The 54812-nt window shown below is 71.9% G+C and carries 55 protein-coding genes (1 of these 55 running past the window's edge); 26 read left to right on the top strand and 29 right to left on the bottom strand.

The features are described from left to right. The 3 genes from hpt to folE all read left to right on the top strand — a co-directional run. Window positions 1–251, top strand: partial view of a hypoxanthine phosphoribosyltransferase gene (gene hpt, locus ACIBEA_RS26380; protein WP_356406650.1) — the 3' portion only. It extends 310 nt beyond the left edge of the window; only the last 251 of its 561 coding nucleotides appear in the window; its start codon lies off the left edge, out of view; the stop codon is at window positions 249–251. A gap of 192 nt (window positions 252–443) precedes the next feature. Then, window positions 444–2477, top strand: coding sequence for an ATP-dependent zinc metalloprotease FtsH (gene ftsH / locus ACIBEA_RS26375; protein WP_399264962.1), 2034 nt, complete (start codon window positions 444–446; stop codon window positions 2475–2477). A 116-nt stretch (window positions 2478–2593) separates the two neighbouring features. Next, complete coding sequence (gene folE / locus ACIBEA_RS26370; protein WP_399264960.1) at window positions 2594–3205, top strand: GTP cyclohydrolase I FolE; 612 nt, start codon at window positions 2594–2596, stop codon at window positions 3203–3205. Window positions 3206–3315: 110 nt separating this feature from the next. On the opposite strand, the gene ACIBEA_RS26365 is transcribed toward folE, so the two are convergent. The 6 genes from ACIBEA_RS26365 to ACIBEA_RS26340 all read right to left on the bottom strand — a co-directional run bounded on the left by ACIBEA_RS26365 (window position 3316) and on the right by ACIBEA_RS26340 (window position 8242). Continuing rightward, window positions 3316–3795, bottom strand: coding sequence for a DUF3180 domain-containing protein (locus ACIBEA_RS26365; protein WP_399264959.1), 480 nt, complete (start codon window positions 3793–3795; stop codon window positions 3316–3318). A 48-nt stretch (window positions 3796–3843) separates the two neighbouring features. After that, on the bottom strand, window positions 3844–4452 hold the full coding sequence (gene folK / locus ACIBEA_RS26360) for a 2-amino-4-hydroxy-6-hydroxymethyldihydropteridine diphosphokinase (RefSeq protein ID WP_399264957.1): 609 nt from the start codon (window positions 4450–4452) through the stop codon (window positions 3844–3846). Then, window positions 4449–4808, bottom strand: a complete 360-nt coding sequence (folB, locus tag ACIBEA_RS26355; RefSeq protein ID WP_354380610.1) for a dihydroneopterin aldolase — start codon at window positions 4806–4808, stop codon at window positions 4449–4451. The genes folK and folB overlap by 4 nt, the downstream gene beginning before the upstream one ends. Before the next feature lie 128 nt (window positions 4809–4936). Beyond that, window positions 4937–5380, bottom strand: a complete 444-nt coding sequence (locus ACIBEA_RS26350) for a nuclear transport factor 2 family protein (protein WP_385786570.1) — start codon at window positions 5378–5380, stop codon at window positions 4937–4939. Window positions 5381–5429: 49 nt separating this feature from the next. Further along, window positions 5430–6299 carry a dihydropteroate synthase gene (gene folP / locus ACIBEA_RS26345; protein ID WP_399264954.1) on the bottom strand — a complete coding sequence of 290 codons (870 nt, stop codon included), beginning with the start codon at window positions 6297–6299 and terminating at the stop codon, window positions 5430–5432. Between the two features lie 92 nt (window positions 6300–6391). After that, the gene (locus ACIBEA_RS26340) at window positions 6392–8242 is read right to left on the bottom strand and encodes a phosphatidylglycerol lysyltransferase domain-containing protein (protein WP_399264953.1); all 1851 of its coding nucleotides are present in this window, start codon (window positions 8240–8242) and stop codon (window positions 6392–6394) included. Between the two features lie 151 nt (window positions 8243–8393). On the opposite strand from ACIBEA_RS26340, the gene ACIBEA_RS26335 reads away from it, so the two are divergent. Beyond that, on the top strand, window positions 8394–9503 hold the full coding sequence (locus ACIBEA_RS26335; protein ID WP_399264951.1) for an alpha/beta hydrolase: 1110 nt from the start codon (window positions 8394–8396) through the stop codon (window positions 9501–9503). A 117-nt stretch (window positions 9504–9620) separates the two neighbouring features. Here ACIBEA_RS26335 and ACIBEA_RS26330 read toward each other — a convergent pair whose 3' ends face one another. Then, window positions 9621–10586, bottom strand: coding sequence for an ABC transporter ATP-binding protein (locus ACIBEA_RS26330; RefSeq protein WP_399264949.1), 966 nt, complete (start codon window positions 10584–10586; stop codon window positions 9621–9623). Between the two features lie 143 nt (window positions 10587–10729). Here ACIBEA_RS26330 and ACIBEA_RS26325 point away from each other — a divergent pair, with 143 nt between their 5' ends. From ACIBEA_RS26325 to ACIBEA_RS26310, 4 genes are all read left to right on the top strand, one after another. Next, window positions 10730–11407 (top strand): ABC transporter permease, encoded by a 678-nt coding sequence (locus tag ACIBEA_RS26325; RefSeq protein ID WP_399264947.1) that lies wholly within the window; start codon window positions 10730–10732, stop codon window positions 11405–11407. Between the two features lie 4 nt (window positions 11408–11411). After that, window positions 11412–12083 carry an ABC transporter permease gene (locus tag ACIBEA_RS26320; protein WP_399264945.1) on the top strand — a complete coding sequence of 224 codons (672 nt, stop codon included), beginning with the start codon at window positions 11412–11414 and terminating at the stop codon, window positions 12081–12083. Between the two features lie 94 nt (window positions 12084–12177). Then, a complete protein-coding gene (locus tag ACIBEA_RS26315; protein WP_399264943.1) occupies window positions 12178–13170 on the top strand; it encodes an ABC transporter substrate-binding protein in 993 nt (330 codons plus the stop codon). Window positions 13171–13301: 131 nt separating this feature from the next. Further along, window positions 13302–14480, top strand: a complete 1179-nt coding sequence (locus tag ACIBEA_RS26310; protein WP_399264941.1) for a hypothetical protein — start codon at window positions 13302–13304, stop codon at window positions 14478–14480. A 62-nt stretch (window positions 14481–14542) separates the two neighbouring features. On the opposite strand, the gene ACIBEA_RS26305 is transcribed toward ACIBEA_RS26310, so the two are convergent. The 4 genes from ACIBEA_RS26305 to ACIBEA_RS26290 form a co-directional block, all read right to left on the bottom strand. Beyond that, the gene (locus ACIBEA_RS26305; protein ID WP_399264939.1) at window positions 14543–15733 is read right to left on the bottom strand and encodes an alpha/beta hydrolase; all 1191 of its coding nucleotides are present in this window, start codon (window positions 15731–15733) and stop codon (window positions 14543–14545) included. A gap of 193 nt (window positions 15734–15926) precedes the next feature. Further along, window positions 15927–16136 carry a hypothetical protein gene (locus tag ACIBEA_RS26300; RefSeq protein ID WP_399264937.1) on the bottom strand — a complete coding sequence of 70 codons (210 nt, stop codon included), beginning with the start codon at window positions 16134–16136 and terminating at the stop codon, window positions 15927–15929. 38 nt (window positions 16137–16174) lie between these two features. After that, complete coding sequence (locus ACIBEA_RS26295) at window positions 16175–17029, bottom strand: arylamine N-acetyltransferase (protein WP_399264935.1); 855 nt, start codon at window positions 17027–17029, stop codon at window positions 16175–16177. A 106-nt stretch (window positions 17030–17135) separates the two neighbouring features. Next, window positions 17136–18278, bottom strand: coding sequence for an NADH-quinone oxidoreductase subunit D (locus ACIBEA_RS26290; protein ID WP_354380597.1), 1143 nt, complete (start codon window positions 18276–18278; stop codon window positions 17136–17138). Between the two features lie 31 nt (window positions 18279–18309). Here ACIBEA_RS26290 and ACIBEA_RS26285 point away from each other — a divergent pair, with 31 nt between their 5' ends. Together ACIBEA_RS26285 and ACIBEA_RS26280 are read left to right on the top strand one after the other, a co-directional pair. Then, window positions 18310–18801, top strand: coding sequence for a PH domain-containing protein (locus ACIBEA_RS26285; RefSeq protein WP_399264933.1), 492 nt, complete (start codon window positions 18310–18312; stop codon window positions 18799–18801). Window positions 18802–18812: 11 nt separating this feature from the next. Further along, entirely contained in the window at window positions 18813–20144 is a 1332-nt protein-coding gene (locus tag ACIBEA_RS26280; protein WP_399264931.1) for a PH domain-containing protein, read from the top strand. A gap of 25 nt (window positions 20145–20169) precedes the next feature. On the opposite strand, the gene ACIBEA_RS26275 is transcribed toward ACIBEA_RS26280, so the two are convergent. The 3 genes from ACIBEA_RS26275 to ACIBEA_RS26265 form a co-directional block, all read right to left on the bottom strand. Continuing rightward, window positions 20170–20877: a response regulator gene (locus ACIBEA_RS26275; protein ID WP_399264929.1), complete on the bottom strand. Its 708-nt coding sequence runs from the start codon at window positions 20875–20877 to the stop codon at window positions 20170–20172. A gap of 84 nt (window positions 20878–20961) precedes the next feature. Next, window positions 20962–21180, bottom strand: coding sequence for a hypothetical protein (locus ACIBEA_RS26270; RefSeq protein WP_399264927.1), 219 nt, complete (start codon window positions 21178–21180; stop codon window positions 20962–20964). 287 nt (window positions 21181–21467) lie between these two features. Next, complete coding sequence (locus ACIBEA_RS26265; protein ID WP_399264925.1) at window positions 21468–22682, bottom strand: helix-turn-helix domain-containing protein; 1215 nt, start codon at window positions 22680–22682, stop codon at window positions 21468–21470. A gap of 102 nt (window positions 22683–22784) precedes the next feature. On the opposite strand from ACIBEA_RS26265, the gene ACIBEA_RS26260 reads away from it, so the two are divergent. Next, on the top strand, window positions 22785–23255 hold the full coding sequence (locus ACIBEA_RS26260; RefSeq protein WP_399264923.1) for an NUDIX domain-containing protein: 471 nt from the start codon (window positions 22785–22787) through the stop codon (window positions 23253–23255). Between the two features lie 5 nt (window positions 23256–23260). On the opposite strand, the gene ACIBEA_RS26255 is transcribed toward ACIBEA_RS26260, so the two are convergent. Beyond that, entirely contained in the window at window positions 23261–24454 is a 1194-nt protein-coding gene (locus ACIBEA_RS26255; protein WP_399264921.1) for a sensor histidine kinase, read from the bottom strand. Between the two features lie 178 nt (window positions 24455–24632). Here ACIBEA_RS26255 and ACIBEA_RS26250 point away from each other — a divergent pair, with 178 nt between their 5' ends. Beyond that, window positions 24633–25574 (top strand): SAM-dependent methyltransferase, encoded by a 942-nt coding sequence (locus ACIBEA_RS26250; RefSeq protein ID WP_399265209.1) that lies wholly within the window; start codon window positions 24633–24635, stop codon window positions 25572–25574. A gap of 191 nt (window positions 25575–25765) precedes the next feature. Here ACIBEA_RS26250 and ACIBEA_RS26245 read toward each other — a convergent pair whose 3' ends face one another. After that, entirely contained in the window at window positions 25766–27319 is a 1554-nt protein-coding gene (locus ACIBEA_RS26245; RefSeq protein WP_399264919.1) for a M28 family metallopeptidase, read from the bottom strand. A 229-nt stretch (window positions 27320–27548) separates the two neighbouring features. Next, complete coding sequence (locus ACIBEA_RS26240) at window positions 27549–28673, bottom strand: DUF5937 family protein (protein ID WP_399264917.1); 1125 nt, start codon at window positions 28671–28673, stop codon at window positions 27549–27551. 120 nt (window positions 28674–28793) lie between these two features. Between ACIBEA_RS26240 and ACIBEA_RS26235 the strand changes: the two genes are divergently transcribed. Further along, window positions 28794–29039 carry a hypothetical protein gene (locus ACIBEA_RS26235; protein WP_399264915.1) on the top strand — a complete coding sequence of 82 codons (246 nt, stop codon included), beginning with the start codon at window positions 28794–28796 and terminating at the stop codon, window positions 29037–29039. Window positions 29040–29148: 109 nt separating this feature from the next. Here the strand turns inward: ACIBEA_RS26235 and ACIBEA_RS26230 are convergent, their stop codons facing one another. Then, the gene (locus tag ACIBEA_RS26230; protein ID WP_399264913.1) at window positions 29149–30312 is read right to left on the bottom strand and encodes a threonine aldolase family protein; all 1164 of its coding nucleotides are present in this window, start codon (window positions 30310–30312) and stop codon (window positions 29149–29151) included. Between the two features lie 137 nt (window positions 30313–30449). On the opposite strand from ACIBEA_RS26230, the gene ACIBEA_RS26225 reads away from it, so the two are divergent. From ACIBEA_RS26225 to ACIBEA_RS26205, 5 genes are read left to right on the top strand one after another with little or no spacing between them, the layout of a single operon-like run. Next, window positions 30450–31424 carry a Rossmann-like and DUF2520 domain-containing protein gene (locus tag ACIBEA_RS26225; RefSeq protein ID WP_399264911.1) on the top strand — a complete coding sequence of 325 codons (975 nt, stop codon included), beginning with the start codon at window positions 30450–30452 and terminating at the stop codon, window positions 31422–31424. Continuing rightward, window positions 31421–32422 carry a pantoate--beta-alanine ligase gene (gene panC, locus ACIBEA_RS26220; RefSeq protein WP_399264909.1) on the top strand — a complete coding sequence of 334 codons (1002 nt, stop codon included), beginning with the start codon at window positions 31421–31423 and terminating at the stop codon, window positions 32420–32422. Before ACIBEA_RS26225 ends, panC begins: the two co-directional genes overlap by 4 nt. Then, window positions 32419–34173, top strand: a complete 1755-nt coding sequence (locus ACIBEA_RS26215; RefSeq protein ID WP_399264907.1) for an L-aspartate oxidase — start codon at window positions 32419–32421, stop codon at window positions 34171–34173. Before panC ends, ACIBEA_RS26215 begins: the two co-directional genes overlap by 4 nt. Beyond that, window positions 34170–35162 (top strand): carboxylating nicotinate-nucleotide diphosphorylase, encoded by a 993-nt coding sequence (gene nadC, locus ACIBEA_RS26210; RefSeq protein WP_399264905.1) that lies wholly within the window; start codon window positions 34170–34172, stop codon window positions 35160–35162. Before ACIBEA_RS26215 ends, nadC begins: the two co-directional genes overlap by 4 nt. Then, the gene (locus tag ACIBEA_RS26205; RefSeq protein ID WP_354380581.1) at window positions 35163–35972 is read left to right on the top strand and encodes a type III pantothenate kinase; all 810 of its coding nucleotides are present in this window, start codon (window positions 35163–35165) and stop codon (window positions 35970–35972) included. It begins immediately after the preceding gene. 74 nt (window positions 35973–36046) lie between these two features. Here the strand turns inward: ACIBEA_RS26205 and ACIBEA_RS26200 are convergent, their stop codons facing one another. Both ACIBEA_RS26200 and ACIBEA_RS26195 read right to left on the bottom strand, forming a co-directional pair. Then, on the bottom strand, window positions 36047–36346 hold the full coding sequence (locus ACIBEA_RS26200; RefSeq protein ID WP_399264902.1) for a winged helix-turn-helix domain-containing protein: 300 nt from the start codon (window positions 36344–36346) through the stop codon (window positions 36047–36049). Beyond that, the gene (locus tag ACIBEA_RS26195) at window positions 36343–36762 is read right to left on the bottom strand and encodes a hypothetical protein (RefSeq protein WP_399264900.1); all 420 of its coding nucleotides are present in this window, start codon (window positions 36760–36762) and stop codon (window positions 36343–36345) included. The genes ACIBEA_RS26200 and ACIBEA_RS26195 overlap by 4 nt, the downstream gene beginning before the upstream one ends. 217 nt (window positions 36763–36979) lie before the next feature. On the opposite strand from ACIBEA_RS26195, the gene ACIBEA_RS26190 reads away from it, so the two are divergent. The 5 genes from ACIBEA_RS26190 to ACIBEA_RS26170 all read left to right on the top strand — a co-directional run bounded on the left by ACIBEA_RS26190 (window position 36980) and on the right by ACIBEA_RS26170 (window position 39581). After that, on the top strand, window positions 36980–37546 hold the full coding sequence (locus ACIBEA_RS26190; protein ID WP_399265207.1) for a hypothetical protein: 567 nt from the start codon (window positions 36980–36982) through the stop codon (window positions 37544–37546). A 173-nt stretch (window positions 37547–37719) separates the two neighbouring features. After that, entirely contained in the window at window positions 37720–37884 is a 165-nt protein-coding gene (locus tag ACIBEA_RS26185; protein WP_354380578.1) for a hypothetical protein, read from the top strand. Window positions 37885–38015: 131 nt separating this feature from the next. Then, entirely contained in the window at window positions 38016–38471 is a 456-nt protein-coding gene (locus ACIBEA_RS26180; RefSeq protein WP_399264898.1) for a BlaI/MecI/CopY family transcriptional regulator, read from the top strand. Between the two features lie 18 nt (window positions 38472–38489). Further along, the gene (locus ACIBEA_RS26175) at window positions 38490–39041 is read left to right on the top strand and encodes an amino-acid N-acetyltransferase (RefSeq protein WP_399265205.1); all 552 of its coding nucleotides are present in this window, start codon (window positions 38490–38492) and stop codon (window positions 39039–39041) included. 198 nt (window positions 39042–39239) lie between these two features. Beyond that, complete coding sequence (locus ACIBEA_RS26170; RefSeq protein ID WP_354380576.1) at window positions 39240–39581, top strand: Lsr2 family protein; 342 nt, start codon at window positions 39240–39242, stop codon at window positions 39579–39581. On the opposite strand, the gene ACIBEA_RS26165 is transcribed toward ACIBEA_RS26170, so the two are convergent. Further along, window positions 39560–40135, bottom strand: coding sequence for an SCO3374 family protein (locus ACIBEA_RS26165; RefSeq protein ID WP_399264896.1), 576 nt, complete (start codon window positions 40133–40135; stop codon window positions 39560–39562). The genes ACIBEA_RS26170 and ACIBEA_RS26165 overlap by 22 nt on opposite strands. 473 nt (window positions 40136–40608) lie before the next feature. On the opposite strand from ACIBEA_RS26165, the gene ACIBEA_RS26160 reads away from it, so the two are divergent. After that, complete coding sequence (locus tag ACIBEA_RS26160) at window positions 40609–43134, top strand: ATP-dependent Clp protease ATP-binding subunit (protein ID WP_399264894.1); 2526 nt, start codon at window positions 40609–40611, stop codon at window positions 43132–43134. A gap of 78 nt (window positions 43135–43212) precedes the next feature. Here ACIBEA_RS26160 and ACIBEA_RS26155 read toward each other — a convergent pair whose 3' ends face one another. Further along, the gene (locus tag ACIBEA_RS26155) at window positions 43213–46263 is read right to left on the bottom strand and encodes an NACHT domain-containing protein (RefSeq protein ID WP_399264892.1); all 3051 of its coding nucleotides are present in this window, start codon (window positions 46261–46263) and stop codon (window positions 43213–43215) included. A gap of 336 nt (window positions 46264–46599) precedes the next feature. Between ACIBEA_RS26155 and ACIBEA_RS26150 the strand changes: the two genes are divergently transcribed. Next, a complete protein-coding gene (locus ACIBEA_RS26150; protein WP_399264890.1) occupies window positions 46600–47202 on the top strand; it encodes a M23 family metallopeptidase in 603 nt (200 codons plus the stop codon). Window positions 47203–47267: 65 nt separating this feature from the next. Here ACIBEA_RS26150 and ACIBEA_RS26145 read toward each other — a convergent pair whose 3' ends face one another. From ACIBEA_RS26145 to ACIBEA_RS26115, 7 genes are all read right to left on the bottom strand, one after another. After that, entirely contained in the window at window positions 47268–48458 is a 1191-nt protein-coding gene (locus tag ACIBEA_RS26145) for a LamG-like jellyroll fold domain-containing protein (RefSeq protein ID WP_399264888.1), read from the bottom strand. Window positions 48459–48506: 48 nt separating this feature from the next. After that, window positions 48507–49820: a two-component system sensor histidine kinase CseC gene (gene cseC, locus ACIBEA_RS26140; RefSeq protein WP_399264885.1), complete on the bottom strand. Its 1314-nt coding sequence runs from the start codon at window positions 49818–49820 to the stop codon at window positions 48507–48509. Continuing rightward, the gene (gene cseB, locus ACIBEA_RS26135) at window positions 49817–50524 is read right to left on the bottom strand and encodes a two-component system response regulator CseB (RefSeq protein WP_399264883.1); all 708 of its coding nucleotides are present in this window, start codon (window positions 50522–50524) and stop codon (window positions 49817–49819) included. The genes cseC and cseB overlap by 4 nt, the downstream gene beginning before the upstream one ends. Before the next feature lie 11 nt (window positions 50525–50535). Continuing rightward, entirely contained in the window at window positions 50536–51153 is a 618-nt protein-coding gene (locus tag ACIBEA_RS26130; protein ID WP_399264881.1) for a hypothetical protein, read from the bottom strand. A 32-nt stretch (window positions 51154–51185) separates the two neighbouring features. Then, the gene (locus ACIBEA_RS26125) at window positions 51186–51749 is read right to left on the bottom strand and encodes a SigE family RNA polymerase sigma factor (protein WP_385786611.1); all 564 of its coding nucleotides are present in this window, start codon (window positions 51747–51749) and stop codon (window positions 51186–51188) included. 173 nt (window positions 51750–51922) lie between these two features. Next, a complete protein-coding gene (locus ACIBEA_RS26120; protein ID WP_399264879.1) occupies window positions 51923–52879 on the bottom strand; it encodes an A/G-specific adenine glycosylase in 957 nt (318 codons plus the stop codon). A 22-nt stretch (window positions 52880–52901) separates the two neighbouring features. Beyond that, entirely contained in the window at window positions 52902–53513 is a 612-nt protein-coding gene (locus ACIBEA_RS26115) for a phosphatase PAP2 family protein (protein WP_399264877.1), read from the bottom strand. Between the two features lie 65 nt (window positions 53514–53578). Here ACIBEA_RS26115 and ACIBEA_RS26110 point away from each other — a divergent pair, with 65 nt between their 5' ends. Beyond that, a complete protein-coding gene (locus tag ACIBEA_RS26110; protein WP_399264875.1) occupies window positions 53579–54499 on the top strand; it encodes a hypothetical protein in 921 nt (306 codons plus the stop codon). Window positions 54500–54812: the final 313 nt, after the last annotated feature.

The following is a 54812-nucleotide window of genomic DNA, read 5'->3' as shown; positions in this document are numbered from 1 at the left end:
TCGAGGACATCATCGACTCCGGTCTGACGCTGTCCTGGCTGCTGTCGAACCTGGGCTCCCGCGAGCCGGCCTCCCTGGAGGTCTGCACGCTGCTGCGCAAGCCCGACGCCGCGAAGGTCGCCATCGACGTCCGCTGGGTGGGCTTCGACATCCCCAACGAGTTCGTCGTCGGTTACGGCCTCGACTACGCGGAGAAGTACCGCAACCTGCCGTTCGTGGGCACGCTCGCCCCGCACGTCTACGGCGGCTGATCCCACCGCCCCCGGGTCCCCCTCGGGGAACCTGGGGGCGATTCCCGCCGTTGGAGCATGCGAAGGCGGGTCTGTCAGCCGTCCCACGAGGCCGCGGGTGACAATTCAGGGGTACATTCCGAAGAACAGTCTTTACTCACAGCAGCATTTACCTACGGGCAGGAGGGACGGGGTGCTCTGCGCCCCGTATGGATGGACGTGAAGCGATACTTCCGTGGGCCGGTCATGTGGATCGTGCTGGCCGTCCTCGCCGTGGTCGTGTTGATGAACGTCGTCGGCTCCGGCGGCGGCTACAAGTCGGTGGAGACCAGCGAGGTCATCAAGGCGATCAACCAGGACCAGGTGTCGAGCGCCAAGCTCACCACCGGTGACAGCCAGATGATCAAGATCGAGCTGAAGAGTGGCGAGAAGCTCGGTAAGAACGACGGCACCAAGTTCCAGGCCAACTACATCGGGGACCAGGGCGTCGCGCTCGCCAAGGACCTCCAGACCAAGTACGACTCGGGCAAGATCGCGGACGGGTACACCGTCTCGCCGGACAAGACCAGCCCGTTCCTCAGCGTCCTGCTGAGCCTGCTGCCCTTCGTCCTGATCGTCGTGGTCTTCCTGTTCCTGATGAATCAGATGCAGGGCGGCGGCTCCCGAGTCATGAACTTCGGGAAGTCCAAGGCCAAGCTGATCACCAAGGACACCCCGAAGACGACGTTCGCCGATGTGGCGGGCTCGGACGAGGCGGTGGAGGAGCTCCACGAGATCAAGGAGTTCCTGCAGGAGCCGGCCAAGTTCCAGGCCGTCGGCGCGAAGATCCCCAAGGGCGTGCTGCTCTACGGCCCGCCCGGCACCGGCAAGACCCTGCTCGCGCGCGCTGTCGCGGGCGAAGCCGGTGTTCCCTTCTACTCGATCTCCGGTTCCGACTTCGTCGAGATGTTCGTCGGTGTCGGTGCCTCGCGTGTCCGTGACCTGTTCGAACAGGCCAAGGCCAACGCTCCGGCGATCGTCTTCGTCGATGAGATCGACGCCGTCGGCCGGCACCGCGGTGCGGGTCTCGGTGGCGGTCACGACGAGCGCGAGCAGACCCTCAACCAGCTGCTGGTCGAGATGGACGGCTTCGACGTGAAGGGCGGCGTCATCCTGATCGCCGCCACGAACCGTCCGGACATCCTCGACCCGGCGCTCCTGCGCCCCGGCCGTTTCGACCGCCAGATCGCGGTGGACCGTCCGGACATGCAGGGCCGGCTGGAGATCCTCAAGGTCCACCAGAAGGGCAAGCCGGTCGCCCCGGACGTCGACCTGGGCGCTGTTGCCCGTCGTACGCCCGGCTTCACCGGTGCGGACCTGGCGAACGTGCTGAACGAAGCCGCGCTGCTCACCGCGCGCGGGGACCGGAAGCTGATCGACAACCACGCCCTGGACGAGGCGATCGACCGCGTCGTGGCGGGCCCGCAGAAGCGGACCCGGATCATGTCGGACCGGGAAAAGAAGATCACCGCGTACCACGAGGGCGGCCACGCCCTGGTCGCGGCGGCTTCCCCGAACTCCGACCCGGTCCACAAGATCACGATCCTGTCCCGTGGCCGTGCCCTGGGTTACACCATGGTGCTGCCGGACGAGGACAAGTACTCCACGACGCGCAATGAAATGCTCGACCAGCTCGCGTACATGCTGGGCGGTCGCGCGGCCGAGGAACTGGTCTTCCACGACCCGACCACGGGCGCCGCGAACGACATCGAGAAGGCCACCGCCACGGCCCGCGCGATGGTCACCCAGTACGGCATGACGGAGCGCCTGGGCGCGATCAAGTTCGGTGGCGACAACACCGAACCGTTCCTGGGCCGCGACATGACGCACCAGCGCGACTACTCGGAAGAGGTCGCCGCGCTGGTCGACGAAGAGGTCAAGAAGCTGATCGAGACGGCGCACAACGAGGCCTGGGAAATCCTGGTCGAGAACCGCGACGTGCTCGACAACCTCGTCCTCGCGCTGCTGGAGAAGGAAACGCTGAACAAGGAGCAGATCGCCGAGGTCTTCTCGACGATCGTGAAGCGTCCGGCCCGCCCCGCGTGGACCGGATCCTCCCGCCGTACCCCGTCGACCCGTCCGCCGGTGCTCTCCCCCCGGGAGCTGTCCCTGACGAACGCGGCGAACGGCAGCTCGGCCCCCGTCACGACTCCGGTCTCCACGGAGAAGAGCCCCGAGGCGGTCCCGGAGGACCGTCCCGAGAGCTGACAGGGCGAGCCCTCCGGAATGGATGCCGCGGTCCCCAGGTTCTAGCCTGGGGACCGCGGCACTTTTACATGTCCAGCACTGCTGCCCAGCACTGCAATGGCAGGAACGAGGAAGAGATGACCGATCCGGTGACCCTGGTGGATGGCGAGGGCACGGCGGCCCGCGAGTTCGACGAGAAGCGCGCCGAAGCGGCGGTGCGCGAGCTCCTCCTCGCGGTCGGCGAGAACCCGGACCGCGAGGGCCTTCTGGAGACCCCGGCGCGGGTGGCCCGCGCCTACCGGGAGATCCTGGCGGGCCTGTGGCAGGAGCCGGAGGACGTGCTCACCACGACCTTCGACCTCGGGCACGACGAGATGGTCCTGGTGAAGGACATCGAGATCGTCAGCCTCTGCGAGCACCACCTGCTGCCCTTCCACGGCGTGGCCCACGTCGGCTACATCCCGGCCGAGTCCGGCAAGATCACCGGTCTGTCGAAGCTGGCCCGGCTGGTCGAGGTCTACGCCCGCCGCCCGCAGGTGCAGGAACGACTCACCACCCAGATAGCCGACTCGCTGATGCGCATCCTGGAAGCCCGCGGAGCGATCGTCGTGATCGAGGCCGAGCACATGTGCATGTCGGTCCGCGGCATCCGCAAGCCGGGCGCCAAGACCCTCACCTCGGCGGTCCGCGGCCAGCTCCGCGACCCCGCGACCCGCAGCGAGGCCATGAGCCTCATCGTGGCCCGCTGAAGCCGTAGCGGGTGGCCGGTCCCGGGAGGGACGGGCGGCCCCGTCGCCGCCGCACACGAAAGGACGGCCGTCGCGCGTGCGACGGCCGTCCTTTCGTACGTGTACCGGGGTCAGGCGCGGGCGGTCGCGTCGTCCTCGTCGTCCGGGAGGCGCAGGACGCGCTCCAGGAAGAGGGCCGCGGCGACCACCGCGACGCCCGCCAGGACCGAGAAGCCCGCGTAGTAGGCCTGCTCGCGGCGGGCGGGCACGTCCAGGCCGTTCGCCAGGAGGAAGACCCCCACACCGCCGTACATGCCCGCCACGAGGGCCGCCACCAGCGCGCTGGCCTGCCCGAAGACCACCGCGCGGGCCGCCATCAGGGGATCCACGCCCTTGGCGCCCGGTCGGCGCTCGCGCTGGGCCTTGAGGCGGCCGCGCAGCGAGAGGGCCGTGGCGCACAGCACGGCGGCGATCACCGCGAGCACGACCGGGGCGGCCAGTGGCACCCCCGGCAGGGTCCCGTAGGCGTTCCACAGTCGGGCGCCGGCCCAGGACAGCACCCCGGCGACGGCGAAGATGCCCGCCAGGACGGCCGGCCTCAATTGCTTCACGTGCCTGTTCCCCGCTTTCTCAGCCAACAGCAGTGAACAGGCTAACGACTACTCCGGCAGGTGGAGTTCCAGGTCGGGGCGCGCCGTGACGCCGTCCAGACCGATTCCCGCCAGCAGCCCGGCGACCGGACCGTGGCCCGCGATCTCCGCCTCGGGGTCGACGTCCTGCCAGGGGGCCAGTACGAAGGCCCGCAGGTGCGCCCGCGGGTGCGGGAGGGTGAGCGTCGGGTCGTCGGAGACCACGTCGGCGTACGCGACGATGTCGACGTCGATCGTGCGCGGCCCCCAGCGCTCCTCGCGGACGCGGTCGAAGGCCTCTTCGATGGCGTGTCCGCGCTCCAGCAGGGAGGACGGCGGCAGCGTGGTCTTCACCCGGACCACGGCGTTGAAGTAGGACGGCTGGGAGCCGGGCTCGACGCCCCAGGGCTCCGTCTCGTACACGGTGGAGACGCCCTTGACCCGAAGGCCCGGGGTGTCGCCGAGGGCGTCGATGGCGCCCTGGAGGGTCTCCAGGCGGTTGCCGAGGTTCGCGCCGAGCGCGATGACGGCCCAGCGGGGGTTGGAGAGCGTGACGTCCGCCGCGTCCACCGTCTCGACGACGGAGGCGGGGACCGGCTGTACGGTCGGGTCGCTCTGTGCGTTCAGTCCGTTGTTCATGCGCGGCTCCGGGTGATCGTGATGGTCACGTCGTCGAAGGGGACGGTGATCGGCGCGTCGGGTTTGTGCACGACGACCTCCACCTGCGCGACGGCGTCGTGCTTGAGGCAGCGCTGGGCGATCCGCTCGGCCAGGGTCTCGATCAGGTCGACCGGCTCGCCCTGGACGACCTCCACGACCTCCTCGGCCACCACGCCGTAGTGCACGGTCTTGGCCAGGTCGTCGTCCGAGGCGGCCGGCCGGGTGTCGATGTGGAGCACCAGGTCGACGATGAAGGTCTGGCCTTCCTCGCGTTCCCGGGGGAAGACGCCGTGGTGTCCGCGAGCCTTGAGGCCGCGCAGCGCGATGCGATCCACGCGAATCACTCCTGCTTTCGTAGGTGCTGCCGTCCGGGACTCCCCGGGGCATGGGCCTGAGCCGAGTGCGGTCGGCGTCGTCCGTCTTCGAATTTACCTGCGATAAACGGCAGACCGTGCCGACGGGGTCAGGAAGGGTCCTCGTCCTCGTCCTCGTCGGAGTCCGTGAGCACCGGAGAACCGTGGTGGGACCACAGCCGCCAGCCCTCCGATGTGCGACGGAACACATTCGTCGCGACGACCAGCTGTCCCACGAGGGGGCCCAGCTCGCCGCCGTCCTCGGCGGGCCCGCCGCTGAGGATGTTCTCGGTGCAGGTGACCACGGCCGTATCGGCGATCACGGCCACCTTGGTGTCGGTCAGGAAGAACTGGATGTACTCGGTGTGGCTCATGATCAGGGCGTACGAGCGCAGGACCTCGCCACGGCCCGCCAGCACCGGCCAGCCCGGGTGGACGCAGGAGATCTCGTCCTCCAGCCAGAGGGCCGAGAGCGCGTCGAAGTCCCCCTGCTCCATCGCCTCGTAGAAGGCCGTGTTGACCTCTTCGACCGCTTCGATGTCGGTACGGCTCACCGTGCCCCTTCCCCTGCGGGTCCGCCCGCGGTGCTGATCACTGTGCGGATCACAGTGCCCCTTCCACGGCGCGGGCCACCCGAACCGCGTCCGCCGTCGCCCGTACCTCGTGGACCCGGACCGCCCAGGCGCCCTCGTGCGCCGCGATCGCGGAGACGGCCGCGGTGGCCGCGTCCCGCTCGCGGGCGGGCGGGGGAGCGGACCGCGCACCCGCCAGCACCCGGCCGAGGAACCGCTTGCGGGAGGCCGCGACCAGCAGCGGGAAGCCCAGCGCGCGCAGCGCGGGGAGGTGGGCGACGAGCGCCAGGTCGTGCTCGGCGTTCTTGGCGAAGCCCAGACCGGGGTCCACGAGGAGCCGCCCGGGGGCGATCCCGCCCTCGATGACGGCGTCGAGCCGCACCCGCAGCTCGGCGGTGACCTCGGCGACGACGTCGTCGTAGACGGCGAGGCCGTTCATGCCGTCGCTGAAGCCGCGCCAGTGCATGACCACGAAGGGCACCTCGGCGGCCGCGACGGCCGCGATCATGCCGGGGTCGGCCAGTCCGCCGCTCACATCGTTGACCAGCACCGCGCCCGCCTCGACGGCCCGCGCGGCCACGGCGGCGCGCATGGTGTCGACGGACACGGCGACGCCCTCGGAGGCCAGGCCGCGCACCACGGGGACGACCCGGCGCAGCTCCTCCTCCTCGTCGACCCGGCTCGCACCGGGCCGGGTGGACTCGCCGCCGACGTCCACGAGGTCGGCGCCCTGGGCCACCAGGTCCAGCCCGCGCTTGACGGCCGCGGTGGTGTCGAACCAGCGTCCGCCGTCGGAGAAGGAGTCGGGGGTGACGTTGACGACGCCCATGACCCCGCAGCGGTCCCACTCGGGCAGACCCGTGACCGAGCCCCGGGCGGCGGCCCCGCGCTTGTTGTTCATAGGTCCAGGGTAGAGCTGCCCTGCGGATGACAGGGCCCCGGTGCCTGTCGGCTGCCGGGGCCCTGGTGTTCGTACGCGGGTGCGCACCGCGGTTACGCGGCCTGGACCTTGCGGTCGGCCTGGGACGGCACGGTGGCGTCGTGGTCGTGCGCGCAGGTGCGGACCGGCTTCGGGCGCCGGCGGGCGGCGAAGAGGCGCGGCAGGGCGACCGTCACGAAGCCCTCCGCCTGCATCACGGCGAAACCGATGCGGGGCAGGTCGCGGCTGCTGCGGTAGACCATGAAGCGCGGCTCCCAGCGGGGCCGGAACTTCTCGTTGAACTTGTACAGCGACTCGATCTGGAACCAGCGCGAGAGGAAGACCAGCAGCCCGCGCCACATGCGCAGGACCGGGCCGGCGCCGATCTTCTCGCCGCGGGCGAGCGCCGCGCGGAACATCGCGAAGTTCAGCGAGACCTTCTCGATGCCCAGGCCGGGCGAGGCCTCCAGGGAGGCCACGATCAGCAGCTCGTTCATGCCGGGGTCGGCGGCGCGGTCGCGGCGCATCATCTCCAGCGACATGCCGTCCTTGCCCCACGGGACGAAGTGGAGGACGGCCTTCAGGTCGCCGTACGGGCTGGTGTCGCCCTCCTGGACGCGGTGGGCGGTGGCGATGAAGCAGTCACCGTCACCCGGGTCGCCGACCCGGCCCAGGGCCATGGAGAAGCCGCGCTCGGTGTCGGTGCCGCGCCAGGCCTCCGCGGCGCCGCGCACCTGCTCCAGCTCGCCCTCGGTCAGCTCGCTGACGCGTCGGACCTTGGTCGTGTAGCCGTTGCGCTCGATGCGCTTGACCATCTGGCGGACGTTGCGCATCGCGCGCCCGGAGAGGGAGAAGTCTTTGACGTCGACGATCGCCTCGTCGCCCAGCTCCAGGGCGTCCAGACCGGTCTCACGGGTCCACACCTCGCCGCCGGTCTCGGAGCAGCCGACGACGGCCGGGGTCCAGGAGTGGGCCTTGGCCTCCTCCATGAAGCGCTCGATCGCGCCGGGCCAGGCCTCGACGTCTCCTATGGGGTCGCCGGAGGCGAGCATCACGCTGGAGACGACGCGGTAGGTGACGGCGGCCTTGCCGCTGGGGGAGAAGACGACGGCCTTGTCGCGGCGGAGCGCGAAGTGGCCGAGCGAGTCGCGGCCGCCGTGCTTGGTGAGCAGCTCGCGCAGCTTGGTCTCGTCGTCCTCGGTGAGCCGCGCGGCCGGGTGCTCGGGGCGGAAGGCGAGGTACATGGTGGTCAGCGCGGTCAGCATGCCGAGCGCGCCGAGGGAGTAGCCAACGGTCCAGGAGATCCGGCCGGCGTAGTCGACGGGACCCTCGAAGCCGAAGATGCCGTAGACGACGTGGGTGATCTGCTCGTACAGGCTCGGGTCGCCGACGACCTTGCTCGGGTGCGAGTTCACGATGACCAGACCGAGGCCGATCGAGCCCGCGCTCATCAGGACGAAGTTGGCGAGGGCCTTCCAGCGGCTGCGGGGGTCCGGCAGCGCCTTGAATTCACCCTGATGGCGCAGCAGCAGCGCGAGGAGCGCCGCGGCCAGCAGCACGCCGACGATCGAGTGCCGGTAGGTGAACTGCGCGACCGCGCCCGCGGGCAGCAGGACGACCGCGGCCCGCCAGGCCCGGCGCTTGCGGCGCTTGAGGCCGTGCGCGAGTAGAAGGAGCAGCACGCCCGCGCTGATGGCGAGGGCGGCGGCGAAGGGGCCGAGCGATCCTGGGATCACCTCGGTGAAGGCGTGGATCCTGCTGTGCCGAAAGCGCGGGAAGACACCGGCGATGATGTCGAGGAATCCGACGATCATGACGGCCGTGCCTACCAGCCCGGGTACGGCCTCCGGTCGTGGCCCGCGAAGGATTCGGCGGACCCGACTCGGAACCTGTCCCGACTTATCGCCATCTATCCTGCTAGACATCGCTTCCCGTTGCTCCGCGAGAGATCATTGACCGAAGGCCCTGACAGCCTTCGGAGTGTGGTGCGTCCAGTAGGACGACGCGAAGGGGGAGCGGGTTCACTCCTTCTTCGGAAAAACTCGTCCTGCCACTCAGAAAGACGGCTTACTGCTCATGGGTCTCACCAGCAATCTGGTTCTGGCGTTGGCCATCATCGCCGGTGTGCTGCTGTTCGCGGCAACGGTCTGGTTCTGGCCGCGGCTCTCGGGCCGCACGTTCCGTGCGTACACCGGTCGCATCGCGCTCCTGCTCGCGACGCAGCTGGCGCTGTTCTCCGCAGTCGGCCTCGCGGCCAACAAGTCCTTCCTCTTCTACGGATCCTGGGCCGACCTCTTCGGCCAGGAGACCACGATGGGCAAGGTCGTCGACCACTCGATGAGCAGCAAGGACATCAAGGTCGTCGACAAGCAGAAGCTCGACGTCCCGGGGGGCGGCCGTCCGGCCGTCGGCGGACAGATCCTGAAGGTCTCGATAGCGGGTGAGAAGTCGAAGATAACGAGTCCGGGCTACGTCTGGCTGCCGCCGGAATACTTCCAGCCGCAGCACGCGAAGGCCAACTTTCCGGCCGGGATCGTCCTGACCGGCTACCCGGGCACGGCGGAGAACCTGATCAAAGGGCTGAACTACCCGATGACGGCCTATAAGCAGGCCAAAGCGGGCAAGATGAAGCCGATGATCCTGGTCATGCTCCGCCCGACCGTCGCCCCGCCGCGCGACACCGAGTGCGTGGACGTCCCGGGCGGTCCGCAGACCGAGACCTTCTTCGCGCAGGACCTGCCGCAGGCGATCCAGTCGACCTTCCGGGTCGGCAAGAAGGCCGAGAACATGGCCTTCATCGGCAACTCGACGGGCGGCTACTGCGCCCTGAAGATCGCCGCGCACCACCCGAAGACCTTCGGTACGGCCGTGGGCCTGTCCGCCTACTACGAGGCCCCGAACGACCCGACCACCGGTGACCTCTTCCACGGCGACGCCAAGCTCAAGGACCGCGCCGACGTGCTGAAGAGCCTGGCGGCCAAGCCCCCGACGGGCACGTCGTTCCTGGTCACCAGCAGTGAGAAGGGCGAGCCGAACCTCGGCGACACCCGCAAGTTCATCAAGGGCGTCAAGGGCCCGGACCGGGTCTCCTCGATCATCCTCGACAGCGGCGGCCACAACTTCAACACCTGGCGCCGCGAGATCCCCCCGATGATGGTGTGGCTGAGCGGCCGGGTCCAGGCCTGAGCCACCGGACACGCCCCCCAGCAGTGCGCAGACCCGTGACCGGCCCGATGTGGCCGGTCACACGTCTGTGCGGGGCCGGCCGCGGGGTGGACGGGCCCGTTCCGCGGCCCGCCGGGATCAGGCCCCCTGGAACTCCGCCCGGCGCAGTGCCCGGTGCACGCCCTCCGGAGTGAGTACGCCGACCAGCGCGCCGGACGCCGGGTCCGTGACCCCGATCCGGCCCGAGTCCTCCTGGAGCAGGGCCGCCAGCGCCTCGCGCAGCGTCGCCCCCAGCGCCACCGACGCGGTGGGTTCGCCGTGCCCGTCCGACGGGGCCAGGTCGGCCGCCGCCACCGCGGTCACCGCGAGCCGCTTGAGCCCCCGGTCGCTGCCCACGAAGCGGGCGACGTACTCCGTGGCGGGCGCGCCCAGCACGGCGGCCGGGCTCGCGAACTGCTCGATGGTGCCCTGGCCGTAGACGGCGATGCGGTCGCCGAGCCGGATCGCCTCCTCCAGGTCGTGCGTGACCAGCAGGATCGTCTTGTGCACGGACTTCTGCAGGGCCAACAGGTCGTTCTGCAGTCGCTCGCGGACCACCGGGTCCACCGCGCCGAACGGCTCGTCCATCAGCAGGACGGGCGGATCGGCGGCGAGCGCCCGGGCCACGCCCACGCGCTGGCGCTGACCGCCCGACAGCTGCTGGGGATAGCGGCCCCCGTAGGTGGCCGGATCCAGTCCCACCAGTTCGAGCAGCTCGGCCGCCCGGGCGCGGGCCTTCGCCTTCGGCGTGCCCACGAGCTGGGGGACGGTCGCGGTGTTCTCCAGCACCGTCTTGTGCGGGAAGAGGCCGACCTGCTGGATGACGTAGCCGATCCGGCGGCGCAGTTCGACGGGGTCGGCGGCCGCGATGTCCTCGCCCTTCAGCAGGATCCGGCCGCCGGTCGGTTCGATCAGCCGGTTGACCATCTTCATCGTGGTCGTCTTGCCGCAGCCGGACGGGCCGACGAGGGTGACCAGCTCGCCCTCGGCCACCTCGAAGGACAGGTCCTCCACCGCGGTCGTTCCGTCGGGGTAACGCTTGGTCACATGCTCGAATCGGATCACCACGCCATCTTTCCCTAAGCGGGGTTGGGTTTTGTAAAGGGAGTGTTGCCCCGTTGCGAATGATTCCGGCCGTTGTCGGTGGCTGGGGTTATGGTCGCTGTACACGCGTTCGGCGAGCGGATCGGTGACGGGGGGTGAGCGCCATGGCCGGGCAGAACTGCCTGGTGGCGAACGACTGGATCTGTTGGGACTACGTCACTTCCCGCAGCCAGGAGCTGACCGACGCCACCCTGGAGCACGTCTGGATCACCGCGGTCTCCGTCCTCATCGGCGTCGCGGTCTCCGTACCGCTGGCCCTGCTGGCCCGTCGGGGCCGGCGCTGGGCCGCGCCGGTGCTGGGCCTGACCACCCTGCTCTACACGATCCCCTCGCTCGCCATGTTCTCGCTGCTGCTGCCCTTCTTCGGGCTGTCGGCCTCCCTCGTGGTGACCGGCCTGGTGCTCTACTCGCTGACGATCCTCGTCCGCAATGTCCTGGCCGGGCTGGAAGGCGTGCCGGAGGAGGTCCGCGAGGCGGCGCGCGGCATGGGGTACGGGCCGACCCGGCTGCTGTGGCAGGTCGAACTGCCGCTCGCGCTCCCGGCCCTGCTCGCCGGGGTCCGTATCGCCACGGTCTCGACGGTCGCGCTCACGACGGTCGGTTCGATCGTCGGCAAGGGCGGCCTCGGCAATCTGATCGCGCCCGCGGTCAACAGCTCCTTCAAGGCCCAGGTGCTCACCGCCTCCGTGCTGTGCGTGCTGCTCGCCCTGGTGGCCGACCTGTTGCTGCTCGGCGTGCAGCGGCTGGTCACCCCGTGGACCCGCGCCGTGCAGGAGGGCTGAGCCGATGGGAGTGCTGGGGGACGCCTGGGACTGGCTGGCGGACGGCGCCAACTGGTCCGGTGAGAGCGGGGTCTGGCACCGGCTCGCGGAGCACGCCTTCGTGAGCGGGGTGGCGCTCGTCCTCGCCTGCGCGGTGGCCCTGCCGATCGGCCTGTGGCTCGGCCACCTCGGCAAGGGCGGCGCCCTCGCCGTCAACGTGTCCAACATCGGTCGGGCCGTGCCGGTCTTCGCCGTCCTCGCGCTGTTCATGGTCTCGCCGCTGCGCAGCGCGGGCTACGTCCCCACGATCATCGCGCTGGTGCTGTTCGCCGTACCGCCCCTGCTGACCAATGCCTACGTCGGCATGCGGGAGGTGGACCGCTCGGTGGTGGAGGCGGCCCGGGGCATGGGCATGTCGGGCGGTCAGCTCTTCCTGCGGGTGGAACTACCGCTCGCGCGCCCCCTGGTGATGACCGGTCTGCGCTCGGCGGCCGTCCAGGTCATCGCGACCGCGACGATCGCGGCCATGGTCGGCCAGGGCGGTCTGGGCCGCATCATCACGGCCGGGTTCAACACCTTCAACACCCCGCAGGTCATCGCGGGGGCCCTGCTGGTGGCGGCGCTCGCCCTGGTGGTGGAGGGGGCGCTGGTGGCCGTGGACCGGCTGCTGCTGCGTTCCGGGGCGCCGGCCCGCTGATCCCCGTCCCTCGTGCTTCCCGCTCCTCGACTCTCCTGCTTCTCGACATCCCTTCCTCAGCATCCCCGCTTCTCGACTCCTGAACGGAGCAACCATGGGCAAGACCACGCGCATCCTCGGCGCGACACTGGGTGCGGTGGCCCTCACCGCTTCGCTCTCCGCGTGCGGCGGTGACAGCCTGGAGAAGACGAAGGACGGCGACGCGTCGTCCTCCTCTTCCTCCTCCTCGTCCTCCGGGGGCAAGGGCAAGCTGGTCATCGGCGCGGCCGGCTTCACCGAGTCGAACGTGCTGGCCGAGCTGTACGCACAGGTCCTCAAGGACGCGGGCTACGGCACCTCGATCACCACGGTCAACAACCGCGAGCTGTACGAGCCGTCGCTGGAGAAGGGCGAGATCGACGTCGTCCCGGAGTACGCGGCCACCCTCGCGGAGTTCCTCAACGCCAAGGTGAACGGCTCCAAGGCGCCCGAGGACAAGCCGGTCGCCTCCAGTGACGTGACGGCGACGGTCGCCGCCCTGGAGAAGCTCGCGGGCCCGCTCGGGCTCAAGGTGCTCCCGGCCGGCGCCGCGGTCGACCAGAACGCCTTCGCGGTGACCAAGGAATTCGCGCAGAAGAACAACCTCAAGTCCCTTTCCGACCTGGGCAGGTCCGGACTGAAGGTGAAGATCGCGGCGAGTGACGAATGCACCGTCCGCCCGTTCTGCGCCGTGGGATTGAAGAAGACATACGGAATCGACATTTCCGGTATTGACCCCAAGGGCGTCGGTACCCCGCAGTCCAAGCAGGCCGTCAAGGACGGCGTCGACCAGCTCGTGCTCACCACGACCACCGACGCCACCCTCGACAGCTACGGCCTGGTGCTGCTGGAGGACGACAAGAAGCTCCAGAACGCGGACAACGTCCTGCCCGTGGTCAACGCCAAGGACGCCGGAACGCCGGAGGTCGCGGCCGCCCTCGACAAGCTCACCAAGGCGCTCACGACGGCCGATCTGGTCGATTTGAACCGCAAGGTGGATGCCGAGCGCGCCAAGCCCGCGGACGTCGCGAAGGCCTATCTGGAGTCGAAGGGACTGCTGAAGAAGTAACCCGGGAGCGGCCAAGGAGACGTGGGTCGCGAGCAGTTACACGATTGATGGGCAAATGACGGGTAACTGCCCGGGAACAGATTGCCGGGCGGTTACCCCATGAGCTCCCTACGCCCTGTAAATTTCAGGCCATGCCCCGTGGACGCCACCGCAATCCCGAACCCCTGCACCGGTTGCTCACGCCGGCGACCCTCGCAGGTGCCTCGATCACCAGCGCGGGCGTGGCCTGGCTGCTCGCGGAACCCGTGGCGCTACGGCTGCTCGTGGCCTTCGCGGGCGCGGCCGGAGTCACCGCCGCCGTCGTCATGCGCGCCTGGGACCGGGCGGCCGGGCGCCGGGTCGCGGAGCTGACCCGCGACCGGGTCAAGGACGAGTGGCGCACCGACGAGCGGATAGCCGAGCTGGAGTCCGACCTGGAGGAATCGCGCGCGCTGCGCACCAGGCTGGACGCCAAGCTGCGGGCCAAGCGGGTCGAACTGGCGGGCCTGCGCGGCGAGCACGCGGCGCTCCTGCGCCGGTACGCGACGGCCGAGACCGAGCGCGCGAGCGCGCTGGAAAGCCGACGGCTGCTGGCCATCGAGGCCGCCGCGGCCCCCGCGGTCGCACCGAAGGTGCTCCCGGCGGTCTCCGAGGAGCGCACCGCGAGCGGCGCGCCCACCCCGGTCGGGTACGCCCGCGCCCATGCGGCCCTGGGCGCCCTCGCCCGCAAGGCGGAGGCCGAGGAGTCCGACCGGCCCGAGGTGCCGAAGCCCGGAACACGGGCCGCCGGTCCGACCGGCTCGGGGGGTCGGGACGCGGTGGCCGCGACGGCGCCCGACACCCAAGTGGAAGCCGCACAGGGGACGGAAGCGGAATCCGGCGCCGCCGGCGTCACCGCTGCCCCCGCCCGGCAGCAGGCCGCCCCGCAGCAGACGGTCGCCCAGCAAGCCACCCCGCAGCAGCCCGTCGCGCACACCCGGTCCGGCCCGACCGCCGCGGTCCCGGCCCGGCGGCTCGCGGCCACCGTGGCCCCCTACGCCGCGCAGCGCCGTACGGTCTCCCGCGTCGAGGGCGGCTTCGACTTCTTCGGCACCAAGACCGCGGCCCAGGCCCGCGCCGTGATCGAGGCGGTGCAGAACGAGGACCTCGCCGACGTCGTCGGAGCCGAGGTGCTGGCCGCGCACAAGGCCGAGTCGGTGGCGGAAGCGGGCCAGGCGCAGTTCAAGCCCTCCACGCCCGAACTGCGCGCCGTGGGCCAGGTCATCGACCTGACCGCGCACGACGAGACCGAGCCGATCGACGTCGCGCAGCTGCGCACCGCGATCTCCTAGATCTCCTAGATCTCCTAGATCTTCTGGATCTCCTGGCCTGCGGGCCCCGGCCCCGGCCGGGCTCAGCGGCCGAGCGCGTCGAACCAGCGGACCACCTGAGGGGCGGAGCGCACCACCGTGCCCCGGTGGTCCGTCTCCGCGCCCTGGTCCAACACCGGGGCGCGGACCCCGTGGCGCGCGAGGTCGGCGGCGCAGGAGCGGGCGTTGGCGATCGGCACGTCCCGGTCGCCGGCCGCGGCGTAGAGCCGTACGGGCGCGGCGGGCTTCCAGTCGCAGGCGTCGTCGTTCGCCGCGATCGCCGCTGCGAAGGCGCCGCTCGGGTGTCGGACCTGCTCGGCCCAGGCCGGGGTGAGCAGCCCGTCCAGGGTGGCCGGCAGCCCTGCGACCACCTCCTCCTCGGTGTGGCTGCCGTCGAACAGGCCCTCCAGCGTGCTCGCGTACGGGGCCTTGAACACCTCGGCGGGGTCCGCGTACAGCCGGTGCAGCTTGTTCTGCGCGGTCAGGTAGTAGGACAGGTAGAAGACGCCGGTCAGCGGGTCGATGCGGCCGTCGGTGAGCCCGGGCAGCTCCGCGCCGGCGATGTCGTACGGGCCGGCCATCGGAGCCAGGCCGCGCAGCCGGAACCCGGTCCGGGCGGAGGACAGCTCGCGGCCCAGGGCCATCGCGACCTGACCGCCCTGGGAGAAGCCGGTCGCGTACACGTCGCCGGTCAGCGGGCGCCCCAGCCGGTCCCCGGCCGTGCGGGCAGCCCGGAGCATGTCGAGGCCGGCGCTGACGGCGGACTTCTCGTCCATGTAGGGGTGGCTGCCGCTCCCGCCCCCCAGACCCAGGTAGTCGGGCGCGGCGACCGCCCGCCCGGCGGCGGCGTGCAGGTAGGGGGTGATCCGGCCGAAGTCGCCGGCGCCGGAGGGGGCGTCGCCCCGGAAGACCGTGGTGCCGTGCGTGTCGGAGACCAGGTCGAGGCGGTGCGGGCCGCCGCGCGGCAGGACCAGGAGCCCGGTGGCGGTGGTCGGCCGGCCCTGCGGCGTGATCGTCGCGTAGGTCAGGCGGTAGGCGCTGACCCCGTGGCGGACGGTGTCGGAGCCGATCCCGATGGCCCCGACGTACGCGCCGACCTGGTCGCGGGTCAGTTCGGCGAGCGGGGTGACGGAGATCAGGGTGCCGCGGGCGCCGGTGGCCGCGGCCGTCGTGGCGGGGGTCGCGGCGAGGGCGGCCGGGGCCGCGACGCCCCCCAGCACGGCGGCCAGGGCCACGGCGGCGGCGCCGCGTCGTAGCCACGGGTTCTGCGTTCTCTTCGTTCTCTTCGTTCTCCGCGCTGACTGCGTCGTCTGTGTCCTCTGCGTCCTCTGCGTCCTCATGGGGGTGACGCTATTTCCGCCGCCCGCGCGTCGACATCCGGGCGGCCCCCGGTCGCGGGCGGGTGCTGTCCCCCTTCCCCGGTGGCCTTCAGAACAGGGGGAGTTGCCCCGGATGCTCCGCGAGCACGAACCCGTCGAGCGTCGGCGCGGACGCGCCCAGCACCACGCGCGCCCGGGAGCCCGGGCAGGAGATCAGCTCGCCGCGGCCGCCCGGGGGATCGTGGCGGGCGATCCGACCGGAGGTCACGGCGCAGTCGCGTCCGCAGGTGGGGCAGGCACGGCGGGGGGAGTGGGACATGCCCCAAGTCTGCCCCCTCGCACGGACATCGCCCGCCCCTACGCCTCCTGCTGTTGTTTCTCCCCGCGGTCCACCGGGGCGGTCGCCCGCGCCCACAGCGCGGCCCGGTCCGCCGTGTCCAGGTCGTCCAGCTCCCGCCCGAAGACTCCGGCCAGCACCTCGAAGAACTCCTCGGGGGTGGCCAGCTCCCGCTTGACCGGGTCCGTGTGCGCCTCGACCCGGCTCAGGGTGTGTCCGCGCAGCACGTCCATCCCGGTCGCGTCCCGGCGCAGCGCGGCCAGCGTCCGGACGAAGCCGGAGTCGGCGGCGGTGGTGAGCCGGACGTGCTCGGCCGCGAAGTCGGCCATCGTCGCCGTGGCCGAGCGGAAGTTCATCACGGGGAAGGGTCCGCCCACGTTCTCGAAGCTCCAGCCTGTGCCGTTCTTCAAGGGGGTGAGGGAGTAGTCGAAGCCGCCCTGCGTCCAGCGGCCCTCGCGCAGCGGGATCGGCTCGTACGGCCCGTCGCCGAGCCCGGTGTCCACGAAGTACGCCCCGCCCCCCACCCGGACGCTTAGCGCGAGGTGGTTGCCGCTGACCTTCCGGGCGGCGCGGTCGTCGTACACGCCGCCGACGTGCCGGGCGACCTCGTAGCCGAGCGCTTCCAGGAGCAGGGCGAAGGCGCCGTTGAGGTGGAAGCAGTAGCCGCCGCGCCCGGCGGCCAGCCGGCGCGCGGAGCCCTCGGGGTCGATGCCGGGCGGCCGGCCGAGCTGGATGTCCAGGTTCTCGTACGGCACGCGCTCGACGTGGGCGCGCTGCAGCGCGAAGAGCGCGTCGGCGCAGGGCGGTCCCGGCTCGTCGATGCCGAGCCGCCGCAGGTACGCGCCCACCACTGCTGGGCTCAGGCCGGAGGTCATGGCCCCCAGCCTGCTGGCTCGCCCGCCGCTTGTCGATCAGACTTTCGGACCAGGACCGCGGCTCACGGGAGCGCGGCTCAGTGGACCGCGGCTCAGCGGACCGCGACTACTTGTCGATGTCACCGACGACGAAGAAGAGCGAGCCGAGGATGGCCACCATGTCCGCGACCAGTTGCCCGGGCAGCAGGACGGCCAGGGCCTGGATGTTGTTGAAGGACGCGGACCGAAGCTTCAGCCGGTACGGGGTCTTCTCGCCCTTGGAGACGAGGTAGTAGCCGTTGATCCCGAGCGGGTTCTCGGTCCAGGCGTACGTCTCGCCCTCCGGCGCCTTCAGCACCTTCGGCAGGCGCTGGTTGACCGGGCCGGGCGGCAGCTCTTCCATCCGGTCCAGGCAGGCCACCGCGAGGTCCAGCGCGTTGTGGGTCTGGTCCAGCAGGCACTCGAACCGGGCCAGGCAGTCGCCCTCGGTCCGGGTGATCACCTTGAGGACGTCCTGGAGCTCGCCGTAGGCGAGGTAGGGCTCGTCGCGGCGCAGGTCGAAGTCCACGCCCGAGGCGCGGGCGATCGGCCCGGAGACGCCGTACGCGTGCACCGCCTCCGCCGACAGGACGCCGACCCCGCGGGTCCGGCCGCGGAAGATCTCGTTCCCGTGGACCAGGTCGTCGTACACGTGCATCCGTGACCGGACGTCCGCGACCGCGGCCCGGGCCCGGCCGAGCCAGCCCGCCGGGAGGTCCTCCTTGAGGCCGCCGACCCGGTTGAACATGTAGTGCATCCGGCCGCCGGAGATCTCCTCCATGACCGCCTGGAGCTCCTCGCGCTCGCGGAACGCGTGGAAGATCGGGGTGATCCCGCCGAGCTCCAGGGGGTAGGACCCGAGGAACATCAGGTGGTTCAGCACCCGGTTCAGCTCGGCGAGCAGCGTGCGCATCCACACCGCGCGCTCGGGCACCTCCATGCCGAGCATCCGCTCGACGCCCATCACCACGCCCAGCTCGTTCGAGAACGCGGACAGCCAGTCGTGGCGGTTCGCGAGCATCACGATCTGGCGGTAGTCCCGCGCCTCGAAGAGCTTCTCGGCGCCGCGGTGCATGTAGCCGACCACGGGCTCGGCGGAGATGATCCGCTCGCCGTCCAGGACGATGCGCAGGCGCAGCACGCCGTGCGTGGAAGGGTGCTGGGGGCCGATGTTGAGCACCATGTCGGTGCTCTCCGCCGCTCCGCCGATGCCGACCGTGGTCTCCGTCATGCGCGCATTCTCGCAGCCCTAGGCTGGGGGGATGGAAACGGGGACGACGGACGCGACGGGTGGGCCCGTGTGGGTGGGGCTGCCGCGGGGGCTGCTCTCCCTGCGGCGACTGCTGCTGGTGATATGGCTGGGGCTGCTGACGCTCGCCACGGGCGTTCTGCTCGGGCTGCTGGTCGGGCCCGCGTGGGCGGCGTTCGCGCTGGTCTGGGTCGCGCTGGCGGGCTGGTGCTGGGTGCTGCTCGGGCGGAACTGGCGGTCCTGGAAGTACGCCGAGCGCGCCGACGACCTGCTGATCAGCCGCGGTGTGATGTGGCGGCAGGAGACGGTGGTCCCCTACGGCCGGATGCAGCTGGTCGAGGTGACCTCGGGGCCGCTGGAACGCCGCTTCGGGCTGGCGTCCGTACAGCTGCACACGGCGGCCGCGACCACCGACGCGACCATCCCCGGGCTGGACCCGCGGGAGGCGGAACGGCTGCGCGACCGGCTGACCGAGCTCGGCGAGGCAAGGTCGGCGGGCCTGTGACGCCGCCCGCGGTGCCGACCGTACCCGCGGCCGCGGGCGCGGGCGCCGTCGAGCGCCGGCTGCACCCCTTCACCCCGCTGCGCCGCGCCTGGGTGCCCCTCGGTGGCATCGGCGGCGTGATCGTCCAGCAGGGCGAGCGCGCCCAGGAGTGGGCCGCGGACGCCGCCCATGACCTCGGCAGCGGTCTCGGGGCGCTCGTGCTGCTGGCCGTGGTCGCCGCGGCGGGCCTCTACGGCTTCTTGAGCTGGCGCTTCACCTATTACGCCGTCACGCCGACCGAGCTGCGCATCCGCACCGGGCTCTTCTTCCGGCGCACCGCGCACATCCGGCTCGACCGCTTGCAGGCCGTCGACGTCACCCGGCCGTTGCTGGCCCGGATCGCCGGGGTCGCGAAGCTCAAGCTCGACGTCATCGGCACGGACGACAAGGACGAGCTGGCCTTCCTGTCCGAGAAGGAGGCCGTCGCGCTGCGTGCCGAGCTGCTGGCGCGGGCCGCCGGTTTCGCACCGGAGGAGGCGGCGGAGGTCGGCGAGGCGCCGGTCCGCGAACTGCTGCGGCTGCCGACCCGGCAGCTGGTGGAGTCCCTGCTGCTGAGCATGGGCGTGTGGGCCGCGATCGTGGGCGGGCTGGCGGCGCCGGCCGTGGTGTTCTGGCTCAGCTCCAACCTGTGGGCGGCGGTCGTCACCCTGGTACCGCTGCTGGGCGCGGTGTGGGGGCGCAGCCTCGGCCGGTTCCTGGCCGAGTACGACTGGACGGTGGCCGAATCGCCCGACGGCCTGCGGCTGGACCACGGGCTGGCGGACCGGGCGCACGAGACGGTGCCGCCGGGGCGGGTGCAGACGGTGCGCATCGTGGAACCGCTGCTGTGGCGGCGGCGGGACTGGGTGCGGGTGGAGCTGGCGGTGGCCGGGTCGAAGAACGACGTCCTGGTGCCGGTGGCTCCGCGGGCGGCGGCGTACGCGGTGGTCGCGCGGGTGCTGCCGGGGGTGGACCTGAACGGGCTGGAGTTCGCGCCCTCGCCGCGCACGGCGCGGTGGATGGTGCCGGTGTGGTGGAAGGGGTACGGCCTGGCGGTCACCCCGGAGGTCTTCGTGGCCCGGCACGGGAGGGTGTGCCGGCGTACGGAGATCGTGCCGCACGCGAAGGTGCAGAGCGTGCGCCTGACCCAGGGGCCGTGGTCCCGGGCGTGCGGGGTGGCCGACGTGCACGTGGACACCGGGGCGAACGCGACGGTGACGGCGCGGCTGCGGGGGGCCGTGGCCGCGGGGGCGCTCCTCGCGGACCAGGCCGTCCGCTCCCGCACCTCCCGCGCCACGTCCCGCCCCGACCGCTGGATGACCTGACCGGGCGGGCCGACGTCGGCCCGGGTCAGGAGGCCGGGCCGCCGCCGGCGCGGACCAGGCCCGATTCGTAGGCCATGACGACGACCTGGACGCGGTCGCGGAGGTTCAGCTTCGTCAGGATGCGGCCCACGTGGGTCTTGACCGTGGCCTCCGACAGGACCAGTCGCGCCGCGATCTCCCCGTTCGACAGCCCCTGTGCCACCAGCAGCATGACCTCGCGCTCGCGCTCGGTGAGCCGCTCGACGTCCTTGTTCTGCGGCTCGGCCGAGGTGGTCGGCAGCATCGGCGCGAAGCGGTCCAACAGCCGGCGCGTGGTCGACGGCGCGACCACCGCGTCACCGGAGTGCACCGAACGGATCGCGGCCAGCAGCTCCGCCGGCGGCACGTCCTTCAACATGAAGCCGCTCGCGCCGGCCTTCAGGCCCGAGAAGGCGTACTCGTCGAGGTCGAAGGTGGTCAGGATGATCACCTTGGGGTGCTCGTCCGGTTCGCAGATCCGACGGGTCGCCTCGACCCCGTCGAGCTTGGGCATGCGGACGTCCATGAGGACCACGTCCACCTTCGTGGCCCGCAGCACCTCCAGCGCCTCCAGCCCGTTCCCGGCCTCGGCCACCACTTCCATGTCCGGCTGGGCGGCGAGCACCATCCGGAAACCGGTGCGCAGCAGCACCTGGTCGTCGACGAGCATCACGCGGATGGAACGTGCCGGAGAAGGCGCATCAAAGGCAGTCATGCCGCCAGGGTACGCAGACGGGAGCCCCGCCCGGCGGTCCTGCTCGCCGTCACCGGACGGGGCCGTTCGGGGGTCGGTTCCCACTCAGCGGGCGGACGTCGCCCGAAGGGCCCCGGCCACCTGCTCGATCACATCCGCCGGGAGCACGCCCAGTTGCACGCAAGGCGCTCCGGTACGGGTCACGACGGGCCGCACGGCGCTCCACGCCGACTCGGGCACACCGAGGGCGGCCAGAGCGGCCACCAGGGCTTCCCGCGCGTCATCGGCCCGCACGTGGGCGTCCCGCCAGGTCTGCATGTCCATCACGCGATCACGACGCGACCGGGGCATTCACCGGCGTGCCGGTAGACCACGACGGGTGGTCCGGACGTGCGGTCCGTATGCCCCCGGCGGACCGGTTCAAGGGGCCTGATCAGCTTCTTGCACCCGGAACAGTGGTTGCCGTTCGGTGCATAGGTCACGTACTCCCACTGATCTACGTCCGTCGCGCTGCTTGCGGCCATGTCTCGGCGTCCCCTCGCTGTCGGTGATGAGATCCTTCCGTCGGTGAGCGAACGGGCACAGGGACGCAACGTCCTACTCTGACAACGCTATTCGGTGGCCCCCAGGAACTGGGCAAGCTTCCGCAGCCCGACCGGTCGCGCGGAGCCCGCCCAAAGATCACTGACGATGGCCACCGCCAACGTGTGATGCCGCATCCAGGCGGGCGCGACGCGCCGCAAAGCCTCCAAAGCCTTCACAGCGCCCTCGGCATCCCCCACGTCCGTATAGGCCCGCGCCACGTCCAGCAAGAGCCACGTGCGCCACGAGGGTGGCGTGTCAGCACTCAGCCTTATGCCCTTGGCCAGCGTCAGCGCCTCCTCGGGACGTTCGTGCTGGACGGCGAGCCGGACCCGTTCGATGCGCACGGAGGAGCGACTGAACACCGAGACGAGCCGCCCGTCCACGGGTGGTGGAAGCGTGGCCAGTCGGTCCGCCGCGCGTTCCGCCGTACGCATCATCAGGTTCGCTGTGTCGTAGTCGTCGCTCCTGGCGTACGACGTGGCGGCGGACATCAAGAGGCCACCCCAGACGCGTACCCCCTCGGATGTGCCCGCGTGTTCCCGCTCCACCCCGTCAGCGGCATGAACGGCGAGGTTCCGTGCGTCGTCCAACCGGGCCTGTCGCTGGTAGGCCCATGCCACGGAGTTCGACACCATGGGGGCGAGCAAGGGATCCGAGGAGTCCCCGGCGGCAGCGTAGGCGCGTTCCAAAGCGGCAAGGGCAAGGTCTGTCTTGCCCAGACGGATAGCCAGGTGTCCGCCCAGTTGCAACGCCTTGCCGAGTGCGGCTTGACCGGCCGCCCGCTGGTCCGCGCCGCCCACGGCGGCAAGGAGGCGAGCGTCCGCGATGATGCCAGGCAGAACGTCCATCAGCCGCCCGAACTCCGCTGCGTGGTAGAGCGTCCAGCCATCGGCGAGCTCGGCCCGCAGAAGGGGCAGGGACAGCCGTTCCACGCCCGTTGGTTCGGCGGGTGGGGAGAACAGTGGCGGCATGATCGCGCGCCGGACGGCAACGAGCTGCGGCGGGTCCGCCTCACCACTGGACGGCACGGCGGGCGGATCGCCCAGGAGGGCCGTCAGTTCAACGCCGAGCCCCTTGGCCAGTGAGTGCAGCGTCGGCAGCCGCGCGCTGTGCTTCCGTCGCTGTTCCAGCTTCCGGATCACGTCCACGGACACACCGGACCGTTCGGCCAGTCCCTCCTGCGTGAGGTCGGCGAGACGGCGCAACCGGGCCATGCGATCGCCCAAGTGCTCAGTAGCCATGCCCAGAAGCTACGCCGGGACCTGGTGTCCGTGTGGATGGTTTGGTACGCGGACAGTTTCCACGCCGTGTGGGAGACCGCCCGACCCGTGGAGGGGTGACGCATGGCACGGACCGAGTACTACGACGATCCGCACGCGCCGGAGCCGAACAGCCTGGTCGTCGCGGCCTCGGCGGTGGTCACCGATGACAGGGGTCGCATCCTGCTACAACGGCGGCGGGACAACGATCTGTGGGCGCTGCCCGGCGGGGGCATGGACATGGGCGACTCCTTGCCCGGTACCGCCGTCCGGGAAGTGAGGGAGGAAACGGGGCTCGACGTCGAGATCACCGGGCTCGTCGGGACGTACACCGACCCGCGCCACGTCATCGAGTACGGCGACGGCGAGGTGCGGCGACAGTTCAACGTCTGCTTCACGGCGCGCATCGTCGGAGGCGGGCTGGCGGTCTCCGAGGAGAGCACGGAAGTGCGGTTCGTCGATCCGGCCGAACTCGACTCCTTGGCCATGCACCACACGCAGCGGTTGCGTCTGGGGCACTTCCTCGAACACCGCCCCGCGCCCTACCTGGGGTAGGGGTGTCACTTCTTGAGCGGGAGCAGTGCGCTGATCCGGAAGCCGCCGCCGGGGCGCGGGCCCGCGTCCAGGGTTCCGCCGACCATGCCGACCCGCTCGCGCATGCCGATCAGGCCGTGCCCGGCGCCGTCCGCGCCGCCGTCCTCGTACAGCTCGTGGGCCGCCCCGCGTCCGGTGTCCTCGACGAGCAGGCCGAGCCCGTCGTCGAAGTAGACGAGCCGGACGCTCGCGCCGGCATCGGGTCCGCCGTGCTTGCGGGTGTTGGTGAGGGCTTCCTGGACGATCCGGTACGCCGTCAGCTCGACGCCGGTCGGCAGCGGGCGGGGGGAGCCCTCGACCTTGAAGTCGACGGTGAGTCCGGCCGCACGGACCTGCTCGACCAGCACCTCGATCTGCTCGACGTCGGGCTGCGGCACGTAGTCCTCGGACTCCTGCGGTTCGCCGGTGCGCAGGACGCCGAGCAGGCGGCGCATCTCGGCGAGCGCCTGGCGCCCGGTGCCGGAGATCGTCTGGAGGGCTTCCTTGGCCTGTTCGGGGGCGACGTCCATGACGTAGGCGGCGCCGTCGGCCTGGACGACCATCACCGAGACGTTGTGGGCGACGACGTCGTGGAGCTCGCGGGCGATCCGGGCGCGCTCGGCGGCCACGGCGATCTTGGCCTGGGCGGCGCGTTCGCCCTCCAGGCGCTGGTTGCGCTCGATCAGCTGGGCGTAGTAGGCCCGCCGGGTGCGCAGGGAGTCGCCGAGCACCCAGGCCAGCGCGAAGGGCACGATCAGCATGAGGATGAAGAAGACGTCGGCGTAGGCGTCGTTCTTGTCCACGCCCCAGCGCAACCCGCTGACGGGGGCGGCGAGCAGGCCGAGGCCGAGCGCGGTCCGGGAGATCCAGCGCGGCACGTCCCCGGCGGCGACGGTGTAGAGGACGACCAGCATGGCCAGGTTGGCCAGGTTGGGCTGGGAGCCGGTGGCCAGCTGGTAGGCGCCCGTACCGACGGTGAGCCACAGCATGGGGACGGTCCACCTGCGGCGCAGGGACACGACCGCGCACAGCGCGAACACGGTCGGGGCGGCGATCAGCCGCTCGCGCGTCGTGTTGTAGCTCCCGGCGACCTGCAGCATGGCCATCCCGAAGAGGAGGACAGCCCAGAAGCTGTCGACGCCCGTCGGGTGTCTGCGGAGGAAATCGTAGAGGCGCTGCACGTAACCCAGAGTAGGGACAGTGGATAGGTGCTGGAGTCAACCACAGGTGCGATCCGTGCGTGGGGGGTGTACTCCCGAAGGTGGAGGCGGCCTTAGCCTTTGCGTCGTGGCAGCTCAGGGTGAAGGCATCGGCACGGATACGCGCACGGTCGCGGGGCCGGTGCGGTGGCGGGTCGCGATGGAGGCCGCGCTGTACGGTCCGGGCGGCTTCTACGTCCGTCCGGGCGGCCCGGGTCCCGCCGGGCACTTCCGCACCTCCGTGCACGCCTCCCCGCTGTACGCGGCCGCCGTGGCCCGGCTGCTGTCGTGGGTGGATGCGGAGCTGGGGTGTCCGGCGCGGCTGGACCTGGTCGACGTGGGCGCCGGGCGCGGCGAGCTGTTGACCGGGGTGCTGCGGGCGCTGGATCCAGGGGTGGCGGCGCGGGTGCGGGCGTACGCGGTGGAGCGGGCCGTCGAGCCGGAGGGGCTCGACCCGCGGATCCGCTGGGTGGCCGAGCCGCCCGCCGGGGTGACGGGGCTGCTCTTCGCCAACGAGTGGCTCGACAACGTCCCGCTGGACGTGGCGCAGGACGGCCGGTACGTGCTGGTCGCCCCCGACGGTACGGAGTCCCCCGGCGGCCCGTTGGAGCCGGCGGACCGGGAGTGGTTGGAGCGGTGGTGGCCCGCGGAGCCGGGGGCGGCCGGCCGGGCCGAGATCGGCCGGCCCCGGGACGAGGCCTGGGCGGCGGCCGTGGCGGGGCTGGAGCGCGGCCTGGCGGTGGCGGTGGACTACGCGCACGCCCGTCAGGCGCGGCCGCCGTTCGGCACGCTGACCGGTTTCCGCGCGGGCCGGGAGGTGCCCGCGGTCCCGGACGGCTCCGCCGACGTCACCGCGCACGTGGCTCTCGACGCCTGTGCGGGGTCTGGGGCGGTGCTGCTGACCCAGCGCGAGGCGTTGGCCGCCCTGGGGGTCTCGGGGGCTCGGCCGCCGCTGGCGTTGGCCGGGACCGATCCGGCGGGCTACGTCCGCGGGCTCGCGGCGGCGGGGGAGGCGGCCGAGCTCACCGCGCGCGGGGGGCTGGGGGACTTCGGGTGGCTGATCCAGCCGGTCGGCCTGCCGGCCTGGCCGCCGGCGGGGTGACGGCCCTGGGGCTCTGCCCCAGACCCCGGTCCTCAATCGCCGGACGGGCTGGATTTGGCTGCGGCCGGCGCCCAGGGCCCGGACGCCGGCGGGGCGGGAATCAGCTTCGCCGGCGCCCGAACGCCGGCGGGGCGGGAATCAGCCTCGCCGGCGTTTGAGGCGCGGGGTCCGGGGGCGGAGCCCCGGAGGGACTACTGGGTCACGCCGTCGTGGCCGGCGTGCAGGCCGCCACCGCTGCCCTGGCCGTTGGTGGGCTGGGACGCGACCGGCTGGGCCAGCGGCGCCAGGTCGTAGGCGTAGTGGCCGACGGCGTTGGCGATGACGTCGACGTTGATGTCGAGCGCCTTCTGGTCGATGTTGGTGATGTCGTCACCCTTGCCGTGGTAGTTCACGTCGTAGGCGACCCCGGCCGTCCCGCCGAACTTCGCGGCCTGCTCCGCCGTCTTGAGGCCCTCGGCGCCGGTGAAGGTGCCGCCGGAGGGGATGCCGACCGCGATGAAGGGGCCGTAGTCCGAGCGGCCGGAGAAGTCCGTGCCCTCGTGCGGGACCTTCTTGGAGTCGAGGAAGTCGGTGATCCCCTTCTCCAGCTGGGCCGAGCCCGCCGGGCCGGGGCCCGCGCCGGTGGCGTCCGAGTCGTCGCCGTCGTAGACGAAGTACGCGGAGTTCGGCGAGGCGATCATGTCGAAGTTCAGGTAGAGCTTGATCTGCTTCTGCTGCTCGGGGGTGAGCGAGGCGACGTAGGCCTCGGAGCCGAGGAGGCCGTACTCCTCCGCCGACCACCAGGCGAACTTCACCTTGTTCTTGATCTTCGACTGGCTGCTCGCGAGGCGCTGCGCGACCTGGAGGATGCCGGCCGAGCCGGAGCCGTTGTCGTTGATGCCGGGGCCCGCCGCGACCGAGTCGAGGTGCGCGCCGAGGAACACGGTGTTGTTCGCGTCGCCGCCCTTGGTCTCCGCGACGACGTTGTAGGTCTTGCGGTTCTCGCGCAGCTCGCGCACGTCCAGGGTGACCTCGACCGGAGCGGTCGCCAGGTCGGCGACGAGCTTCTCGCCGTCCGCCTGGGTGATGCCGCCGGTGGGGATCTTGCCCACGTTCGGGTCGCCGAGGGTGCCGTTCAGCCCGCCCTCGGTGTTGTTGTAGATGATCGCGCCGACCGCGCCGGCCGCGGCCGCGTTGGTCTGCTTGACGGCGAAGGTGCAGCCGCCGCGCTTGACCAGCGCGATCTTGCCCGTGAAGGCGCCCGCGGCGAAGTCGCCGGGCTCGCAGCCGTTGGTGCCGTCCGCGTCGACCGGCGCGGCGGCCAGCTGGGCGGTCACGCCGCCCGCCGGGCTGTTGCCCGTGTAGGTCATCAGGTGGATCGGGACGTCGTGGGGCGCGGCCCCGTTCACCGTCAGGCTCTGGGCGACGGCTTCGACGTACACGAAGTTGAACTCGTTCTTCGTGACCGTGTACCCGGCGGCCTTGAGGACCTGGCTGATGTAGGTGGCCGACTGCTCGTGGCCCTTCGAACCGGCCACCCGGGTGCCGTTGTTGTAGTCCGCGATGGACTGCAGCACCTTCAGGTGGTTGTAGGCCCCCTTGCCCGTCGCCTCGGCGACCAACTTCTTGGCCAGTGCGTCACCCTGCGCGGCGTCGCTGACCGGGTTGGAGGCGGTGGCTCCGGCCGGTCCCGCGAGGAGCAGGGGCGAGACGAGAGCTGCGGCCGCCAGGGCGGCGGTGGCTGCGGCTATACGGCGTGAGGGCATGCAGAAGTCCTTTCACGACAAGCGGGGCAGACGGGTAATCAGGCAGGCAGAAGCCTCTGGTGGAGCTGTGAAGAAGCTGTGTGGCTGATGCGACGCACGTTAGGCAGCAAAGAGCCGGTATGGCCAGAGTTTTCGCCGATTCCGGTTTATGAATTCCGTATATCGGTACGTCGATACGGGCCCGGCCGACGAATTTCGGCCAGTCCCGGACACCTCGCCCGACCAGGTGTTACCGCAGGACTCCCTCGATGAAATCCGCACCGATGCGGGACACCGTGGCCAGATCCAACTCGTGCTGTACGTAGCGCCCTTGGCGTCGCGTCCGCAGGAGTCCGGCCTTCTTCAGCACGGACAGATGGCGCGACACCTCGGGCGCGGATATCCCGTACACGGTGGCCAGTTCGCTCGTCGTATACGAGGCCCGCGCCAGGCTCCGGCACAGCCGCATCCGCATCGGATGGGCCAGTGCCTCCATCCGCCGCTGGAGCAGTTCCACCGATCCTTGGGAAGAGGTGAGTTCGGCCGAACCGATCGGATAGTGGATCACCGGACGCCAGCCCGGCGCGTGCAGCACCAGCAGGTGCGGCCAGCCGAAGTTGGTCGGGATGAACACCAGCCCGGTACCGACCCGCGCGTCGGTCGCCGTCGCCGTGCCGTGCGCCATCTTGTCCACGGTGACCCTCGTCCCGGCCGGGTCCAGGCTCAGCGCCGACGAGACCTCCTTGAGCGCGACGCCCAGCCCCTTGTGCCGCAACAGCTCCGCCTTGTGCCGGGCCTCCGCGCTCTGCCGCGGCTCGATCCGCCGCCAGGTGTCGGCGAAGAACGCCTCGTCGCACTCCTCCAGCAGCCGCCGCAGCCAGACCCGGACCCCCGTCGGATCGTCCAGCAGCCGCAGCGCGAACTCCAGCTGGCGCGGGCCGCGCGCGGCGGCCGTCTCCAGGGCCTTCGCCCGGGCCGCCGGGTCGGTCAACGGGGACACCGGGGTGACCTCGTTGTGGAGCGACATCCAACAGTGCTCCAGGGCGGCCAGCACGAACCGGTCGTCGTCCATCCGGTCGAGCACGTCCAGCTCCTCGGCGATCGTCGCCGCCGGCAGCCCGGTGCCCCCGGGCACCCCCGCGAAGGGCATGAAGATGTCCGCGAAGGAGCTGCGCCACATGAAGTCGCACTCCAGCAGCCGGTCGGCCAGGCACGGGTCCAGCGCGGCGGTGGTGGCGGTGGTCCAGGAGTGCAGCCCCGGGTGGTGGGCGGGTTGCGCGAGCGCGTGCAGCGCCATGCACAGCTCGGCCAGCGGTGAGGGCGCGAAGGAGATGCGCTCGGTGGGCAGGCCGGCGATGTCGATGGTGACGCTCATGCGTCCATTCTGGCCGGTCAGCGGCGGGATCGGGCACCTCCCGCACGCCGACTGTGGGCCGATTGACGGCACGCGTCAATCGACGGGCGCGATACGGCCGATCGGGTGAGAGTGAAGGACATGACCGCCATCGAGCAGTACCTCCTCGACACCTACCGGGCCACCCAGCACCAGACCCCGATGCCGCCCGAGCCCGGTCGCCACGACCTCGCCGAGCTGCGCGCGGTCCGGGACCGCGCCCGCTTCCGGGCCGTACTCGACGGCAGGGCCGCGCGCCACCCGTGGCGCGCCGCCCTGCGCCGCACGGCGGACCGGCTGCTGAACCGCCTGGCGCCGGGCCGCCCGCACCGCCGGAGGACCTGCTGAGCCCGGGCGCCCTGCTGAGCCCGGGCGCCCTGCTGAGCTCGGAGGACCTGCTGAGCCCGGGCGGCCCGGGACCCGCCGCAGGCGCCGGCGCCCCGCCGCCCGGTGGGGGTCAGCCCTTGTCGAGCCCCTCGATCCGCTCCACGAAGCCGCGCACCGCGTCCCGGACGTCCTGCTCCGTCCAGGACAGGGCGTCCTGGGCGACCGTCAGCTCCGCCAGCGCCATCCCGGGCGGGCCCTCCGCCCACCAGCGGCCGAAGAGCTGGGTCCCGGTCTCCTCCGCCAGCCGCACCGACGCCTCCGTCAGCGCGTCCGCGTCGTACGCCGCCCACACGTGGAACTGGTGCGTCACCGGCACCTCCGGCTGGATCCGGACCCACGGCAGCCCCGAGGCGTCGAAGCCCTCCCGCAGCGCCCGCGCGACCACCTTGGCGTGCGCCACGTACGACGGCAGCTTCGGCAGCTCCCGCTCCAGCCCGGCCAGCGCGCTCAGCACCTGCGGGTACTGCCGGTAGACCTGGCCGCCGTACCGGTGGCGCCAGACCCGCGCCTCCTCGATCAGCGTGCGCGGCCCGGCCAGCACCGCCCCGCTCAGCCCGCCCAGCGACTTGTAGAAGGAGACGTACACGCTGTCGGCGAGCGCCGCGATCTCCGGCAGCGTCCGGCCGAAGTGGACGGTGGTCTCCCACAGCCGCGCCCCGTCGAAGTGGATGACCGCGTCCCGCTCCCGGCCCGCCGCGACCAGCTCCTCCAGCTCCTCCCACGTGGGCAGCAGGAACCCCGGATCGCGGAGCGGCAGCTCCACCATCAGCGTGCCGAAGGGCTCCGGGTGCTCGCGCACCTCCGCGGCCGTCGGCTGGCGCGGCTCCGTCGTCGGGTACACCGTGCGCAGCCCCGATACGACGGGCAGCGCGGCGTCCTCGTGCTGCTCGGGGTGGCTGCGCGGGTGCAGGGCCACCACCGGATTCCCCGTACGGCCCGCCCAGCAGCGCAGCGCGATCTGCTGGGCCATGGTCCCGGACGGGAAGTACGCCGCGTCCTCCAGGCCCAGCAGCTCCGCGACCCGCCGTTCCAGCTCCGCGACCACCCCGTTGCCGTAGGTGTCGGGTTCCTCCTCGGGGTCCCGGCCCAGCAGCGCGGGCAGTGCGGCGAGCTCCGCCAGCTGCTCCGCGACGGTCTGCTCGGCGCCGCCGCGGGAGAGCCTGCGCTCCGCGCCCCGCCAGGCGTCCCGTCGGCGCTTGTGCTGCGCCGCGTCCTCGTCCGTGTCGTATGCCATGGCCCGATCCTGCCCGATCCCGTGCGGCGGCCCCCGGGGCGGACGGCGGGCCGGACGGCCTCCGGCGGCAGGGCCTACGATGGCGGCGTATCGTCCGGTACCCCCCGCGGACTGGAACGGAAGAAGGCTCGCCCCGCGTGAACACACCCCATCAGACGGAGTTCCGGGATCCGTCCGCCCGCCCCGCCCGGCTCCGCGTCGGTGTCGTCGGCGCCGGCCGCGTCGGCCCGGCCCTGGCCCGCGCGCTCCAGCAGGCCGGACACCGGCCCGTGGCGGTCTCCGGCGTCTCCGACGCCTCCCGCCGGCGCGCTGCGGAGCTCCTGCCCGACGTGCCGCTCGTACCGCCCGGCGAGGTCCTCGCCCGGGCGGACCTGGTCCTGCTGACCGTTCCCGACGACACGCTGCCCGCGCTCGTCGAGGGCCTCGCCGAGACCGGCGCGATCCGCCCCGGACAGCTGCTCGTGCACACCTCCGGGCGCTACGGGACGGCCGTACTGGACCCCGCGCGCCGCGCCGGGGCCCTGCCGCTCGCCCTGCACCCCGCGATGACCTTCACCGGGACCATGGTCGACGTCCAGCGGCTGGCCGGCTGCTCCTTCGGGGTGACCGCGCCCGGCGAGCTGCGGCTGGCCGCCGAGGCCCTGGTCATCGAGATGGGCGGCGAGCCCGAGTGGATCGCGGAGGAGTCCCGTCCGCTCTACCACGCAGCCCTCGCCCTCGGCGCGAACCACCTGGTCACCCTGGTGGCCCAGGCCATGGAACTGCTGCGCACCGCCGGGGTCGAGCACCCCGACCGGATGCTCGGCCCGCTGCTCGGCGCGGCCCTCGACAACGCCCTGCGCTCCGGCGACGCGGCGCTGACCGGCCCGGTCGCCCGCGGTGACGCCGGTACGGTCGCCGCCCATGTCGCCGAGCTGCGCAAGCACGCGCCCGGCACCGTCGCGGGCTACCTCGCGATGGCCCGCACCACCGCCGACCGGGCCCTCGCCCACGGCCTGCTCAAGCCGGAACTGGCCGAGGACCTGCTCGGCGTGCTCGGCCAGGACGCCGAGCAGCCGCTCGGCCCGCAGGGCCCCGGCGCCCCGGACGACCTGGGAGGGGACCCCCGATGACGGACCTGCTGTCCACCGCCGGGGAGCTGTACGCGCTGCCCCGCGTCCAGGACGCCCCGCGCGTCGTGGTCATGACCATGGGCGCCCTGCACGAGGGCCACGCCACCTTGATCCGCACCGCGCGCGAGCGCGCCGGAGCGGCCGGCCAGGTCGTCGTCACCGTCTTCGTCAACCCGCTCCAGTTCGGGGCGAACGAGGACCTCGACCGCTACCCCCGCACCCTCGACGCCGACCTGGAGATCGCCGCGGCGGCGGGCGCCGACGCGGTCTTCGCCCCGGCCGCCGACGAGGTCTACCCGGGCGGCGCGCCGCAGGTGCGGATCAGCGCGGGCCCCATGGGCACCCTGCTGGAGGGTGCCACCCGCCCCGGCCACTTCGACGGGATGCTGACCGTCGTCGCGAAGCTGCTCCACCTCACCCGCCCCGACGCCGCGCTCTTCGGGCAGAAGGACGCCCAGCAACTCGCGCTGATCCGGCGCATGGTGACGGACCTGAACTTCCCGGTCGAGGTGGTCGGCGTGCCGACCGTCCGCGAGGGCGACGGACTCGCCCTCTCCAGCCGCAACCGCTACCTCTCGGACCCCGAGCGCCGCACCGCCCTCGCGCTGTCCCGCGCGCTGGCCGCCGGCCGCGACCGGCTCGCCGCCCAGGCCGCGCTGCGCGAGCGCGCCGAGGCCGGCGCCGCCCCGGCGGGCGACGGCCGGGCCGGCGCGCTGGCCCGCCTCGGCGAGGCCCGCGCCTCCGCCGACGCCCACGCGGTGGCCGCCGCGCGCGGCGGGCTGCCCGACGCCGTCCGGACCGCCGCGCGCCAGGTCCTGGAGGAGGCGGGACGTGACACACCACCGCTGCTCCTGGACTACCTGGCCCTGGTGGACCCCGCAGACTTCACCGAGGTCGGCCCCGGTCACTCCGGGCCGGCCGTACTGGCCGTCGCCGCGAAAGTCGGCACGACCAGGCTGATCGACAACCTTCCATTGGAGTTCGGAGCACACTCGTGAGCACTGGCAGTGGTGGCGCAGGTACCCCGGCGGGCGGTACCGGCATACGGCTGCACGCCCCCGCCCCCGGCTGGTCCGTCGAGGCGGACGTCGTCGTCGTCGGCTCCGGCGTGGCGGGCCTGACGGTCGCGCTGCGCTGCGCGGCCGCGGGCCGCCGTACCGTCGTCGTCACCAAGGCGCGGCTGGACGACGGGTCCACGCGCTGGGCCCAGGGCGGCATCGCCGCCGCCCTCGGCGACGGCGACACCCCCGAACAGCACCTGGACGACACCCTCGTGGCGGGCGCGGGCCTGTGCGACGAGGACGCCGTGCGGCTGCTGGTCACCGACGGGCCCGGCGCGGTGCGCCGGCTCATCGAGACCGGCGCCGTCTTCGACACCTCCGCCGAGACCGGCGAGATAGAGCTGACCCGCGAGGGCGGCCACCACCGCCGGCGGATCGCGCACGCGGGCGGCGACGCCACCGGCGCCGAGATCTCCCGGGCCCTGGTCGAGGCCGTCCAGGACGCCGGCATCGAGACCGTCGAGAACGCGCTCGTACTGGACCTGCTGACCGACGCCGAGGGCCGCACGGCCGGCGTCACCCTGCACGTCATGGGCGAGGGCCAGCACGACGGCGTCGGCGCCGTCCACGCGCCCGCCGTGATCCTGGCGACCGGCGGCATGGGCCAGGTCTTCTCCGCGACCACCAACCCCTCGGTGTCCACCGGCGACGGTGTGGCCCTCGCGCTGCGCGCCGGCGCCGAGGTCTCCGACCTCGAATTCGTCCAGTTCCATCCGACGGTGCTCTTCCTCGGCGCCGGCGCCGAGGGCCAGCAGCCACTGGTGTCCGAGGCGGTGCGCGGCGAGGGCGCCCACCTCGTCGACGCGGACGGGGTCCGCTTCATGGTGGGCCAGCACGAGCTGGCGGAGCTGGCCCCGCGCGACATCGTCGCCAAGGCCATCACGCGCCGCATGCTGGAGCAGGGCGTCGACCACATGTACCTGGACGGCCGGCACTTCGGCGCCGCCATGTGGGAGCAGCGCTTCCCCACGATCCTGGCCTCCTGCCGCGCCCACGGCATCGATCCGGTGACCGAGCCGATCCCGGTCGCGCCCGCCGCGCACTACGCGAGCGGCGGCGTGCGCACCGACCTCGACGGGCGCACCACCGTCCCGGGCCTGTACGCCTGCGGCGAGGTCGCCTGCACCGGGGTGCACGGGGCGAACCGGCTCGCCTCCAACTCCCTGCTGGAGGGCCTGGTCTTCGCCGAGCGGATCGCCGCGGACATCGTGTCCCACCGGCCCGCCTCCCACGGCCCGGGCATCCCCGTCCCCTCCACGGGACCGCTGCTGCCCGCCGAGGCCCGCCTGGAGATCCAGCGGATCATGACCGCGGGCGCGGGCGTGCTGCGCTCCGCGGACTCCCTGCGCGGCGCGGCCACCGCCCTCCAGGCCCTGTACACGGCGGCGCTGCACGACCTCGACGCCCACGGCAAGACGGCCGAGCCCGGCACCGACACCTGGGAGGCCACCAACCTCCTGTGCGTGGCCCGGGTCCTGGTCGCCGCCGCCCTGCGCCGCGAGGAGACCCGCGGCTGCCACTGGCGCGAGGACCACCCCGACCGCGACGACGCGGCCTGGCGCCACCACCTGGTCGTACGGCTGTCCCGCGCGGAGAAGCGCGCCCTGGTCGTGACCCCCACCGACTCCGCGGACTTCCCGTCCGTACGCCACCCCCTGGGCACCGAAATGATGGAGCAGCGACCGTGAGCACCCCCGAACAGCACGAACACACCGAACTCCCCTTGATCGACGGCGGTGACGGCGCGGGCGGCTGCGGCGACGACTGCGGCTGCGGCGGCGGCGAGGAGTCGGGCCTGGACCCGGCGCTCGCCGAGCTGCTCGCCGACGCCGGCCTGGACCCCATCGAGGTCGAGGACATCGCCCACATGGCGCTCTCCGAGGACCTCGACGGCGGGGTCGACGTCACCAGCGTCGCCACCGTCCCCGAGGACGCCGTCGCCACCGCCGACTTCACGGCGCGCGAGGCGGGCGTCGTGGCGGGCCTGCGGATCGCGGAGGCCGTCCTGTCGGTGGTCTGCACCGAGTCGTTCGAGGTCGAGCGGCACGCGGAGGACGGCGACCGGGTCGAGGCGGGCCAGGTGCTGCTCTCCGTCCGCGCCCACACCCGCGACCTGCTGACCGGCGAGCGCAGCGCGCTGAACCTGCTCTGCCGCCTCTCCGGCATCGCGACGGCGACCCGCCGCTGGGCCGACGTCCTGGAGGGCACGGGCGCCAAGGTCCGCGACACCCGCAAGACCACGCCGGGCCTGCGCGCGCTGGAGAAGTACGCGGTCCGCTGCGGCGGCGGCGTCAACCACCGCATGTCCCTCTCGGACGCGGCGCTGGTCAAGGACAACCACGTGGTGGCCGCGGGCGGCGTCGCCCAGGCCTTCAAGGCCGTGCGGGAGGCCTTCCCCGAGCTCCCGATCGAGGTCGAGGTGGACACCCTGGACCAGGTCACCGAGGCGCTGGAGGCCGGGGCCGACCTGATCCTGCTGGACAACTTCACGCCGGAGACGACCGCGCGGGCCGTCGCCGCCGTCGCGGGCCGCGCGACCCTGGAGTCCTCGGGCCGCCTCACGCTGGAGACGGCCCGCGCGTACGCCGAGACGGGCGTGGACTACCTGGCCGTCGGCGGTCTCACCCACTCCTCGCCGATCCTGGACATCGGCCTGGACCTGCGCGAGGAGCGGTAGATGCTCCTCACCATCGACGTCGGCAACTCCCAGACGGTCCTGGGCCTGTTCGACGGTGACGAGATCGTCGAGCACTGGCGGGTCTCCACCGACCCGCGGCGCACCGCCGACGAACTGGCCGTCCTGATGCAGGGCCTGATGGGCATGCACCCGATGCTCGGGAACGAGCTGGGCGACGGCATCCACGGCATCGCGATCTGCTCGACGGTCCCCTCCGTGCTGCACGAGCTGCGCGAGGTCACCCGGCGCTACTACGGGGACGTCCCGGCGGTCCTGGTGGAGCCCGGCATCAAGACCGGCGTGCCGATCCTGACGGACAACCCGAAGGAGGTCGGCGCGGACCGCATCATCAACGCGTGCGCCGCCGTCGAGCTCTACGGCGGTCCCGCGATCGTCGTCGACTTCGGCACCGCGACCACCTTCGACGCGGTGTCCGTGAAGGGCGAGTACGTGGGCGGGGTGATCGCCCCGGGCATCGAGATCTCCATGGATGCGCTGGGCGTGCGCGGCGCGATGCTCCGCAAGATCGAGCTGGCCCGCCCGCGCAACGTCATCGGCAAGTCCACGGTCGAGGCGATGCAGTCGGGCGTGGTCTACGGCTTCGCGGGCCAGGTCGACGGCGTGGTCGCCCGGATGGCCAAGGAGCTGGTGGGTCCGAACGGCGACCCGGACGACGTCCGCGTCATCGCCACGGGCGGCCTGGCCCCGATGGTCCTGGCCGACTCCGTGGTGATCGACGAGCACGAGCCGTGGCTGACCCTGATCGGCCTGCGGCTGGTGTACGAGCGCAACGCGCCGAACTTCGAGTAGCGGCGGCTCCGTTCGCCCGCGCCGGACCTTCTCGACCTGCTCGAACGGGCTCCGGTGCGGGCTCCGGTGCGGGCTCAGCCCGTGGCGATCGCGCGCAGGGCGCCCAGGTGGCGGGCGTAGACCGTGCGGCCCTCGGCGGTCAGGGAGAGCCAGGTGCGCGGGCGGCGGGCCACGCGGCCCTTCACGACCGCGACCCAGCCCGCCGTCTCCAGCGCCGAGACCTGCTTCGACAGGACCGAGTCGCTGACCTCGACCAGGTCCCGGACGAAGGCGAACTCGGCCCGGTCCAGAGGTGCCAACGCGGCCACCACCGACAGCCGGACGGGGGCGTTGAGCAGCGGCTCCAGCGCGTGCCGCGGATGGCTGCCGCTCACACGGTCCGCCGCGGTTCGAGCAGTGCGCCGACCGCCAGGGGCAGCGCGCAGGCCACCGCGGCCGCCGCCGCGAAGCCGGGGGAGGTGCCGAAGGCGGCCACGCCCAGGGACACCGTCAGGGTGAAGACCACCGCCCAGGTCCCGATGATCACCCCGTGCCGCAGTCCGAACCCGCGCCGCACCACGCGCTGATGGGTGGCGTACACGCTCAGTCCGGTCACCAGCAGCGCGTTGGCCAGTCCGAAGACCACGGCCGAGGTGACGCCCCGCCAGAGCACGGTCATCGGTACGAGCACCAGCTGTCCGGCGGCGAAGGCCCACAGGTAGCGGGCGTACCAGCCGCTGCCCCCGCGGGCCGCCGCCTCGACCTCGGCGGCGCGCCCCAACCTGCGTCTGGCGTCTGCGGATTCGCGCATGGTTCCCCCTGGTGACGGCTACCGGACCGCTCGGAGTCGTCCGGACACTTGCCACAATGGCGTCAACTTTCCACTCTGGCAAGTGAATGCGGTGAGGCAGGGTCGCGAAGGGCCGGTCGGGGGCCTTTCGCCGCGCCGGAAAGGGGATTTCGAGGAATTTTGTCCGATTAGCGCGTATCTTCGGGCCATGCCCACGCCCTACGGACCCCGCGGCGGCATGGCGTTCAGTGCTGCCGAACTGCACGTGCTCCGGCGCTCGCTCGCCCACGCCCTCCGATCACCCACGGCCCCGCTGTCGGCCACCGAGGTCCAGGACTGCCTGCGCCTGTCGCAGTCCGTGGACGAGGCGGTCGCGGAAGCGGGGAGACTCGCGGACTTCCTCGTCGCGGACCTCTCCCGGTACCGGCAGGCCCTGCCCGGCTCGCTCCCCGGCTACCTGGAGCTGCTCCGGGACGCCCTGGCCGCCGGCTACGAGCCCGTCCCCGACGACCTGGCCGCCCTGCGCGCCCTGCGCGGCAACCCCGCCGCCGCCGCGCTGCTGGACCGGGCCTGCGGGGTCGCCGAGCGGTCCGTGCGCCGCCGCCTGGCCGCCCCCCGGACCCGGCTGCGCGCCCTGGCCGGCGGCAAGGAGGACGAGCCCCCGCGCCGCCCCTCCCCGCCACAGCACCCCGGCGAGCACGACGGACCCGGCACGGCGGAGCGCCCCGTACCCAAGCCCAGCGAGGTCTTCCCGCCCCGCCGCGCCCCCGCCCCGCCCCCGACGTCCCGCCGCGCGGCCGGCTAGTGCCGTGACCGGGAAGGTTCACCGGGTCACGGCGCCCGGCACGGCACCTCGCCGCGTTGTCGGCCCACGCAAGTACGTCCAGTACGAGCCGTGGCCCTCCGCCTCGCGATGCACCGCACCGGACACCGCGACCCGGCAAACCTTCCCGGCCACAGCACTACTAGGCTGAGCGCATGGACTACGTTTCCGCGCTCGTGCCCCCCTTCGTCATGGCCGTGCTGTTCGTCCTGCTCGTCCGGACGATCGTCAAGAGCCAGGGCGGCGCCAACAAGGCCAAGGAGGACGCCGCTGTCGACGCGGTGCTCGCCCGGGCCGAAGGCGCACGCCAGCAGAACTGACACCACAGGGCCGGCCGGAGCCTCCTCCGGCCGGGCCCCGGGCGTGCGGCGCGAAGCCGTACGCCCGATTTTGTTGCGCGCCCCGGCCGGATCACCAGGCAATTGCGGACATCCCGCACTATCGTGCTGATGTGCCTCGCCCCTTGGGAGATCTCGAAGACGCCGTCATGACACGGGTGTGGCAGTGGAACCGCCCGGTCACTGTCCGGGAAGTGCTGGAGGACCTCCAGCAGGAACGGTCCATCGCGTACACGACGGTCATGACCGTTATGGACAATCTCCATCAGAAGGGCTGGGTCCGGCGGGAAGCCGAAGGCCGCGCCTATCGATATACGGCGGTCTCCACCCGCGCCGCCTACTCGGCCGCACTGATGAACGAAGCCTGGTCCACCAGTGACAACCCCGCCGCGGCCCTGGTCGCCTTCTTCGGGATGATGTCGCCGGAACAGCGCGAGGCCCTGCGGGCCGCCGTACAGCTCGTCCAGGGCGATGCCCCGCCGCCCGCCGCACCCCCCGCAGCCGAAAGCCGCGGCGGCGAAAGCCGCGCCGCCGATACCGATGAGCGCCCCGCCGACCCGGGGCGATAGCGTCCGGGCATGGAAGGCATGGAAGACGATTCGCGTCGGGACCCGGTCCAGGACGCTGCAAATGCAAAAGCAGTGACGATCCGCCGTGCCCGCACCGGCGACGTTCCCGCACTGCGCCGCCTGCTGGACCAGTACGTACAGCAGCGGATCCTGCTCGACAAAGCCCCCGTGACCCTTTACGAGGACATCCAGGAGTTCTGGGTCGCGGAACGCGAGGCCGACGGGCGCGTGGTGGGGTGTGGCGCCCTTCACGTCATGTGGGAAGACCTGGCGGAAGTCCGTACTCTCGCCGTCGACCGCGATCTCAAGGGCGGCGGCGTCGGCCATCGGGTGCTCGACCAGTTGTTGTACACGGCCCGCGCACTAGGGGTCCACCGGGTTTTCTGCCTGACCTTCGAAGTGGACTTCTTCGCCAAGCACGGCTTCGTCGAGATCGGCGAGACGCCGGTGGACACGGATGTCTACACCGAGCTGCTGCGTTCCTATGACGAGGGCGTCGCCGAGTTCCTGGGTCTCGAACGAGTGAAGCCGAACACCTTGGGCAACAGTCGGATGCTTCTGCACCTCTGATCGGATCCGATGCGCGAACCGATCCGAACCGATCGATCACGGCGGCTTTTGAGGTCCTCCGTCCGCCTGTGGCCTATGTCCGAATCGCGCACGTTTCCCGTCATGTTGTGTCCCTGAACCTTGACCCGGGGGTTTGTGTTTTTCCGGGAAAAGCGGTTTCCTTTCCGCGTACTGCATTTTCGATGAAAGGAAATCCCGGTGGCACAGAAGGTTCAGGTCCTTCTTGTCGACGACCTCGACGGCGGCGAGGCGGACGAGACCGTGACGTTCGCGCTGGACGGCAAGACCTTTGAGATCGACCTCACCACCGCTAACGCTGAAAAGCTCCGCGGTCTGCTGGAGCCGTACCTCAAGGGCGGACGCCGCACCGGTGGCCGCGCCGCCGCAGCGGGTCGTACCAAGGGCCGTGCGGCCGCAACCGCCGGTCACCCCGACACCGCGGAGATCCGCGCCTGGGCGAAGGCGAAGGGCCTCAGCGTGAACGACCGCGGTCGCGTCCCGTCCGAGATCCGCGAGGCCTACGAGAACGCCAAGGGCTGATTCGGCGCGCCTCGCAGGGGCACGCCGGAGCCGTAAGGCCGCCTGATGCGGGCACGGTGGCATTCCGTCGCCGCCGCACCGACCAGGCGGACGAGATCGGGCCCCGCGCCCTGCCCCGGACCGGGCAGGGCCGGCAGCAGTACGTCACACCCCTGCTCGGGGGGCCGCAGCCACACGGCGGCCCCCCGAGGACTTTCCCCGGCGCTGCCGGGGGGAGCGGGCGCAGTCATCCGGCCACCCGCACCCAGGGCGGTCAGATCCAGGGCGACCCCGCCCCACTCCAGCCAGTCGAGCAGCCCCTCCAGCTCGTCCGCGCTGCCCGCGGCCACCAGGAACCGCATCCTGCGCCCCATGAGGGCCACCGGGCCCGTGGCCAGGGGCCTGCGCAGCAGCTCCGCCCCGGCGTCGGCGGGCATCTCCAGCACGTCGAAACGCGTGCCGGTGACCAGTTGTGCGGGCGGCCCGCCCGCGACCGTCCAGCCGAGCACCCGCTCGTACCAGAGGGCGTGCGCCCCGTCGGGCGCGACGCGGGGCAACGGGACGGTGAGGGTCATGCCCGGAGCAACTCCCGAAACGCCGAGGAGTTACGGCAGGCGTCACGCAGCGCACCCGGATCAATGCGGAACGTAAACATCCGTAAGCTCGACATCCCAAATTCGTGACGTAAGTCTGTTCGCCCTTAGCGGAGGAGTCGGGTGGCCCCGGCATGGAGTGTCCGTCGCAACGGGTAAGACATCCCTAGTGGAACGGGGCGAGAACGGGGTGGCACCCTGATGTGACCGGCTCCCGTTCGCCATCGGCGTACACGTGTGACGGGTATCTGCCTGGCCTGCGGGAACATCGTCTCGCACCATCGGGTTGGAGCAGTTGTCGGCTTTGTATGGCGGAGATTCCCCACCGAGTGGGGTGAGCCGCGGACGGATGTCGGCAGTTGGAATGAGCTGTCCCGCCCCGCGGGACTAGCATGCGGAAGGACAGGGCGGGGACCGACCCCGAACTGCCCGACCGCTCTGAGGAGCGATAAACGATGTTCGAGAGGTTCACCGACCGCGCGCGGCGGGTTGTCGTCCTGGCTCAGGAAGAAGCCCGGATGCTCAACCACAACTACATCGGCACTGAGCACATCCTCCTGGGCTTGATCCACGAGGGTGAGGGTGTCGCCGCTAAGGCCCTGGAGAGCCTCGGGATTTCGCTCGAGGCTGTTCGTCAGCAGGTCGAGGAGATCATCGGGCAGGGCCAGCAGGCCCCGTCCGGACACATCCCCTTCACCCCGCGGGCGAAGAAGGTCCTGGAGCTTTCGCTCCGCGAGGCCCTCCAGCTCGGCCACAACTACATCGGCACCGAGCACATCCTGCTCGGCCTGATCCGCGAGGGCGAGGGCGTCGCCGCCCAGGTCCTGGTGAAGCTGGGCGCCGATCTGAACAGGGTCCGGCAGCAGGTCATCCAGCTGCTCTCCGGTTACTCCGGGGGCGGCAAGGAAGCGGCCACGGCCGGCGGCCCGGCCGAGGGCAGCCCCTCGACCTCGCTGGTCCTCGACCAGTTCGGCCGCAACCTCACCCAGGCGGCCCGCGAATCCAAGCTCGACCCGGTCATCGGGCGCGAGAAGGAGATCGAGCGGGTCATGCAGGTGCTGTCCCGCCGGACCAAGAACAACCCGGTCCTCATCGGCGAGCCCGGCGTCGGCAAGACCGCCGTCGTCGAGGGCCTGGCCCAGGCGATCGTCAAGGGCGAGGTGCCCGAGACCCTCAAGGACAAGCACCTCTACACCCTGGACCTCGGCGCGCTCGTCGCCGGTTCCCGCTACCGCGGTGACTTCGAGGAGCGCCTGAAGAAGGTCCTCAAGGAGATCCGCACCCGCGGCGACATCATCCTGTTCATCGACGAGCTGCACACGCTCGTCGGTGCGGGTGCCGCCGAGGGCGCGATCGACGCGGCTTCGATCCTGAAGCCCATGCTGGCCCGTGGTGAGCTGCAGACCATCGGTGCCACCACGCTGGACGAGTACCGCAAGCACCTTGAGAAGGACGCGGCGCTGGAGCGCCGTTTCCAGCCGATCCAGGTGGCGGAGCCTTCCCTCCAGCACACCATCGAGATCCTCAAGGGCCTGCGCGACCGCTACGAGGCCCACCACCGCGTCTCCATCACGGACGAGGCCCTCGTGCAGGCGGCCACCCTGGCCGACCGGTACATCTCGGACCGCTTCCTCCCGGACAAGGCGATCGACCTGATCGACGAAGCCGGATCCCGGATGCGCATCCGCCGGATGACCGCGCCGCCGGACCTCCGCGAATTCGACGAGAAGATCGCGAACGTCCGTCGCGACAAGGAGTCGGCCATCGACTCCCAGGACTTCGAGAAGGCGGCTTCCCTCCGTGATTCGGAGAAGCAGCTGCTGGCGGCGAAGGCCAAGCGCGAGAAGGAGTGGAAGGCCGGCGACATGGACGTCGTGGCCGAGGTCGACGGCGAGCTGATCGCCGAAGTCCTCGCGACCGCGACCGGCATTCCGGTGTTCAAGCTGACCGAGGAGGAGTCCTCGCGACTCCTGCGCATGGAGGACGAACTCCACCGTCGCGTCATCGGCCAGAAGGACGCCATCAAGGCTCTTTCGCAGGCGATCCGACGGACCCGCGCGGGTCTGAAGGACCCGAAGCGTCCCGGTGGCTCGTTCATCTTCGCCGGTCCGTCCGGTGTCGGTAAGACCGAGCTGTCCAAGACGCTCGCCGAATTCCTCTTCGGCGACGAGGACGCGCTGATCTCCCTCGACATGTCGGAGTTCAGCGAGAAGCACACGGTTTCCCGTCTCTTCGGTTCGCCCCCCGGCTACGTGGGCTACGAAGAGGGCGGCCAGCTGACCGAGAAGGTCCGCCGGAAGCCGTTCTCCGTCGTCCTCTTCGACGAGGTCGAGAAGGCCCACCCGGATATCTTCAATTCCCTGCTGCAGATCCTCGAAGACGGTCGCCTGACCGACTCCCAGGGCCGCGTCGTGGACTTCAAGAACACGGTCATCATCATGACGACCAACCTGGGTACGCGGGACATCTCGAAGGGCTTCAACCTGGGCTTCGCGGCACAGGGCGACACCAAGACCGGGTACGACCGGATGAAGGCGAAGGTCAACGAAGAGCTCAAGCAGCACTTCCGGCCCGAGTTCCTCAACCGCGTCGACGACACGGTCGTCTTCCACCAGCTCACGCAGGAAGACATCATCCAGATCGTCGACCTGATGATCGCCAAGGTGGACGACCGCCTCAGGGACCGCGACATGGGCATCGAGCTCAGCGGTGACGCGAAGCAGCTCCTGGCCAAGCGCGGCTACGACCCGATCATGGGTGCGCGTCCGCTGCGCCGCACGATCCAGCGCGAGATCGAGGACATCCTCTCCGAGAAGATCCTCTTCGGTGAGCTGCGTCCCGGTCACATCGTGGTCGTCGGCGTGGAGGGCGAGGGCGAGAACGCCAAGTTCACCTTCCGCGGCGAGGAGAAGTCCGCACTGCCGGACGTCCCCCCGATCGAGGCCACGGGCTCCGGCCCGGACCTGAGCAAGGGCGCGTGAACGCTCTCGCTTGAGTGAGCGGTACGAAGGGGCGGGCCCGGGACCGAAAGGTTCCGGGCCCGCCCCTTCGTCGTGTGCTCAGCTCCACAGGTCCGGAGGTACGTCCCGCAGCCCGGGGAAGAGGCGCGCGATCAGCACCTCCGCCTGGGTGGTGCGTTTGAGGCCGAGTCCGGAGGCCATCCACAGCGTCTGGACGGAGGGCAGCGAAAGGTCCGCGGGGGCCAGCGCCAGCGAGGCCGCCGGGACGACCAGCTCGTTGAGGTTCGCCAGGGCGGCGATCTCCTCCCAGGCCGCGGGCCCGCCGATCCATCGGGGCCCCAGGCTGAGCTTGCGCAGCTCCTGGTGCCGGCGCAGGCCGCGCAGCCGCGAGTTCGTGCCCGACTCCAGGGACCGCATCTGACGCAGTTCGAGCGAGAGCAGCTTCGCCTGCGGCGCGATCCGGTCGAGCGACCAGTCGCCCTGGACCCCGCGCAGTTCGAGCGAGGTCAGCTCCGTCCAGCTCTCGGTCACCTCTCCCACGGGCAGGTCCGTGTCGAGGTCCAGGGTGACGCTCTGGAGCGGGAGGCCGGTCAGCGCGCTCAGGTCGGCCAGGTTGACGCAGTTGGCGAGGTAGAGCGAGCGCAGCGAGCGGTACCGCAGGAACTCCAGGTTGGCCACCAGGCTGTCGTGGATGATCAGGCTGTCCACCGGGTGACGGCGCAGGTACGAGCCGATGGCCCGGCCGGAGACGTCGCCGGCCACGTGCAGGGTCGGGCCCGGCTCGATCGAGCTGAGGGCCTCCAGCTCCCGCTCGTCGCGCACCGTGATGTGTACGGTGGCCGGATCGATCCGGGCCAGGACCTCTCGCGCATAGGCCGCGGGATCGAAGCCGTGCCACAGCACGGTCAGCTCGCGGCGGACGTCCCTGGAGGGCTGCGCGGCGTACCGGGCCAGGAAGGGGATCGCGAGGTCCGAGCCGGTGGCGCCGGCCGCGACGACCGTGAACAGGGCGGTGTCCTCGGAGTCCACCGCCTCCGGGCCCGGCAGCAGGTCGAGCACGAGCGGGCCGATCCGGCCCAGGGCGCGGGCGGCCGCGGTGTCGCGCGGCGGCACCAGCTCCGCCGCCGCCGCGATCACGCGGCCGCGCAGCTCCGGGTCCAGCTCCGCCGCGTGCTCCAGGGCGGCGAAGGCGAGCAGCACCGCGCGCTGCGAGCGGGTCCGGTCCAGCAGGGCCCGGATGATCTCGGCGCGCTCCCGGGGCCGGGCCTGGGCCACGGCCATCCGGATGACGTCCTCCCACTGGTCGTCGTGCGCGTGCCCGGCGAGCTCCCCGAGACCGCCCTCGTCCAGGGCCGCCCGCGCGCCCAGGAAGTCCTGGAAGGTGCGGTGCACGAACTCCACGGTGGTCGCCGAGGGCGCCCGCAGCAGGCCCGTACGGTCCAGGAAGTGCTGGAGCACCGCTCCGGCGTTCCCCAGGACACGGGCCACCTCCGGTACGGCCGGCAGCGCGTCCGCGAGCAGCGCCTCGGCCCGCCCCCGGTCCAGTTCGGTGCGGCCGTTGCGGATCAGCCAGTGCGCGAGCCGCTGGAGCAGCTGGAGTTGCGGTTCCTCGCCCAGCTCCGGCACGCGCAGCTGGCGCTCCCGGTCGCGCCGGTGCAGCAGCATCGAGAGCGCCGCGGTGTACAGCTCCTTGCGGCCGGAGGGCAGGAAGCCGCGCCGCTCCCGGTGCAGGGCGCAGATCAGCCCGCACAGCAGCGGGTTGGTCGCGAGCCGGGCCAGGTCGCGGGTGCTGCGCAGGGAGTCCAGGAGCTGGTCCCGGTAGCCCTCCAGGGCGGCGTCGGCGTCCGCGTGCTCCGGGTCCCCGGAGGCGGCGGCGGTGTGCCAGCGCCGGACGAACTCGGCGACGCTGTGCGGGGACATGGGCGCGAGGGACAGCTCGCTGAACTCCGCCTCGGCGAGCCAGTCCTCCCGGACGGCGGAGGGGCGTGAGGTGACCAGCCAGCGGTTGCCCGGGTAGAGGTCTATCAGGTCGGTCAGCCAGGCGCGGGCCCCGGCCCGCTCGGCCTCGGGGATCTCGTCGATCCCGTCGACCAGCACCAGGGCCCGCCCGGCGTCCAGCACCCGCCGCTCCCAGCCGTCCGGCTGCTCGCCGGCGAGCGGGGAGCCGACGGCGTCCAGGAAGTGCCGGGGCGCGGGCAGCGCCCTGCCGTGCCGGGTCAGGGTGCGCAGGGGCAGGACGTAGGGGACCAGGCCGTGCAGGGGGCTGTCGGCGGGGCCCGTGGCGGCGGTGACGGTCAGCCACTGGATCAGGGTGGTCTTGCCCGAGCCCGCCTCGCCGCGCAGCAGGATCCGTTGTTGGGGCTTCGATTCCCAGCGGGGGAGGGCGCTCAGGTGTTTCCTCGCGTCGTTCCAGAAGGGCTTCGGCCCGTCGAGCGGGTCGGCCGACCAGCGCCCGTCCGTCTCCAGGCGCAGGTACGCCGTGCTCAGCGGCCATTTCGCGGTGCCGGGCGCGAGGTCGATCCCGTAGATGGTCAGGGTCCCGTGCTTGCGGGCGACCTGGGCGAGGTAGCGGGTCTCGAAGGCGGTGTCGTGGGCGAGCTGGTCGGGGACCAGGTCCAGTAACCGGTCCATCTTGTCGATCAGGTCGCGGAGCGCGCGCGACTGGTCGACCAGGGTGGCGGCGATGAAGTGGGAGCGCCGGGTGAAGAAGTCCAGGACGTGCACGCACAGGACCACGAGCAGGCGCTCGTAGAAGCGCGCGGCGTCGGCGCCGAGCCCGAGGTAGGGGGCTCGGGCGCGCAGTGCGGCGGCGAAGGCCTCCGGGCCGAGCCGGACCGCCTCCAGGTCCGTCAGGGTCACTTCGCCGAGCGTGTCCAGCGTGGCCACCAGGGCGGCGGCCACGCCGGCCTCCTCGCCGGGCGGCAGCGGCCGCTCGCCGGGGGAGCGCAGGGCCTCCGCGACGATCCGTTCGGCGATCTTCAGCACGTCCGCCGGGACGAGCGTGCGTTTCTCCCGCAGGGAGAGGTAGGAGGAGACGCGGACGGGCCGGTCCACCAGGCCGGCGCCCGCCCCCTCCGCACGGAAGAACTTCTTCAGCAGCTGCGTCACCACGGTCGACGCCAGCCGCATCCCCACCACCGATGCGTCCACGAGCCGAGAGCGTAGTGCGGCTCGGCGGCCCTTGGTCCCGGAACGGCCGGGACGGAGGTCCTGAACCGGTGACAAGCGGCACAGGGCAAATCGGACGTACTACGCGGATTCGTAGACCGCAGGGGTCCTCCGGGGGGTCCCCCGGCCCAGTAAGGACCCGGTCAACAGGCCCGAGAGCCCTCACGGTCACTACGAGGCGCGGTAGTAATCGGGTGGTTTGGGATGTCCGCGGGGTGCGGGTTACCAAGGAGGCGCAGCCCGGCACACCGCTCAGCGTGCCGGGTCGTCCCATGCTCCGCCAGCCCGTGCTCCACCCGTCCCCGGAGGTCCCGTCTCATGTCGAAGAGCGCCAGTACCCACCGCATCCGCACCGCCGTCCTCGCGACCGGGCTGGGGGCTGCCATGGTGTTCGGGGCGGGTACCGCGTTCGCCGACGAGACGCAGACCGCACTGACCGGCACCGCGGGCCTGATCGAGGCCCAGGCCGACGCGCAGGCCGCCGCCGTCGCCGGCAAGGCGACCGGGTGGGAGGCGCCCGTGGCGTCGTACACGCTGTCCGCGACCTTCGGCAAGGGCGGCAACCTGTGGTCGCACAAGCACTCCGGCCAGGACTTCGCGGTGCCGATCGGCACCAAGGTGCACGCCGTGCACTCCGGCGTCGTCGTCAAGGCGGGCCCGAACGGCGGCGGTGACGGCCCCGCCTACGGCAACGCCATCGTGATCAAGCACGCCGACAAGACCTACTCGCAGTACGCCCACCTGTCGAAGATCCAGGTGAAGATCGGCCAGCAGGTCGCCGCCGACCAGCTGATCGCCCTGTCCGGCAACACCGGCAACTCCACGGGCCCGCACCTGCACTTCGAGATCCGCACCACCCCGAACTACGGTTCCGCGGTGAACCCGGTGACCTTCCTGCGCCAGGCCGGCGTGACCCTGTAACGGATCTGCGGATCCGCGCATCGCGGCTCTACGGTTCCGCGGCTCTACGGCTCTGCGGATCCCCGTCAGCTGATCAGCCACGAGTGGGTCGGCTTGACCTCGCTCTTGCCGCCCTTGACGGTCGCCACCTGCGCGGCCGTCAAGGCGCTGTCCCAGACCCGTACGTTGTCCATGGCCCCGGCCCACTGACCGGCCCAGATGTCGTGGTGGCGGGCCCGGCCCAGCTGGATGGGGCCGGGGGCCGCCCAGATCCCGGCCGCCACCGGCACCTCGCCCGCCTGCTTGCCGTCGACGTACAGCTTCATCGTCTTGGCGGTGGCGTCGTAGGTGCCGGTCAGCATCGCCCAGGCGCTCGCGGTCTTCAGTCCGTCGGAGGCGACCTGCGAGGTGGTGGCCTCGGCCCCGTCGTTGCCGCTCTGGACGCGGAAGATCCACGAGTTCTTGCCGTTCACGGCCTCGTGGCCCAGCTCGAACGAGTACGAGACCCCGTCGCCCTGGCTCACCGCGATCCGGGACCCGCTCTTGGCCGAGCTGAACACGCGCGCCGAGACGGTGAAGCTCTTGGTGGTGTCCACGGCCTGCCCGGCGCCCTGGGCGTAGGAGTTCGGGTTGTCCTTGAAGCGGATCTCCCCGCGCTTGGTGCCCGGGCCCTGTTCGGCCTGCGGGCCGAGCGCGATGTTCGTGGAGCCGGTGCGGTCGCGCAGCAGGTTGGGCTGGCCCGGCACCGTGTGCGGGTCGTCCCAGGCGGGCTCGCTGGGGGAGGCCGAGGGGCTCTGCGAGCCCTCGGCCACCGGCCCGGGCTTCGGGTCGGCGCCACCGGAGTCGTCGTTCATGAACCAGAGGGTGGTCGCGGCGGCCACGGCGCAGGCGGCGACCGCCGCGCCTATGACGATCATGCGGCGCTTGGTGCGCCGGCCCGCGTCGGACCGGTCCGCCATCGCCTGCCAGTCGGGCTGGGGCGCGGGGGTGAAGGCCGGGCCGGGCAGGGGCTCCTGCGCCGGCTCCTGCTGGTGGGGCTCCTGCGGATACGCGTCCTGCGGGTGCGGGTCCTGCTGGTACGGGTTCGGCTGCCCGGGCTGCGGGAAGCCGTAGCCCCCCGCCGCGGGTGCCTGCGGGTAGCCGTAGCCGCCCGCGGCGCCCGGGCCGCCCGCTCCGGGTGCCTGCGGATAGCCGTAGCCGCCGCTCCCGCTCCCGCCGCCGTTCCCCTGTGCGGGACCGGGCTGGGGGCTGTTCGGGCGATCCGTACCGTCAGTCATGGCACGGATGTTAAAACATTGCCCCTGCCACCAGACAGGCCGGAGGCGTCAGCCGGGCAGCCGGACGATCGGGAAGCTGCCCGTCGCCGTCGGCGCGTGTTCCGGCAACCACAGCACCGCCACCGCCCCGGCCGCCTCGCCCTCGCGGTCAACTCCGCCCGGCGCCGCGACGTTTCGGAAGGTGAGCCGGGCGCCCAGCACCCGCGCCTGCCCCGCCGCGATGGTCAGACCCAGCCCGTGGCCCACGCCCGCGCGGTCCGAGGAGCCGGTGCGGAAACGACTCGGCCCCTCGCGCAGCAGCGCCTCGGGAAAGCCGGGCCCGTGGTCCCGGACGCGCACGACCCGACCCTCGACGTCCACCTGGATCGGGGCCCGCCCGTAGCGCGCCGCGTTGGCGAGCAGGTTGCCCAGGATCCGCTCCAGGCGCCGCGGGTCGGTGTTCACGATCTCGTCCGCCACGATCCGTACGGTCGCCTCGGGCATCAGCGAGGCCACCCGGCGCCCCACGAACTCGCCCAGCGCCACGTCCTGGAGCTCTGCCCGCTCGGACGCGCTGTCCAGCCGGGCCACCTCCAGCACGTCCTCGACCAGCACCCGCATCGCCTGCGCCCGGTCCCGCACCAGCTCGGTCGGCCGCCCCGGCGGCAGCAGTTCCGCCGCCGTGAGCAGGCCCGTGACCGGGGTGCGCAGCTCGTGAGCGATGTCGGCGGTGACCCGGCGCTCGGCCTCCAGCCGCTGCTGGAGCGTGTCCGCCATGGCGTCGACGGCCCGTGCGAGGTCGTCGGTCTCGTCCCGGACCACCCCGCCGACCGCGTCGCGCACCCGCACCTGGGGGTCTCCGAGTGCGACCCGCCCGGCGGCCGCGGCCGCCTTGCGCAGCCGCCGCGAGATCTGGCCGCCGATCAGGACGCCGAGGGCCGAGCTGCCGATGACGACGGCGAGCGACCCGACGACCAGGGCCCGGTCCAGGTCGCGGACCATGTTGGCGCTCTGCTGGAAGCCGGAGTGCATCGAGAGCACCTGCCCGTTGCCGAGCGGTACGGCGGCCCAGACCTCGGGGTTGGCCTTCGGCCGCTCCTGGATGTAGGTGCCGCGCCGCCCCGAGCGGGCCTTCTCGCGCAGCTCGGCGGGCAGGTCCGGGTCGTTGAGCTTGGCGCCCATGAAGGGCTTGCGCCCGGATTCGGCGTTGCGCGAGATGAACTGCACGCGCTCCAACTGCGCCTCGCGCGCGCTCTCCAGCATCGACACCCGGGCAGCGCTGTGCACCACCAGGCTCAGCGCGAGCGCGGTGAGCGCCCCCACGGCCGTGATGGCGAGGGTGATCTTCCAGCGGATGCCGGTGCGGAAGGTGAAGCTCCTCATGCCTTCAGCTTGTATCCGAAGCCCCGGACCGTCTCGATCCGGTCCTGTCCGATCTTCGTCCGCAGCCGCTGGACGTGCACGTCGACGACTCGGGTGTCGCCGCCCCAGTCGTAGTCCCACACCCGCTCCAGCAGCCGGTCGCGGGAGAGGACGGTGCCGGGCGCGGAGGAGAACTCCAGCAGCAGCCGCATCTCGGTCGGCGTCAGCGCCACCGCGACCCCGGCCTTGCGGACGTCCATGCCCTCGGTGTCGACCTCCAGGTCGCCGAAGGACAGCACCCCGCGCTCCCCGGCCGGGTCGCCGTCGGAGCCGGCGCCACCGCCCGGGCCACCGGCGTGACCGAAGCGGCGCAGGACGGCGCGGATCCGGGCGACCAGGACCGAGCCGTCGAAGGGCTTGGTGACGTAGTCGTCGGCGCCCGCCTCCAGCCCGAGCACCACGTCGATCGAGTCGGCGCGCGCCGACAGCATGATCACAGGGACGGTGGACTCGTCGCGGATCCGGCGGCACAGGCTGACGCCGTCCATGCCGGGCACCATCACGTCGAGCAGCGCGATGTCGGGCCGGTTCGCCCGGAAGGACTCCAGGCCGGACAGCCCGTCGGGCATGGCGGTGACCACGAACCCGTCGCGCTCCAGCGCCAGGGTCGTGGCCTCACGGATGACGTCGTCGTCCTCCACGAACAGCACGTGGGTCTCGGCCATGACCGGTCGCCTCAGTTCTTCTGTGGTGTCACGGCGGGGGCGGGCTGGCTCCCACCACCGCCTACGTTGCTGTACTCCGAGTGCACGCGGTCGTGCTCGGTGAACTTCTCGCCGTTCCAGCGGAAGGTGATCACGTCCTCGCCGGTGGCGTACGCCTCCGTCTTGACGTAGATCGGCTTGCTCACCACCAGGTCGCCCCGGTCGATCTCCGCGTAGACGGGCGGCGCCTCGTCCGAGAACACATTCTCGTACTTCGTGCCGTCCTGCTTGTACACGTACGTGCCCACGCCGATCGCGTCCGAGCAGGACAGGATGTTGACGACCAGGTCCGGCTCGGCGCTCCCGGTGACCTTCCCGTAGCTGACGTCGACCGGGTACTCCTTGCCGGAGCACGGCCGCAGGTCCTTCTTGACCGCGTCGCTGACCTTCGGGTCGGCCTTCACCAGGGCGACCACGTCCTGGACCTTCTTGAAGGGCGTGGCGGAGGACTGCCCGGCCGCGGAGGGCGGGGCCGTCTTCGACACGGACTCGGTGCGCGCCGGCCCGCCGTCCCGCAGCCCGGTACCGCCGGTGGAGCAGCCGACCGCGAACAGCACAGTGCCGACGAGGATGACCATCCCCGCCGACATCAGTACCAGAGGGCTCCTGCCCCGAAGGCCTGTTAGGCCGCGCACCGCTCCCGCCCCTCGTACTGCATGGTGTGGTCACCGCGCTCCAGCGCGCGCATGTCCAGGTCGCGGCTCTCCAGCTCCTGGCGCAGGCGTGCCAGGGCACGGTGCAGCGTGCTCTTCACGGTACCGGCCGACATGCCGAGCGCCGCGGCCGTCTCCTCGGTGCTCATCTGCTCCCAGTGTCGCAGCACGACCACGCTGCGCTGCTTGGGCGCGAGCACCTTGAGAATGTCCATCAAGAGCGCGCGGTCGGCGCGCTGTTCGGCGCCGTCCTCGACGCGGGCGTCCGGCAACTGCTCGGTGGGGACCTCTTCGAGCTTGCGGGCGCGCCACCACTCGGTCCGCGTGTTGATCATGACACGGCGCAGGTAGGCATCGGCGAGGGACTTGTCGGCGATGCCGTCCCAGCGGCCGTAGGTGCGCACGAGGGCGGTCTGCAGGAGGTCCTGCGCGTCGGTCGGGTCGGGGACCAGGCGACGGGCACTGCGCAGCAGCGCGTCCTGCCGAGTGCGTACGTACTCTTCGAATTCGAGTACCTCGCCGCCGTGCGCCATCTCAGACCGCCTCCGCCCGTTACCGCTCTTCGTCCTGTGCTTCTGGATCCGAAGGTACGGAGCGGTTGTCACGGCACTGTGCGGGTGAGCCTTCGGTGGGAACACGGCTGTCCATAGGTTGTGTAACAGCGCCCGTGAGCTGCGGTTTCGGTCGCTCAAGCGGAATGCGACAGTCAGCCGAGCGGGAGCCGGTACGCCGTCGCGAGGGCCCCGTCGCCGTCGGCGCCGAGCGGCTCCACCAGCCCGTCGGCGACCAGTCCGTCCAGCGCGCGGGCCCGCTGCACGGGCTCGTCCCACACGGCGTCCAGCGCCGCCGCCGGCACCGGCCCGACCGCCTCGCGCAGCACGGCCAGCAGCCGGCCGCGCACCTGCCGGTCGGTACCGGCGTAGGTCTGCCCGCGCCGCGGCGGACCCGCGTGCGCGGGCTTGCCCGCCAGCCGCCAGGCGCACAGCCCGGCCACCGGGCAACGCACGCAGTCCGGGCTCTTCGCGGTGCACACCAGCGCGCCCAGCTCCATGGAGGCCGCGGCCCACCCGGCCGCCGTCTCCTCGTCCTCGGGCAGGAGCGCGCGGGCCAGGCGCCGCTCGGCGGCGGTGGTGGCGTTCGGCGGGTACTCGACGCCGGTCGCGGTCCGGGCGAAGACCCGGCGCACGTTCGTGTCCAGCACCGCGTGCCGTTGCCCGTAGGCGAAGGAGGCCACGGCCGCGGCGGTGTACTCGCCGATGCCGGGCAGGGACAACAGCCGGTCGTGCTCCCGCGGTACGTCGCCCCCGTGCCGTTCCGTTATGGCGACGGCCGCGCCGTGCAGCCGCAGCGCCCGGCGCGGATAGCCGAGGCGGCCCCAGGCCCGTACGGCCTCCCCGGGCGCGTCGGCGGCCAGGTCGGCGGGGCGGGGCCAGCGGGCCAGCCACTGCTCGTACACCGGCAGCACCCGGGCGACCGGGGTCTGCTGGAGCATGAACTCGCTGACCATGACGCCCCAGGGACCGGCTTCGGGGCGACGCCAGGGCAGGTCGCGGGCGTTCTCGCGGAACCAGGCGATGACGGGGGAGTGCAGCGCGCGGGCGGCTTCGGCGCCGGGCACGGCCGACGCCTCGGACGGGGCGGGGGTTTCGGGGGATGCAGTCATGGCAGGGGCATCCTGGCACGATTCACCCCTCGGGCGCGGGCCCCGGACCGGTGAAGAGGGCGGCGGGACGGACCCCGCTCGTGCGCATCGAGCCGATGATCCGACGGATGGGGCCCGTGAGCGCGATCGCCACCAGGGCGCCGACCGAGGCACCGAGCAGCAGGCCCATCGCCACGTCGTGCGGGTAGTGCACCCCGACGAAGACCCGGGAGAAGGCCATCAGCAGGGCGAGCGGCACCGTGAGCAGGCCGAGCCGGCGCACGGCCAGCGCCAGGGCGACGGCGGCGGCGCCCGCGATCACGGAGTGGTTGCTCGGGAAGGACCAGTCGCCCGGCGCCGGGCACGTGATCAACGGGGCGAGCGCGCCCGGGACGGCCCGACAGGGCCGGTCCTCGTGCACGGTGGACTTCACGACCTCGGAGGCGACGTACGCGACGGCCGTGGCCAGCGGGGCGAGGACGGCCAGGGCCATCGCCGTGTCGCCGCGGGTCCGGGCGCGCCACCACACGAGGAGGAAGAGCAGGCCGAAGACCAGCAGCCCGCTCTTCGTCCAGATCTCGGCGAGGGACTGCACCCAGCCGGGTGTGGAGTGCGCGAAGTCGGTGACGTCTCGGTAGAGGTCGGATGTGTCCATCCGACCGACAATACGCAAAACGGACCAACACCGGCATCAGCCTCTCGGCCCCGATCTTGGTCCTGATGGCCCTCCAGCGGTGGCGCAGCGGGATGATCATCGCCAAAACGCGCCGGATGTACGGCATGTGGGGCACGGATCGCGTCCTGGACTCTCGTAAAGTTCCCTCCGTGGGATCACTGCGCAATCCGGTCGGGCCGCTTCCCTCCTCCATCTACTGGCGACGGAGGGCAGTTCTGGCGTCCGTCGCCGCCCTCCTGGCGCTCCTCGCCGTATGGACCGTCAGTTCCGGTGGGGGCAGGACCAGTCAGAACGGCAAGGGCGGCGGCTCCGGGCCGCACCCGGCCGCCTCCATCACGCCCGGCGCGCCGGGATCGGGGCCGGCCATCGGTACGGCTCCGGGCGGCCGCGACGAGTCCGGCGCCGGCGGCGCCACCGGCGGCGACCACGGCGGCGCGGCGGCGGGCACCGGCGCGGGCGGCGCGGGCACCGGCAAGAACGGCGAACCGGGCGGCTCCGGTTCGGGCGCGGGCGGCGGGTCCGCCGCCGGGCCCGGCCAGATCCCGGCCGACTCCCCGCTCCCCACGTGTGCGCCCAGCGCGCTCCAGTGGGAGGTCAAGAGCACCAAGAACGAGTACGAGCCGAACGAGCGCCCCCGCCTCGAACTCCTCGCCCGCAACGTCTCCGGCACCACCTGCAAGGTCGACCTCGGCCCCAAGCAGGCGATCCTGAGCATCACTCAGGCGTCCACGGGCAAGGCCGTCTGGTCCTCGGCGGACTGCCCCGCGGGAGCGGGCAACGTCTTCTACCGGCTGCCGGCGAACAGCGAGACGACGCAGTCGCTGGAGTGGGACCGGAAGTTCAGCTCGGCGTCCCAGTGTCAGGCGCCTCCGGCGGGGAGCGCGGTGGCCGACACGTACGTGGTGGAGGTCAAGTCCCCCGGCATGCCGGTAGCCCGAACCTCCTTCGTCCTGAAGCAGGACTGACCGCCGGGCCCGGCCTCAATCGCCGGCCGGGCTGATTTGGGCCGGGGTGTGCCGTCGGAGCCGGCCGAATCAGCCTCGCCGGCGTTTGAGGCGCCCCCGGAGGGCAGCGGGTCCGGAGTGTGGCCTCAAGCGCCGGGCGGGCTGAACAGATGCCCTCAATCGCCGGGCGGGCTTGATTGGGCTGAGGTCGGCCGTCAGGGCTGGGCCAATTCAGCTTCGCCGGCGTTTGAGGCGCCCCCGGAGGGCAGCGGGTCCGGAGTGTGGCCTCAAGCGCCGGGCGGGCTGAACAGATGCCCTCAATCGCCGGGCGGGC

It is taken from the genome of Streptomyces sp. NPDC051555, assembly GCF_044454405.1.
Taxonomy (GTDB): Bacteria; Actinomycetota; Actinomycetes; order Streptomycetales; family Streptomycetaceae; genus Streptomyces.
The sequence above is the reverse complement of the archived record's forward strand: the minus strand, read 5'-3'. Positions and strand labels throughout refer to the sequence as shown.

Bases quoted from the DNA above. Each gene is read 5' to 3' on its own strand.
- ACIBEA_RS26240 (WP_399264917.1), bottom strand. From the start codon at position 28,673: ATGAGCGTCACCATCGACATCGCCGGCCTGCCCACCGAGCGCATCTCC.
- ACIBEA_RS26205 (WP_354380581.1), top strand. From the start codon at position 35,163: ATGCTCCTCACCATCGACGTCGGCAACTCCCAGACGGTCCTGGGCCTG.
- ACIBEA_RS26115 (WP_399264877.1), bottom strand. From the start codon at position 53,513: ATGGACACATCCGACCTCTACCGAGACGTCACCGACTTCGCGCACTCC.
- ACIBEA_RS26195 (WP_399264900.1), bottom strand. From the start codon at position 36,762: ATGCGCGAATCCGCAGACGCCAGACGCAGGTTGGGGCGCGCCGCCGAG.
- folP (WP_399264954.1), bottom strand. From the start codon at position 6,299: ATGAACAACAAGCGCGGGGCCGCCGCCCGGGGCTCGGTCACGGGTCTG.
- ACIBEA_RS26270 (WP_399264927.1), bottom strand. From the start codon at position 21,180: ATGGACATGCAGACCTGGCGGGACGCCCACGTGCGGGCCGATGACGCG.
- ACIBEA_RS26320 (WP_399264945.1), top strand. From the start codon at position 11,412: ATGGGAGTGCTGGGGGACGCCTGGGACTGGCTGGCGGACGGCGCCAAC.
- ACIBEA_RS26295 (WP_399264935.1), bottom strand. From the start codon at position 17,029: ATGACCTCCGGCCTGAGCCCAGCAGTGGTGGGCGCGTACCTGCGGCGG.
- ACIBEA_RS26185 (WP_354380578.1), top strand. From the start codon at position 37,720: ATGGACTACGTTTCCGCGCTCGTGCCCCCCTTCGTCATGGCCGTGCTG.
- ACIBEA_RS26175 (WP_399265205.1), top strand. From the start codon at position 38,490: ATGGAAGACGATTCGCGTCGGGACCCGGTCCAGGACGCTGCAAATGCA.
- ACIBEA_RS26335 (WP_399264951.1), top strand. From the start codon at position 8,394: ATGGGTCTCACCAGCAATCTGGTTCTGGCGTTGGCCATCATCGCCGGT.
- ACIBEA_RS26130 (WP_399264881.1), bottom strand. From the start codon at position 51,153: ATGTCGGCGGGGATGGTCATCCTCGTCGGCACTGTGCTGTTCGCGGTC.
- ACIBEA_RS26245 (WP_399264919.1), bottom strand. From the start codon at position 27,319: ATGCCCTCACGCCGTATAGCCGCAGCCACCGCCGCCCTGGCGGCCGCA.
- ACIBEA_RS26315 (WP_399264943.1), top strand. From the start codon at position 12,178: ATGGGCAAGACCACGCGCATCCTCGGCGCGACACTGGGTGCGGTGGCC.
- ACIBEA_RS26230 (WP_399264913.1), bottom strand. From the start codon at position 30,312: ATGGCATACGACACGGACGAGGACGCGGCGCAGCACAAGCGCCGACGG.
- ACIBEA_RS26110 (WP_399264875.1), top strand. From the start codon at position 53,579: ATGGCCCTCCAGCGGTGGCGCAGCGGGATGATCATCGCCAAAACGCGC.
- ACIBEA_RS26150 (WP_399264890.1), top strand. From the start codon at position 46,600: ATGTCGAAGAGCGCCAGTACCCACCGCATCCGCACCGCCGTCCTCGCG.
- ACIBEA_RS26160 (WP_399264894.1), top strand. From the start codon at position 40,609: ATGTTCGAGAGGTTCACCGACCGCGCGCGGCGGGTTGTCGTCCTGGCT.
- ACIBEA_RS26235 (WP_399264915.1), top strand. From the start codon at position 28,794: ATGACCGCCATCGAGCAGTACCTCCTCGACACCTACCGGGCCACCCAG.
- cseC (WP_399264885.1), bottom strand. From the start codon at position 49,820: ATGAGGAGCTTCACCTTCCGCACCGGCATCCGCTGGAAGATCACCCTC.
- ACIBEA_RS26285 (WP_399264933.1), top strand. From the start codon at position 18,310: ATGGAAACGGGGACGACGGACGCGACGGGTGGGCCCGTGTGGGTGGGG.
- ACIBEA_RS26290 (WP_354380597.1), bottom strand. From the start codon at position 18,278: ATGACGGAGACCACGGTCGGCATCGGCGGAGCGGCGGAGAGCACCGAC.
- ACIBEA_RS26265 (WP_399264925.1), bottom strand. From the start codon at position 22,682: ATGGCTACTGAGCACTTGGGCGATCGCATGGCCCGGTTGCGCCGTCTC.
- ACIBEA_RS26300 (WP_399264937.1), bottom strand. From the start codon at position 16,136: ATGTCCCACTCCCCCCGCCGTGCCTGCCCCACCTGCGGACGCGACTGC.
- folK (WP_399264957.1), bottom strand. From the start codon at position 4,452: ATGAACAACGGACTGAACGCACAGAGCGACCCGACCGTACAGCCGGTC.
- ACIBEA_RS26145 (WP_399264888.1), bottom strand. From the start codon at position 48,458: ATGACTGACGGTACGGATCGCCCGAACAGCCCCCAGCCCGGTCCCGCA.
- ACIBEA_RS26340 (WP_399264953.1), bottom strand. From the start codon at position 8,242: ATGTCTAGCAGGATAGATGGCGATAAGTCGGGACAGGTTCCGAGTCGG.
- ACIBEA_RS26310 (WP_399264941.1), top strand. From the start codon at position 13,302: ATGCCCCGTGGACGCCACCGCAATCCCGAACCCCTGCACCGGTTGCTC.
- folE (WP_399264960.1), top strand. From the start codon at position 2,594: ATGACCGATCCGGTGACCCTGGTGGATGGCGAGGGCACGGCGGCCCGC.
- ftsH (WP_399264962.1), top strand. From the start codon at position 444: ATGGACGTGAAGCGATACTTCCGTGGGCCGGTCATGTGGATCGTGCTG.
- panC (WP_399264909.1), top strand. From the start codon at position 31,421: ATGACGGACCTGCTGTCCACCGCCGGGGAGCTGTACGCGCTGCCCCGC.
- cseB (WP_399264883.1), bottom strand. From the start codon at position 50,524: ATGGCCGAGACCCACGTGCTGTTCGTGGAGGACGACGACGTCATCCGT.
- ACIBEA_RS26250 (WP_399265209.1), top strand. From the start codon at position 24,633: ATGGAGGCCGCGCTGTACGGTCCGGGCGGCTTCTACGTCCGTCCGGGC.
- ACIBEA_RS26325 (WP_399264947.1), top strand. From the start codon at position 10,730: ATGGCCGGGCAGAACTGCCTGGTGGCGAACGACTGGATCTGTTGGGAC.
- ACIBEA_RS26260 (WP_399264923.1), top strand. From the start codon at position 22,785: ATGGCACGGACCGAGTACTACGACGATCCGCACGCGCCGGAGCCGAAC.
- ACIBEA_RS26275 (WP_399264929.1), bottom strand. From the start codon at position 20,877: ATGACTGCCTTTGATGCGCCTTCTCCGGCACGTTCCATCCGCGTGATG.
- ACIBEA_RS26190 (WP_399265207.1), top strand. From the start codon at position 36,980: ATGGCGTTCAGTGCTGCCGAACTGCACGTGCTCCGGCGCTCGCTCGCC.
- ACIBEA_RS26125 (WP_385786611.1), bottom strand. From the start codon at position 51,749: ATGGCGCACGGCGGCGAGGTACTCGAATTCGAAGAGTACGTACGCACT.
- ACIBEA_RS26120 (WP_399264879.1), bottom strand. From the start codon at position 52,879: ATGACTGCATCCCCCGAAACCCCCGCCCCGTCCGAGGCGTCGGCCGTG.
- ACIBEA_RS26165 (WP_399264896.1), bottom strand. From the start codon at position 40,135: ATGACCCTCACCGTCCCGTTGCCCCGCGTCGCGCCCGACGGGGCGCAC.